The sequence below is a fragment of the Streptococcus cuniculipharyngis genome (assembly GCF_007859195.1).
In the GTDB taxonomy this organism is placed as follows: Bacteria; Bacillota; Bacilli; order Lactobacillales; family Streptococcaceae; genus Streptococcus; species Streptococcus cuniculipharyngis.
The window spans coordinates 1-57,671 of record NZ_VOHL01000004.1 but is presented as its reverse complement, the minus strand read 5'-3'; the positions used below and the strand labels follow the sequence as shown (position 1 = coordinate 57,671).

Annotated in this window: 45 protein-coding genes, 1 other RNA gene and 6 pseudogenes (1 of these 52 running past the window's edge); 44 read left to right on the top strand and 8 right to left on the bottom strand. The window is 42.4% G+C overall.

Translation table 11 applies throughout. The features are described 5' to 3' along the window. The 16 genes from FRX57_RS05690 to rlmB form a co-directional block, all read left to right on the top strand. On the top strand, window positions 1-366 hold the 3' portion of the coding sequence (locus FRX57_RS05690; protein WP_146567570.1) for a PTS ascorbate transporter subunit IIC. Its footprint begins 1,089 nt before the window's first position; only the last 366 of its 1,455 coding nucleotides appear in the window; its start codon lies off the left edge, out of view; the stop codon is at window positions 364-366. A gap of 48 nt (window positions 367-414) precedes the next feature. Continuing rightward, complete coding sequence (locus tag FRX57_RS05685; protein WP_146567568.1) at window positions 415-696, top strand: PTS sugar transporter subunit IIB; 282 nt, start codon at window positions 415-417, stop codon at window positions 694-696. A 65-nt stretch (window positions 697-761) separates the two neighbouring features. Then, entirely contained in the window at window positions 762-1,247 is a 486-nt protein-coding gene (locus tag FRX57_RS05680; RefSeq protein ID WP_146567566.1) for a PTS sugar transporter subunit IIA, read from the top strand. 24 nt (window positions 1,248-1,271) lie between these two features. Beyond that, window positions 1,272-1,937 carry a 3-keto-L-gulonate-6-phosphate decarboxylase UlaD gene (locus tag FRX57_RS05675; RefSeq protein ID WP_146567564.1) on the top strand — a complete coding sequence of 222 codons (666 nt, stop codon included), beginning with the start codon at window positions 1,272-1,274 and terminating at the stop codon, window positions 1,935-1,937. Window positions 1,938-1,940: 3 nt separating this feature from the next. Then, on the top strand, window positions 1,941-2,804 hold the full coding sequence (locus FRX57_RS05670; RefSeq protein WP_146567562.1) for an L-ribulose-5-phosphate 3-epimerase: 864 nt from the start codon (window positions 1,941-1,943) through the stop codon (window positions 2,802-2,804). A 1-nt stretch (window position 2,805) separates the two neighbouring features. Further along, window positions 2,806-3,522 (top strand): L-ribulose-5-phosphate 4-epimerase, encoded by a 717-nt coding sequence (locus tag FRX57_RS05665; RefSeq protein WP_146567560.1) that lies wholly within the window; start codon window positions 2,806-2,808, stop codon window positions 3,520-3,522. 182 nt (window positions 3,523-3,704) lie between these two features. Further along, window positions 3,705-5,405: a BglG family transcription antiterminator gene (locus FRX57_RS05660; protein ID WP_146567558.1), complete on the top strand. Its 1,701-nt coding sequence runs from the start codon at window positions 3,705-3,707 to the stop codon at window positions 5,403-5,405. 86 nt (window positions 5,406-5,491) lie between these two features. Further along, a complete protein-coding gene (gene ulaG / locus FRX57_RS05655) occupies window positions 5,492-6,583 on the top strand; it encodes an L-ascorbate 6-phosphate lactonase (protein WP_146567556.1) in 1,092 nt (363 codons plus the stop codon). 105 nt (window positions 6,584-6,688) lie between these two features. After that, complete coding sequence (gene tkt / locus FRX57_RS05650) at window positions 6,689-8,665, top strand: transketolase (RefSeq protein ID WP_146567554.1); 1,977 nt, start codon at window positions 6,689-6,691, stop codon at window positions 8,663-8,665. Window positions 8,666-8,744: 79 nt separating this feature from the next. Then, on the top strand, window positions 8,745-8,975 hold the full coding sequence (locus FRX57_RS05645) for a hypothetical protein (protein WP_146567552.1): 231 nt from the start codon (window positions 8,745-8,747) through the stop codon (window positions 8,973-8,975). Window positions 8,976-9,124: 149 nt separating this feature from the next. Then, window positions 9,125-11,488: a phosphoketolase family protein gene (locus FRX57_RS05640; RefSeq protein ID WP_146567550.1), complete on the top strand. Its 2,364-nt coding sequence runs from the start codon at window positions 9,125-9,127 to the stop codon at window positions 11,486-11,488. A gap of 83 nt (window positions 11,489-11,571) precedes the next feature. Beyond that, window positions 11,572-12,342, top strand: a complete 771-nt coding sequence (locus tag FRX57_RS05635) for an MBL fold metallo-hydrolase (RefSeq protein ID WP_146567548.1) — start codon at window positions 11,572-11,574, stop codon at window positions 12,340-12,342. Further along, window positions 12,339-12,818: a tRNA adenosine(34) deaminase TadA gene (gene tadA / locus FRX57_RS05630; protein ID WP_146567546.1), complete on the top strand. Its 480-nt coding sequence runs from the start codon at window positions 12,339-12,341 to the stop codon at window positions 12,816-12,818. The genes FRX57_RS05635 and tadA overlap by 4 nt, the downstream gene beginning before the upstream one ends. A gap of 28 nt (window positions 12,819-12,846) precedes the next feature. Further along, an RNA gene (gene ffs, locus FRX57_RS05625) (signal recognition particle sRNA small type) lies at window positions 12,847-12,942 on the top strand. Between the two features lie 139 nt (window positions 12,943-13,081). Next, complete coding sequence (locus FRX57_RS05620; protein WP_146567543.1) at window positions 13,082-13,699, top strand: hypothetical protein; 618 nt, start codon at window positions 13,082-13,084, stop codon at window positions 13,697-13,699. A gap of 39 nt (window positions 13,700-13,738) precedes the next feature. Next, a complete protein-coding gene (gene rlmB / locus FRX57_RS05615) occupies window positions 13,739-14,467 on the top strand; it encodes a 23S rRNA (guanosine(2251)-2'-O)-methyltransferase RlmB (protein WP_146567540.1) in 729 nt (242 codons plus the stop codon). Between the two features lie 54 nt (window positions 14,468-14,521). Here rlmB and FRX57_RS05610 read toward each other — a convergent pair whose 3' ends face one another. Next, entirely contained in the window at window positions 14,522-15,793 is a 1,272-nt protein-coding gene (locus FRX57_RS05610; protein WP_146567538.1) for a toxic anion resistance protein, read from the bottom strand. A gap of 16 nt (window positions 15,794-15,809) precedes the next feature. Then, complete coding sequence (locus FRX57_RS05605; RefSeq protein ID WP_146567536.1) at window positions 15,810-16,646, bottom strand: hypothetical protein; 837 nt, start codon at window positions 16,644-16,646, stop codon at window positions 15,810-15,812. A 300-nt stretch (window positions 16,647-16,946) separates the two neighbouring features. Here FRX57_RS05605 and rpsB point away from each other — a divergent pair, with 300 nt between their 5' ends. The 5 genes from rpsB to FRX57_RS05580 all read left to right on the top strand — a co-directional run bounded on the left by rpsB (window position 16,947) and on the right by FRX57_RS05580 (window position 22,917). Then, a complete protein-coding gene (gene rpsB, locus FRX57_RS05600; RefSeq protein WP_146567534.1) occupies window positions 16,947-17,714 on the top strand; it encodes a 30S ribosomal protein S2 in 768 nt (255 codons plus the stop codon). A 72-nt stretch (window positions 17,715-17,786) separates the two neighbouring features. Next, window positions 17,787-18,827 carry a translation elongation factor Ts gene (tsf, locus tag FRX57_RS05595; RefSeq protein ID WP_146567532.1) on the top strand — a complete coding sequence of 347 codons (1,041 nt, stop codon included), beginning with the start codon at window positions 17,787-17,789 and terminating at the stop codon, window positions 18,825-18,827. A 115-nt stretch (window positions 18,828-18,942) separates the two neighbouring features. Further along, window positions 18,943-19,401 carry a CtsR family transcriptional regulator gene (locus FRX57_RS05590; protein WP_146567530.1) on the top strand — a complete coding sequence of 153 codons (459 nt, stop codon included), beginning with the start codon at window positions 18,943-18,945 and terminating at the stop codon, window positions 19,399-19,401. A 2-nt stretch (window positions 19,402-19,403) separates the two neighbouring features. Next, window positions 19,404-21,845, top strand: coding sequence for an ATP-dependent Clp protease ATP-binding subunit (locus FRX57_RS05585; protein ID WP_146567528.1), 2,442 nt, complete (start codon window positions 19,404-19,406; stop codon window positions 21,843-21,845). 49 nt (window positions 21,846-21,894) lie between these two features. Beyond that, a complete protein-coding gene (locus FRX57_RS05580) occupies window positions 21,895-22,917 on the top strand; it encodes a DUF6287 domain-containing protein (RefSeq protein WP_146567526.1) in 1,023 nt (340 codons plus the stop codon). A gap of 171 nt (window positions 22,918-23,088) precedes the next feature. Here the strand turns inward: FRX57_RS05580 and dusB are convergent, their stop codons facing one another. Then, a complete protein-coding gene (gene dusB, locus FRX57_RS05575) occupies window positions 23,089-24,066 on the bottom strand; it encodes a tRNA dihydrouridine synthase DusB (protein WP_146567524.1) in 978 nt (325 codons plus the stop codon). Further along, on the bottom strand, window positions 24,053-24,925 hold the full coding sequence (hslO, locus tag FRX57_RS05570; protein ID WP_146567522.1) for an Hsp33 family molecular chaperone HslO: 873 nt from the start codon (window positions 24,923-24,925) through the stop codon (window positions 24,053-24,055). Before hslO ends, dusB begins: the two co-directional genes overlap by 14 nt. A gap of 264 nt (window positions 24,926-25,189) precedes the next feature. Here hslO and rplM point away from each other — a divergent pair, with 264 nt between their 5' ends. Next, window positions 25,190-25,636: a 50S ribosomal protein L13 gene (rplM, locus tag FRX57_RS05565; RefSeq protein ID WP_146567520.1), complete on the top strand. Its 447-nt coding sequence runs from the start codon at window positions 25,190-25,192 to the stop codon at window positions 25,634-25,636. A 21-nt stretch (window positions 25,637-25,657) separates the two neighbouring features. Then, a complete protein-coding gene (gene rpsI / locus FRX57_RS05560; RefSeq protein ID WP_012516324.1) occupies window positions 25,658-26,050 on the top strand; it encodes a 30S ribosomal protein S9 in 393 nt (130 codons plus the stop codon). A 124-nt stretch (window positions 26,051-26,174) separates the two neighbouring features. On the opposite strand, the pseudogene FRX57_RS05555 reads toward rpsI, so the two are convergent. Then, window positions 26,175-27,171 (bottom strand): annotated as a pseudogene (locus tag FRX57_RS05555) (tyrosine-type recombinase/integrase). 89 nt (window positions 27,172-27,260) lie between these two features. After that, window positions 27,261-27,739 (bottom strand): annotated as a pseudogene (locus tag FRX57_RS07850) (helix-turn-helix domain-containing protein). Window positions 27,740-27,911: 172 nt separating this feature from the next. Here FRX57_RS07850 and FRX57_RS05545 point away from each other — a divergent pair. The 7 genes and pseudogenes from FRX57_RS05545 to FRX57_RS07885 all read left to right on the top strand — a co-directional run. Further along, window positions 27,912-28,142, top strand: a pseudogene (locus FRX57_RS05545) (DNA-binding protein). 12 nt (window positions 28,143-28,154) lie between these two features. Then, window positions 28,155-28,538, top strand: a pseudogene (locus tag FRX57_RS05540) (phage replisome organizer N-terminal domain-containing protein); the annotation flags it as partial. Window positions 28,539-29,234: 696 nt separating this feature from the next. Next, window positions 29,235-30,779 carry a type I restriction-modification system subunit M gene (locus tag FRX57_RS05530; RefSeq protein WP_146567518.1) on the top strand — a complete coding sequence of 515 codons (1,545 nt, stop codon included), beginning with the start codon at window positions 29,235-29,237 and terminating at the stop codon, window positions 30,777-30,779. A gap of 1 nt (window position 30,780) precedes the next feature. After that, window positions 30,781-32,596 (top strand): annotated as a pseudogene (locus FRX57_RS05525) (restriction endonuclease subunit S). 13 nt (window positions 32,597-32,609) lie between these two features. Next, window positions 32,610-33,824, top strand: coding sequence for an anticodon nuclease (locus tag FRX57_RS05515; RefSeq protein WP_146567512.1), 1,215 nt, complete (start codon window positions 32,610-32,612; stop codon window positions 33,822-33,824). Further along, window positions 33,821-36,952: a type I restriction endonuclease subunit R gene (locus FRX57_RS05510; protein WP_146567510.1), complete on the top strand. Its 3,132-nt coding sequence runs from the start codon at window positions 33,821-33,823 to the stop codon at window positions 36,950-36,952. The genes FRX57_RS05515 and FRX57_RS05510 overlap by 4 nt, the downstream gene beginning before the upstream one ends. 189 nt (window positions 36,953-37,141) lie before the next feature. Further along, window positions 37,142-37,261 (top strand): annotated as a pseudogene (locus FRX57_RS07885) (helix-turn-helix domain-containing protein); the annotation flags it as partial. A 221-nt stretch (window positions 37,262-37,482) separates the two neighbouring features. On the opposite strand, the gene FRX57_RS05505 reads toward FRX57_RS07885, so the two are convergent. Then, entirely contained in the window at window positions 37,483-37,899 is a 417-nt protein-coding gene (locus tag FRX57_RS05505) for a mechanosensitive ion channel domain-containing protein (RefSeq protein WP_146567508.1), read from the bottom strand. A gap of 339 nt (window positions 37,900-38,238) precedes the next feature. On the opposite strand from FRX57_RS05505, the gene tig reads away from it, so the two are divergent. From tig to FRX57_RS05490, 3 genes are all read left to right on the top strand, one after another. Beyond that, window positions 38,239-39,522 carry a trigger factor gene (gene tig / locus FRX57_RS05500; RefSeq protein ID WP_146567506.1) on the top strand — a complete coding sequence of 428 codons (1,284 nt, stop codon included), beginning with the start codon at window positions 38,239-38,241 and terminating at the stop codon, window positions 39,520-39,522. A 135-nt stretch (window positions 39,523-39,657) separates the two neighbouring features. After that, window positions 39,658-40,233, top strand: a complete 576-nt coding sequence (gene rpoE, locus FRX57_RS05495; RefSeq protein WP_146567504.1) for a DNA-directed RNA polymerase subunit delta — start codon at window positions 39,658-39,660, stop codon at window positions 40,231-40,233. Between the two features lie 122 nt (window positions 40,234-40,355). Then, the gene (locus FRX57_RS05490; RefSeq protein WP_146567502.1) at window positions 40,356-41,960 is read left to right on the top strand and encodes a CTP synthase; all 1,605 of its coding nucleotides are present in this window, start codon (window positions 40,356-40,358) and stop codon (window positions 41,958-41,960) included. Window positions 41,961-42,000: 40 nt separating this feature from the next. On the opposite strand, the gene tyrS is transcribed toward FRX57_RS05490, so the two are convergent. After that, window positions 42,001-43,257 (bottom strand): tyrosine--tRNA ligase, encoded by a 1,257-nt coding sequence (gene tyrS, locus FRX57_RS05485; RefSeq protein ID WP_146567501.1) that lies wholly within the window; start codon window positions 43,255-43,257, stop codon window positions 42,001-42,003. 108 nt (window positions 43,258-43,365) lie between these two features. Here tyrS and pbp1b point away from each other — a divergent pair, with 108 nt between their 5' ends. The 11 genes from pbp1b (at window position 43,366) to comGG (ending at window position 57,505) form a co-directional block, all read left to right on the top strand. Further along, window positions 43,366-45,666: a penicillin-binding protein PBP1B gene (gene pbp1b, locus FRX57_RS05480; RefSeq protein ID WP_146567498.1), complete on the top strand. Its 2,301-nt coding sequence runs from the start codon at window positions 43,366-43,368 to the stop codon at window positions 45,664-45,666. Window positions 45,667-45,957: 291 nt separating this feature from the next. Beyond that, on the top strand, window positions 45,958-49,524 hold the full coding sequence (gene rpoB / locus FRX57_RS05475; RefSeq protein ID WP_146567496.1) for a DNA-directed RNA polymerase subunit beta: 3,567 nt from the start codon (window positions 45,958-45,960) through the stop codon (window positions 49,522-49,524). 86 nt (window positions 49,525-49,610) lie between these two features. After that, a complete protein-coding gene (rpoC, locus tag FRX57_RS05470; RefSeq protein ID WP_146567494.1) occupies window positions 49,611-53,252 on the top strand; it encodes a DNA-directed RNA polymerase subunit beta' in 3,642 nt (1,213 codons plus the stop codon). A gap of 250 nt (window positions 53,253-53,502) precedes the next feature. Next, window positions 53,503-53,802, top strand: coding sequence for a DUF1033 family protein (locus tag FRX57_RS05465; protein ID WP_146567492.1), 300 nt, complete (start codon window positions 53,503-53,505; stop codon window positions 53,800-53,802). A gap of 90 nt (window positions 53,803-53,892) precedes the next feature. After that, complete coding sequence (gene comGA / locus FRX57_RS05460) at window positions 53,893-54,846, top strand: competence type IV pilus ATPase ComGA (RefSeq protein WP_146567490.1); 954 nt, start codon at window positions 53,893-53,895, stop codon at window positions 54,844-54,846. Next, window positions 54,830-55,807 carry a competence type IV pilus assembly protein ComGB gene (gene comGB / locus FRX57_RS05455; protein ID WP_281287370.1) on the top strand — a complete coding sequence of 326 codons (978 nt, stop codon included), beginning with the start codon at window positions 54,830-54,832 and terminating at the stop codon, window positions 55,805-55,807. The genes comGA and comGB overlap by 17 nt, the downstream gene beginning before the upstream one ends. Further along, entirely contained in the window at window positions 55,807-56,133 is a 327-nt protein-coding gene (comGC, locus tag FRX57_RS05450; protein ID WP_146567486.1) for a competence type IV pilus major pilin ComGC, read from the top strand. The genes comGB and comGC overlap by 1 nt, the downstream gene beginning before the upstream one ends. Next, window positions 56,048-56,539, top strand: coding sequence for a competence type IV pilus minor pilin ComGD (gene comGD / locus FRX57_RS07810; protein WP_342782203.1), 492 nt, complete (start codon window positions 56,048-56,050; stop codon window positions 56,537-56,539). The genes comGC and comGD overlap by 86 nt, the downstream gene beginning before the upstream one ends. Window positions 56,540-56,558: 19 nt before the next feature. After that, window positions 56,559-56,786, top strand: coding sequence for a competence type IV pilus minor pilin ComGE (gene comGE / locus FRX57_RS05440; protein WP_246100956.1), 228 nt, complete (start codon window positions 56,559-56,561; stop codon window positions 56,784-56,786). Further along, window positions 56,731-57,201 (top strand): competence type IV pilus minor pilin ComGF, encoded by a 471-nt coding sequence (comGF, locus tag FRX57_RS05435; protein ID WP_246100954.1) that lies wholly within the window; start codon window positions 56,731-56,733, stop codon window positions 57,199-57,201. Before comGE ends, comGF begins: the two co-directional genes overlap by 56 nt. Further along, window positions 57,185-57,505 carry a competence type IV pilus minor pilin ComGG gene (gene comGG / locus FRX57_RS05430; protein WP_146567479.1) on the top strand — a complete coding sequence of 107 codons (321 nt, stop codon included), beginning with the start codon at window positions 57,185-57,187 and terminating at the stop codon, window positions 57,503-57,505. Before comGF ends, comGG begins: the two co-directional genes overlap by 17 nt. Window positions 57,506-57,671: the final 166 nt, after the last annotated feature.

Below are 57,671 nucleotides of genomic sequence, written 5' to 3'. Positions count from 1 at the left end.
TTCAAAAACCCTGTCTTGATTATCACCGGTTTCGTTCCTGTCTTCTTTGACAATGCGGCTATCGCCGTTTATGCAGACAAACGTGGTGGTTGGAAAGCAGCGGTTATCCTATCATTTATTTCAGGTGTGCTTCAAGTAGCTCTTGGTGCAGTAGCGGTAGCCCTTTTGGATCTTGCCAGCTACGGTGGTTACCACGGTAATATTGACTTTGAAATTCCATGGTTGCCATTTGCTTACATCTTCAAGTACCTTGGTTTAGCAGGTTATGTTCTAGTTTGTGCTTTCTTACTTGCCATTCCACAACTTCAATTTGCCAAGGCAAAAGATAAAGAAGCTTACTATCGTGGTGAAGCACAAGGCGAGTAAAGTAGTCATTTAAAAATAAGATAATTGATTTTACAGGAGGAAAAGATAATGGTTAAAGTTCTTACAGCATGCGGTAACGGTATGGGATCATCAATGGTGATTAAAATGAAGGTTGAAAATGCCCTCCGTGGTCTAGGCGTGACTAATTTTGAATCAGCATCATGCTCAGTGGGTGAAGCTAAAGGTTTGGCGGCAGGTTATGACATCGTCATTGCATCAAACCATTTGATTAGCGAGTTGGAAGGTCGAACTAATGGTAAATTGATTGGTTTGGACAATTTGATGGATGATAATGAAATCAAAACAAAATTGGAAGCGGCATTAAAATAACAAGCCTTGGGGTGCTTTCAGATGCTGGAAGCACCTCCTTGTTTTAAGAAAGGTAGGGAAGATTGATGAACTTGAAAAAATCATTTACAGAAAATAATTCGATTCGTTTGGGCCTGACGGCAGAGACTTGGCAAGAAGCGGTAAAACTAGCGGTTAATCCCTTGATTGAAAGTGGCGCTGTGACAGAAACTTACTATGACAATATTATTGCGTCAACGGAAGAATACGGCCCTTATTATATCTTAATGCCAGGCATGGCCATGCCCCATGCTCAGGCAGGTGAGGGTGTGAATCGTGATTCTTTCTCTTTGATTACCTTGACCAAGCCGGTTACTTTTTCAGACGGTAAAGAAGTGTCTGTGCTCTTAACCTTGGCAGCGACTTCAGCAGCTATCCATACCTCAGTAGCTATTCCGCAGATTATCGCGCTCTTTGAGTTAGATAATTCTATCGAGCGTTTGGTGGCTTGTCAAAGTCCAGAAGAAGTTTTGGCCATGGTAGAAGAATCAAAAAATAGCCCTTATTTAGAAGGACTTGACTTAGAAGGTTAATAAGGATTAGAAAAGAGAAGAAAGATGACAAAACATATTCCAAATTTACAAGTGGCTCTTGACCATTCTGATTTGAAAGGGGCCATCAAGGCGGCTGTTGCCGTTGGCGCTGAAGTTGACATTATTGAAGCAGGTACAGTCTGTCTGCTTCAAGTAGGAAGCGAATTGGTTGAGGTTCTGCGAAACCTCTTCCCAGACAAGATTATCGTGGCAGATACCAAGTGTGCGGATGCTGGCGGAACAATTGCCAAAAATAATGCGGTACGTGGAGCTGACTGGATGACCTGTATCTGTTCAGCAACCATTCCAACCATGTCAGCAGCCCTTAAAGCCATTCAAGAAGTTAATGGTGACAAGGGAGAAATCCAAATTGAATTGTATGGCGACTGGACCTATGACCAGGCTCAACTATGGCTGGATGCAGGAATTTCTCAAGCCATTTACCATCAATCTCGTGATGCCCTGCTAGCGGGTGAGACTTGGGGAGAAAAAGACCTTAATAAGGTTAAAAAACTGATTGATATGGGCTTCCGTGTGTCAGTAACAGGTGGTCTTGATGTTGATACCTTGAAACTTTTTGAAGGGGTGGATGTTTACACCTTCATCGCAGGTCGTGGCATTACTGAAGCAGAAAATCCAGCCCAAGCGGCTCGTGAATTTAAGGATGAAATCAGACGGATTTGGGGGTAGGCTATGAAACGTCCAATTGGTATTTATGAAAAGGCGACACCCAAACACTTTACCTGGTTGGAACGCTTGACCTTTGCCAAAGAACTGGGTTTTGATTTTGTTGAAATGTCCGTGGACGAGTCTGATGACCGCTTGGCACGATTGGAGTGGACCAAGGAAGAACGGCTAGAGTTAGTTAAGGCCATCTATGAAACAGGTATCCGGATTCCCACCATTTGTTTTTCTGGTCATCGTCGTTATCCCTTGGGATCCAATGATCCAGAACTTGAAGCGAAATCCTTAGAAACCATGAAACAGTGTATTGAGTTGGCTCAAGATTTAGGTGTACGGACCATTCAGTTGGCTGGTTATGATGTGTATTATGAAGAAAAATCACCAGAAACACGCGCTCGTTTTATTAAAAATCTCCGTCAAGCCTGCGACTGGGCAGAGGCTGCTCAGGTCATGTTAGCCATCGAAATCATGGACGATCCCTTCATCAATTCGATTGAGAAGTATTTGGCTATTGAAAAAGAGATTGACTCACCTTACCTCTTTGTCTATCCAGATACGGGGAATGTGTCAGCTTGGCACAATGACATCTATAGCGAATTTTATTTGGGTCACCGGTCCATTGCTGCCCTGCATTTGAAGGATACTTATGCCGTCACAGAAAAGGCTAAGGGTCAATTCCGTGATGTGCCCTTTGGCCAAGGTTGCGTGGACTGGGAGCAGATGTTTGATGTTTTGAAAAAGACTAACTATAATGGCCCATTCTTGATTGAAATGTGGTCTGAAAATTGTGAAACGGTGGAGGAAACACGAGCAGCCATCAAAGAGGCTCAGGACTTCCTTTACCCATTGATGGAGAAAGCAGGGGTGATTTAAGATGCCAAAATCATTAGCAGACATGCGTCAGCGGGTCTATGAGGCCAATGTTTCTTTACCAGAACATGGCTTGGTCAAATTTACCTGGGGCAATGTGTCAGAAGTTTGTCGAGAGTTGGGGCGAATTGTTATCAAACCATCTGGAGTTGACTACGACAAGTTAACACCTGAAAATATGGTGGTTACTGATTTGGATGGCAATGTGGTTGAAGGTGATTTGAACCCGTCTTCAGATCTTGCGACCCACGTTGCCCTCTATAAGGCTTGGCCAGAAGTTGGAGCGGTTGTTCATACTCACTCAACAGAAGCTGTTGGCTGGGCTCAGGCAGGTCGTGATATTCCTTTTTATGGCACAACCCATGCGGATTACTTCTATGGTCCGGTGCCATGTGCCCGTTCCTTGACGGCGGAGGAAGTCGATTCGGCTTATGAAAAAGAAACAGGGGCTGTTATTGTGGAAACCTTTGCCAAACGTGGGATTGATCCAGTGGCAGTTCCGGGTATCGTGGTGCGTAACCATGGGCCATTTACTTGGGGCAAGGATCCTGCTCAAGCCGTTTACCATTCCGTTGTTTTGGAAGAAGTGGCCAAGATGAACCGTTTTACCGAGCAAATCAATCCTAAGGTTGAACCAGCACCTAAATATATCATGGACAAACACTACCTACGTAAGCATGGTCCAAATGCCTACTATGGCCAAAAGGGTGATGCCCATTAAGGTTTATTTTTAGTAGTGGGGAAAAATATCTTTGTGGGAAGGCAAGAATCGTCACCAGTCGATTTTATCCTTTCCCCTTTTTGCATTTTCCCATTAATTGCTTTAATCAAGTATTGAAACTAGATAAAACCGCTTTCCTATGCTATAATGTACAGGCTAGAAAGGACATGGAGGATAGCCAAATGATCTTATTGGACAAGAGTAGTTGTGATTTACTACGCTATCTGATTCAGTTAGAAACGCCTGAAACGATTATGACGATTAGTCGTTCAACAGAGCAATCACGTCGTAAAATCTACTATCATCTTGATAAAATTAATGATGCCTTGCCAGACGATGTCAGCCCGATTGTCAGTAAACCTAGGGTAGGGATTCTATTAAACCATCAGCAAAAAGAGGCCTGTCAGACGCTCTTAGCCGAGGTGGCTTCAGACAGTTACATTATGAGTATTGACGAGCGCATTCAATTAATGATTGTCTATATTGCCATTTCATCAGAGCGGGTAACCATTGAGAAGTTAATGGACTTGACCGACGTTTCTCGTAATACCGTCTTAAATGATCTGAATGATATTCGTTACCGTTTGGCTCAAGAGCAGTATAAGGTCAATCTCTATGCCACCAAATCCCAAGGTTATTTCCTCCAATGTCATCCCTTAAATAAAATTCAATACGTCCATTCCTTTCTTTATGATCTTTTCAATGAAGCCAGCCCGGGTTTTTTGAACATCTTAAGAGAAAAACTAATGGTGACCTTGGCAGATGAAGGCCTCCTATCAGACCAAGCGCAAGACTTTTTACTGGCAGAAGTCAGTAAACGCGAAAATGATTTAGGTAAGAAGATTAATCGTTCTGAAATAAGTCTCATGTTGCGGATTCTTCCCTACCTTCTCTTGTCTTATCAAACCATGGAGTTATCTCTGGAAGAAGTGGAGGATATGCAACAGAAGTTTGCGCCTGTTCATCAACGGATTGAATATCAGGTTGCTCAAAAAATCAGCCAGTCTATACAGGGGCAGTTAGCTGTTGAATTGGACGAGATTGGAACTTGTTTGATTGCTATCTTGTTGCTGTCTTATCGCAAGGAACGTGACAGTCATCTGACTAGTCAAGACTTTCAAGACATGGCCATGATCATTGATTGGTTTATGGCTAGTTTTGAGCAGACAGCCCAGGTTCGCTTGGTCCAAAAGGAAGAGTTGGCGAGAAGGTTATTAACCCATACCAAGGCCTTATTGTTCCGTAAGAATTATGGCATTTTATCGAAAAATCCCTTAACCAAACACATCAAACAAAAGTACCATAGCTTATTTGTCGAGGTTAAAAAAGCAGCCCTCATTTTGGAGGAAGAATGGCAAATTAGTTTAAATGATGATGACTTGGCCTATTTAACCATTCATTTTGGTGGTTATCTTGAAAAGGAAATGGATACTCTAGAAAGTTCCCACTTGCAGCAGGTCTATATCATCTGTGATGAAGGAGTTTCTATCCAAAAACTTCTCCTGCGCCAGTGTCAAAAATACCTGCCACCGAATAGTATTCAAGCGACCTTTACCACAGAACAATTCAAGAGTGTTGAGGATTTGTTGGTGGCGGATTTACTGATTTCAACCAGTGATGCCCTAGAAACTCAATTTCCTTTGGTCCAGGTCCAACCGATCTTATCTTATGATGATGTGGTCAAGCTCAGTCATTTTCTCCGGCATTATGAGTTGATGACCTGCCGCCCTCATTTTGAAAAACGCTTGGAGCAGCTATTGGGCCCTCATGTGACTAGTCCAGGGATAATTACTCAGCTAAGTCAAGAGATTTGTAGCCTGTTTGATGAAGAATTGTTACACTTGAGTCATCAAGGTGTGACAAGTGAACACACCCCTGTGTAAGACTTGGTCTTTTTGTTTCCGTTTTCATAATTTATAATAAGGGTGTAAAGAAGATTATACCTAGAGATTTTGAGGAGGATTTACAAATGGCTAATGTGAAAGACATTACAAGAGAATCTTGGATTTTAAGCACTTTCCCAGAGTGGGGAACTTGGCTTAATGAAGAAATTGAAGAAGAAGTCGTGCCAGCGGGCAACTTTGCCATGTGGTGGTTGGGTAACTGTGGGGTTTGGGTAAAAACTCCAGGTGGTGCTAACTTGGTCATGGACCTTTGGTCAGCTCGTGGCAAATCAACCAAGAAGGTCAAAGACATGGTTCGTGGTCACCAAATGGCTAATATGGCTGGTGTTCGTAAACTACAACCAAACTTGCGGGTACAACCCATGGTGATTGACCCCTTTGCCATCAATGAATTAGACTACTATTTGGTCTCTCACTTCCATAGTGACCATATTGACATTAACACAGCAGCAGCTATTATCAATAATCCAAACTTAGACCATGTCAAATTCGTTGGCCCTTATGAATGTGGTGAAATTTGGAAAAAATGGGGCGTGCCAGAAGAGCGTATCATGGTGGTTAAGCCAGGCGATAGCTTTGAGTTCAAAGATGTTAAGGTCCATGCCGTTGAATCATTTGACCGTACTTGCTTGGTGACCCTGCCAGTTGAAGGAGCAGAAGAAGCAGGTGGTGAATTGAGTGGTCTTGCGGTAACCGATGAAGAAATGGCGCGTAAGGCAGTTAACTATGTCTTTGAGACACCAGGTGGAACCATTTATCATGGGGCAGATTCTCACTTCTCAAACTACTTTGCTAAGCATGGTAAAGACTTTGAGATTGATGTTGCCCTCAACAACTACGGTGAAAACCCAATTGGTATCCAAGACAAGATGACCTCTGTTGACCTTCTGCGCATGGCTGAAAATCTGCGGGCCAAGGTTATCATTCCTGTTCACTATGATATCTGGTCAAACTTTATGGCTTCAACAGATGAGATTCTTGAATTGTGGAAAATGCGTAAAGAACGTCTCCAATACAAGTTCCACCCATTCATTTGGGAAGTTGGTGGTAAATACACTTATCCACAAGATAAGGATATTATCGAATATCACCACCCACGCGGATTTGATGACTGCTTCGAGCAAGATTCTAATATCCAATTCAAAGCTTTGCTATAAGCCTAATTGCTGATATTATCCGCCTATCCTTGCGATAAGCGGATAATTTTGTTAAGATTAAAGTGTAAGAGCTTACCAAGTAAGCCATATAGAAAGGAAAGTCACATGTCAAATCTATCTGTAAATGCCATTCGCTTCCTCGGCGTTGATGCCATTGAACAATCAAAATCGGGTCACCCAGGGGTTGTCATGGGAGCAGCACCAATGGCCTATAGTCTCTATACCAAACACCTTCGTGTCACACCAAATCAACCGGACTGGGCCAATCGTGACCGTTTTGTCCTCTCGGCAGGTCATGGTTCAATGTTGCTCTATGCTCTCTTGCATCTATCGGGTTATCAAGATGTTAGCATGGAAGAAATCAAAAACTTCCGCCAATGGAATTCTAAAACCCCAGGTCACCCAGAGTTTGGCCATACGGCAGGGGTAGATGCCACAACTGGACCTCTGGGACAAGGAATTGCAACAGCTGTTGGTATGGCTCAAGCAGAGCGTTTTCTAGCTGCCAAGTACAACAAAGATGGTTTCCCAATTTTTGACCACTACACCTATGTACTTTGTGGTGACGGTGACTTGATGGAAGGAGTCTCAGCAGAGGCTGCGTCTTATGCTGGTAAGCAAAATCTGGATAAGTTGGTTGTCCTTTATGATTCAAATGACATCTGTTTGGATGGTGAAACTAAGGACGCCTTTTCTGAGAATATTCGTGGTCGTTATGAAGCCTATGGTTGGCACACCAGTCTTGTGGAAGATGGTAATGATCTAGCGGCTATTTCACAAGCCCTTGAGGAAGCTAAGGCAACCAAGAAACCAAGTTTGATTGAAGTTAAGACAGTCATCGGTTATGGTTCGCCAAATAAGCAAGGCACTAACGGTGTTCACGGGGCACCTCTAGGAGCAGATGAAACAGCAGCTACTCGTCAGGCGCTTGACTGGACTTATGCACCGTTTGAGATTCCAGCAGAGGTTTACGCAGACTTTAAAGAACAGGTGGCAGATCGTGGTCAAGCGGCTTATGATGCTTGGACGCAGTTGGTGGCAGATTACAAAACGGCCTATCCAGAAGTGGCTGATGAATTATCAGCAGTGCTTGCCAATCAACCTGTTGTTGAATTGACAGAAAAAGATTTTCCAGCCTATGAAGATGGGTTCTCTCAAGCCACTCGTAATTCATCGCAAGATGCTATCAATGCGGTAGCTAAGATCTTGCCAAACTTTTTGGGTGGTTCAGCTGACCTGGCTCATTCAAACATGACCTATATCAAAGAAGACGGTTTGCAAGACGCTGACAATCCGCTTAACCGTAATATTCAGTTTGGTGTGCGTGAATTTGCCATGGGAACGGTCTTGAATGGTATGGCTCTTCATGGCGGTTTGCGTGTCTTTGGTGGTACCTTCTTCGTCTTTTCTGACTATGTCAAGGCTGCTATCCGTCTATCAGCCCTTCAAGGTTTGCCAGTGACTTATGTCTTTACCCATGATTCGATTGCGGTTGGTGAAGATGGTCCGACCCATGAACCGATTGAACATTTGGCGGCTCTGCGTGCCTTGCCAAATATGACAGTCATCCGCCCGGCAGATGCTAGAGAAACTCAGGCTGCTTGGCATTATGCCTTGACCAGTCAAAGCACGCCAACGGCCCTAGTTTTGACCCGTCAAAATCTTGAAGTCGAAGCAGGTAGCCGTTTTGACCAAGTGGCTAAGGGGGCTTACGTCACTTATGAGAGCGGCAGTGACTTTGATACCATTCTCCTAGCGTCTGGTTCCGAGGTTAACCTAGCTGTGAAGGCGGCCAAAGAGCTAGAAAAAGCGGGAACCAAGGTGCGTGTGGTTTCTGTTCCATCAACAGACCTCTTTGACCAACAATCAGCAGACTATAAGGAAAGCATCTTGCCAAGTCATGTCCGTCGTCGCGTGGCCATTGAGATGGCAGCCAGTCAAAGTTGGTACAAGTATGTCGGCTTGGATGGTGCAGTGCTTGGTATTGATAAATTTGGTGCCTCAGCTCCAGCTAATAAGGTGATTGAAGCTTATGGCTTTACGGTAGAAAACGTTATTGATACCGTTAATGCTTTAAAATAAACTCAAAAACTTGAAGAAAGTTATTTTTCTTCAAGTTTTTTAAATCCTCTTACGAATAATAAAGTAGGAGGAAAAACAGATGAAAGAAAGAAGTCAATTGAAGCCGACCTTAATCACCGATCACACTTGGCCAACTAATCATATGGCCATCAAAAGCTTAGCTAAGGTCTGGTTATTTTTGGCCGGTCTTTTGCTACTGATTATTGTTGTTTCACCCAATTTGACCTTGTTGACTTTGCCAGGATTTTTGATGGGGTTATTAAGTCTCTGCTTGGCCATTCTAGGCTGGGTCTTTCTTCGATTTTCCTAAAAGAGGTCTCTGAAATCATCAACAAATGGTTTCAGGGCTTTTTATTTAAATAAATTTGGAACACCAATATGTGTATAATTTGCACTTTTTTGCTGGAGCTGACTAGGGTAAAATAGTGATATAACTAACAAACAAAGGAGTGTCAGGACATGACAAATTATGATAGTAAAGACTATTTGGCAAAGGTAGATGCCTGGTGGCGAGCAGCCAACTATATTTCAGTAGCACAGATGTACCTCAAGGATAATCCCTTGCTTCGTCGGCCAGTTAGCCAAGAGCATGTTAAGGTGCATCCTATTGGTCACTGGGGGACTATTTCAGGGCAAAACTTTATTTATGCCCATCTTAATCGTGTGATTAATAAATATGACTTAGACATGTTTTACATTGAAGGGCCAGGTCACGGTGGTCAAGTGATGGTGTCAAATTCTTATATTGATGGGTCTTATACTGAGTTGTATCCCAATATTACTCAGGATGAGGAAGGTTTGAAAACCCTCTGTAAAATTTTCTCTTTCCCTGGTGGTATCGCGTCTCATGCCGCTCCTGAAACACCTGGTTCTATCCATGAAGGTGGAGAATTGGGGTATGCCTTGTCTCATGCCACAGGAGCTATTTTAGACAATCCAGACTTGATTGCAGCAACAGTGATTGGTGATGGTGAGTCAGAAACAGGTCCTTTGGCAGCTGGTTGGTTTTCAAATACCTTTATTAACCCAGTCAATGATGGGGCAGTGCTGCCAATTTTATACCTCAATGGTGGAAAAATTCATAATCCAACTATCTTGGACCGGAAAACAGATGAGGAATTGACCCAGTATTTCAATGGTTTGGGTTGGAAACCTTACTTTGTTGCGGGTACAAATCCTGAGGAAGTTCATCCACAGATGGCAGCAACACTGGACAGTGTGATTGAGGAGATTAAGGCTATCCAAAGTCAGGCTCGTCAAAAACCGGCTGAGGAAGCCAGTCAAGCCAAGTGGCCGGTGTTGATTGTCCGTATTCCGAAAGGTTGGACAGGTCCAAAAGAGTGGAAGGGAGAACCAATTGAGGGTGGCTTTAGAGCCCATCAAGTGCCAATCCCTGTTGAAGCTGGAAATATGCAGTATATTGATCATTTGACTGACTGGCTACATTCTTATCGTCCAGAAGAGCTCTTTGATGAAAAAGGCTATGTCAAGGAAGACATTAGAGCCATTTCACCACAAGGCCCTCGTCGGATGTCAATGAATCCGGCAACTAATGCGGGAGTCGTTAAGAAGCTTGACTTGGCTGATTGGCGTAAACATGCGATTGATACGACCTTACCTGGTAGTGTCGTGGCGCAAGACATGATTGAATTTGGTAAGTATGCTGCGGATTTGGTAGTAGCTAATCCTGATAATTTCCGTATTTTTGGCCCAGATGAGACCAAATCTAACCGCCTGAACAATGTCTTTAGTGTGACCAATCGTCAGTGGTTGGGCCGTCGCAATGAAGCCTATGATGAGTGGCTATCTCCAGCTGGTCGTGTGATTGACTCGCAGTTGTCTGAACATCAGGCTGAAGGTTTTTTGGAGGGGTATGTGTTAACAGGCCGTCATGGTTTCTTCGCTTCTTATGAATCTTTCTTGCGTGTTGTTGATTCAATGATTACGCAACATTTTAAATGGTTGCGTAAATCAAAAAGTCATGCTCCATGGCGTAAAAATTACCCATCATTGAACTTGATTGCAACGTCAACCGTTTTCCAACAAGACCATAACGGTTATACCCATCAAGATCCGGGCTTGTTGACCCATTTGGGTGAAAAACGCCCAGAATTTATCCGTGAGTACCTGCCAGCAGATTCCAACAGTCTGTTTGCAGTGATGGAACATGCCCTAGCTGATGAAGATAAGGTCAACTTGATTGTTACTTCAAAACACCCTCGTCCACAGTTTTATTCAGTAGCTGAAGCAGAAGAACTGGTTAAAGAAGGTTATAAGGTGATTGATTGGGCGTCAACAGATCAGGGAGTTGAACCAGACCTTGTGATTGCAGCAGCTGGCACAGAGCCAAACTTAGAGGCTTTGGCTGCCGTTAGCATTTTGCACAAGGCTTTCCCTGACTTGAAGATTCGCTTTATCAATGTGGTTGATATCCTGAAATTACGGTCACCAAAAGTTGACCCACGAGGTCTTTCAGATGAGGACTTTGATCAGCTCTTTACTAAAGATAAACCTGTTATTTTCTGTTACCATGGTTATGAGGGACAGATTCGTGACTTGTTCTTTGATCGACATAATCACAATGTCTACATTCATGGTTATCGTGAAAATGGAGATATTACAACGCCATTTGACATGCGCGTCTTGTCAGAAATGGATCGTTTCCATGTGGCTAAAGATGGAGCTCTTGCGGTTTATGGTCAGAAGGCGAACGAATTTGCTCAGAAAATGGATGATACCATTCGTTTCCATCAGCGTTACATTCGTGAACATGGTGATGATATTCCAGAAGTTCGTGATTGGACATGGCAACCCCTGAATTAAGTTAGCTAACCCCTCGTGACCTTTGGTCATGGGGGTTGTTTATGGTATAATAAAAAGTAAGCTACTAGGAGGGAGAGGATATCATGAAGTTACATACCTTGGGTTGTTGGGGCGGCTATCCTTATCAAGGGGCTGGGACAACCAGTTTTCTTTTGACCAGTCAGGATGGCTTTAATTTGTTGATTGATGTTGGTAGTCGGGCAGTGACGGAGTTGGAAAAGGTGCTCAGTCCCCTGGACTTGGATGCTGTTATCATCAGTCATTATCATCCAGATCATATCGCTGATTTGGGTGTTTTGGGGCATTATCGCCTGCTCCACCCTCAGCAGTCACCTATTCTTCCTGTTTATGGGCATGCGGAAGACCAGGGAGAATTTGCCAAATTGACCATGGCCAATGCCCTAGAAGGGCGGGCCTATCAGACGGAACAGGTCAATCAGCTTGGGCCTTTTGAGATTAGTTTTATTAAGACCGTTCATCCAGTGGTTTGCTATGCCATGCGAATTGTGGAGGTGGCGACGGAACAGGTGCTGGTATTTACAGGGGATACGGGCTACTTTGAGGGCTTGGCTGATTTTGCAACAGGGGCAGACCTCTTTTTGGCGGATGTCTATTTCTTTGAGGGACAAGAAAATCACCCTGCTCACTTGACCAGCAAGGAAGCGGGTCAGATTGCTCGACAAGCAGGGGTCAACCGTTTGGTCTTGACACATTTGCCGCAATTTGCTCCTAGAGGGATGACAGGTGATCATCTGGAGATTTTGCGTCAGCAGGCACAAGTTTATGCAGGAGAACATCTGGTGGTAGATTTGGCAGCACCGCATCAATCCTGGGATTTGGGTGATTTATCATGACCTTTAGCCAGGAAGAAAAAGAATACTTTATGCGTCAAGCCCTGCAAGAGGCTGAGAAATCGCTAGCCAAGGAGGAAATTCCTATCGGCTGTGTTATTGTTAAGGATAAGGAAATCATCGGGCGTGGGCACAATGCGCGTGAAGAACTAGGTCAGGCCATCATGCACGCAGAAATCATGGCCATTCAGGAGGCTAATGAGCGTGTGGGAAACTGGCGACTTTTGGACTGTACCCTCTTTGTGACTGTTGAGCCTTGTGTGATGTGTAGTGGGGCCATTGGTTTGGCTCGGCTTCCCCAAGTGATTTATGGGGCGGCCAATCAAAAGTTTGGGGCGGCAGGTAGCCTCTACAATATTTTAAGCGATGAGCGGCTCAATCATCGGGTGACGGTTGAGCAGGGGATTTTAGTTCAAGACTGTGCTAGTATCATGCAAACTTTTTTCCGCCAAAGACGGCAGGAGAAAAAGCGCGTCTAAGTCTTGCCAAACCTGACTTAATTTGATAGAATAAAAGTGGAGCAACAGTCGTGCGTGAAGCGGGTCAGGGGAGGAATCCAGCAGCCCTAAGCGAAGTCGATTGTGTGCTCTTTTTTTGTTAATGACTTCCCCTTTGATAGCAATTGTCAAGGGATTTTTTATATGTTTTGTAGCATAAGGGACAGAAAAGGCGGTCTGGCGTGCTCTAGTTTCTGAGCCGAAAGTATGCTATAATAGGTGTAAGCGTTACACTGGAGGTTTTAATGAGAAAATTTTTACAGACCATGCTTTATGAATTGTCCTTTTATGTGGAGATTGTCATTTCCATGATTTTAGTCTTGGCTCTCTTGGCGTTGACTGCTCGCTTGATGGTAGGGGCCTTGGACATTTGGTCCTCAACGCAAACCATTGAGGATTATTTACAAACCTTTTTAACTCAGGCCATGACCATTGCGGTGGGGGTTGAGTTGATTAAAATGCTTTGTAAACATACATCTGGTACCATTGTCGAAGTCTTACTCTTTGCTGTGGCTAGACAAATCGTGGTGTCACATGGCTCTGCCATTGATACCCTCTTGGGTGTCATTGCTATTGCTATTCTGTTTGCTACCCGTAAATACCTCTTTACTAGCTTTGATGATTCTAATAATATCATCTTGCGGGGGAGTCAAAAAGTTCAGATTGCCAGTATTTTGGCCAGGGTCAAGCTACCCAATCAACCAGGAGAGCTGCTACGTGACTTTATGACAAGGCATTTGCAGGCGGATGAAAAAACAGTTGCCGTTGGAGCTACGGTCTACATCAAGGATGTGGCCTTGCGCATTGATAGCATGCGGGGTGACCAAATTACTCGGGTGGAGATTATCAAATCGCTCTATTAGTTGGGAGTCTCTAGCCTCCTTTTATGGTATAATGAACTTATGATGAATGAAGATATTGTTTACGGCGTTCATGCCGTTATGGAAAGTTTACAGGCTGATTTGGGCAACAAACTCTATGTGCAAGAGGATTTACGCGGTAAAAATCTTGACAAGATTAAGACCTTAGCCACAGCAAAAAAGGTGTCAATCTCTTGGACCAGCAAAAAGGACCTAAACGAGATGACCGCAGGGGCTGTTCATCAGGGCTTTGTCCTGCGAGTGGCAGCCTTTCCCTATCATGACTTGATGACTATTTTGCAAAAGGCAGAGCAGGAGGACAATCCTCTGCTATTGATTTTGGATGGTTTGACCGATCCTCATAATTTTGGTTCGATTTTACGGACGGCTGACGCAACCAATGTGACAGGGGTGATTATTCCCAAGCATCGGGCGGTTGGTGTTACACCAGTGGTGGCTAAAACCTCAACAGGAGCGGTGGCCCATGTGCCTATTGCCCGAGTGACCAACCTTAGTCAGACCCTTGACCAGCTCAAGGCTCAAGGGTTTTGGGTTTTTGGAACAGATATGGCAGGCACGCCCAGCCACAAATGGAATACCAGTGGCAAGCTTGCTCTTATTATTGGTAATGAAGGTAAGGGCATGTCACCCAAGCTGAAAAAGCAGGTGGATGAGCTAATCACCATTCCGATGAATGGTCACGTTCAGAGCCTCAATGCCAGTGTGGCTGCTGGCTTACTCATGTATGAGGTTTTCCGTAATCGTCTCTAAATCCTGTAATAGCAAAAAACTCCTAGTCAGACTAAGCTAGGAGTTTTTTGGCAGCTAATTTTCCTGATGTTCTGTGGTTTCTACACGTTCTTGTACCGTCTTACCTTCGTTAAGCAAGGCTTGGACAATTTTTTCATCACGAAGTTTGACCGAATCGTTGATGGTTTCAGCAGACCTGATAATGGCTGATTCCAGACGAGCTCTTTCTTGACGCCCCTGATCAATGGCTGCGATAATGCCATTGTTTTGAGCGACCAGACTTTCCGCCAAAGCGGTCACGGTTTCTACGGACATGGTTGGACTTTGAGCAGTCCGCTCCAACATGGGAATAGCTTCCTTACTGGTTTCAGCTAGCATCTGGAGGGCGGCATTATTGGAATTGGTAATGGCATCCGCAGTGACGCCAGATTTAACCGACTGTTGGAGAATACCTAGTTGGGCAATGGAGAGTTTCATGGTTGGAATGGTATTGCGACGGAGCATCCCCAATTTTTGTCGCATGTCAGACGATACCTTGACCATATTTCGCATTTGTGGGGTGGTTGCCCAGGCTACATACAGGCGGCTGACGTATTCGCTATGTTGTTGCTCCAAGGTGTTAATGACCTCAGTCATTCGCGCTAAATCGTTAGATTTTTGCTGGTAGTCCACGCTGGCCGTGTCTAGTTGGGCTAGTTGGCTTTGCATGAGACTGGCACGTTGGGCCGCTTCTGTCTGAGTAGCCTCGATAAAAGCGATAACACCGACTAGGTTTTCAATGGATTTGGTGTTGTCTTCAATCAGCATTTCAGCTGAAACAATATTGCGAGCCAGGGTTTCTTCCTGTTTAACCACTTGGGCTGCCATCCCATCCATTTTTTTTTCAACCGATTGAGCATCAAAATAAAAATCTTGCAGGCTATTTTTACTTTGCTTAAACAATTTTTGGAGGAAATTTGGTTTCTTTTCCAATTCTACTGGAGCAGCGTCCTTGTACTTAGCGACAAAACCGTTCAGTTCACGGTTGGTATTACGCAGGAGATCATCCACTTGGGGGATTTCCAATTTTTTTTGCTCTGCCAAGATGTGGTTGACCGTATTATTGACCTGTTCCACTGTCCCTTGGCCAAAATCTAAAAGGGCATTTTGGTCGCTGATGAAGGTGTCAACTAGGGCAGGGGCCTTGGCAGTGATGGCCGCTTGTTGCTCAGGCGTCAGTTTTTCAAAGAAGGCAATTTGCCCAGTTGAGCTAGTGTCGGTACTAGCGATGATGTCGGTGGTCTTGTCGGTCTTAGCGACAGCATTGTTGGCAATTTGGTCAATGTCAAAGTTAAATGTTTCAGTCATGAATTAAGTCCTTTTCTTAGTAGTTGTCATTTGGGCTGGTTTGGTTTTTCTGGGCCATCATTCGTAAACTAATCTCAAAATCTTGTAAGTCATTTTCATTGAGCTGACGAATGGTTTCATCCAAGTCCTTATCAAAAGTCTCCATGGCTTGCTTGGCACTGGCTAGGCGTTCATCTGCCTTGTAGTAGTTTTTTGGGGACTCTTTAATGTAGAGATAGCCTGAGAGAATATCGTGGAAACGGGCCATTTCAGCCTCATGTAGGGCAGTCAATTCCGCCTTGTTGTGGCTATTAGAGGTCTTGATTTTTTCTGTAATGGTCTGGTGGTCAATTTGAATATTGCGGTAAATCGTCATCAACTCTGGGGCCAGTTTCATGAGTTTTTCCTCCTCCATGCTGGCTGGTTGGCTATCTGTCGGCATGTTGAGGGCTTCCAGTTGGACCTTGATGTCAGTAGTGGTTACCTCAACTTTTTTACTAATCCGTTTGTAGATATTGAGGTCCATGTCATCTTTTAATTGTTTGGCTTCTTGCCCAATTTCAGCCAGTTGAGGCAGCAACTGGCGAGCCAAGATAGCATACTGAGTATAGGATTTTTCGTCCAAATAGTTCTCTAAAAGCTTGAGTTGGCGGTCGCAACGGTTGATGGTTTCTTTCAAATCCAACAAGCGGGTTTTGGTATTGACCTGCTCCAGTCGGTTTTTACTTGGTAACATCAGCATTGTGGCACTGGTAGCTACTCCCATTAGGGAAAAAGCAGTGAGTAAACATAAATCTCCCCCTGCAAAATCAATCCCTACCCCTAAGATGGACAAGGCAAAAATCAGGCCAGCTCTCTTAGTGCGTTTTTTCATAGGCATCATACTTTCTTTCAATGGTTACTTCCATTTTAGCTAAAAAGTGGAAAATTTACAAAGAAAGAGTGGCTAGGAAACGGGAAAATCAGTCTTAGGGAGGGCTTGTCTTGCCTAATCATGAAAAATGGTTAAAAAGAAGGGTTTTTCTTGCAGAAAATCCCAAGCCATGCTATAATGAAAAGGTCGGTTTTACCGATAATACTCATCTCAAATGGATTGTGTCTCTGTTGCCCTTGTGGTGGAGCTGCGAGTTTAAGTTTGGGAGAGGCAAAAACATTTTACAAAGGAGAAATACTCATGGCAGTAATTTCAATGAAACAACTTCTTGAGGCTGGTGTTCACTTTGGTCACCAAACTCGTCGCTGGAACCCTAAAATGGCTAAATATATCTTTACAGAACGTAACGGTATCCATGTCATTGACCTTCAACAAACGGTAAAATTGGCTGACCAAGCTTACGATTTCATGCGTGACGCAGCAGCAAACGATGCCGTTGTCTTGTTCGTTGGTACGAAGAAACAAGCTGCAGAAGCAGTGGCTGAAGAAGCAGCGCGTGCTGGTCAATACTTTATCAACCACCGTTGGTTGGGTGGAACCCTTACGAACTGGGGAACAATCCAAAAACGTATTGCACGCCTTAAAGAAATCAAAGCAATGGAAGAAAACGGAACATTTGACGTTCTTCCTAAGAAAGAGGTTGCTCTTCTTAACAAACAACGTGCCCGTCTTGAGAAATTCTTGGGTGGTATCGAAGACATGCCACGTATTCCAGATGTGATGTATGTTGTTGACCCACACAAAGAACAAATCGCTGTTAAAGAAGCGAAAAAACTTGGTATCCCAGTAGTTGCTATGGTTGATACCAATGCTGATCCAGATGATATCGATGTGATTATCCCAGCAAATGATGACGCTATCCGTGCGGTTAAATTGATCACAGCTAAATTGGCTGACGCTATCATCGAAGGTCGCCAAGGTGAAGATGCTGCGGTTGAATTTGAAGCAGCAACTGAAGCTGATTCAATTGAAGAAATTGTTGAAGTTGTAGAAGGCGACAACAACTAATTCTAAAAGTGTAAGCAAAACCTAAGGGGCAGGGCTTAGCCCTCCCCTTTTTATGATAAAAGGAGAAGAAGAATGGCAGAAATTACTGCAAAACTCGTTAAAGAATTGCGTGAAAAATCAGGTGCTGGCGTTATGGACGCTAAAAAAGCTCTTGTTGAAACTGATGGCGACATTGATAAAGCGATTGAATTGCTTCGTGAAAAAGGAATGGCAAAAGCAGCTAAGAAGGCTGACCGTGTTGCTGCAGAAGGTTTGACAGGTGTTTACGTTAATGGTAACGTGGCAGCGGTTGTTGAAGTTAATGCTGAAACTGACTTCGTTGCGAAAAATGCTCAATTCGTTGATTTGGTGAATGAAACAGCTAAGGTTATCGCTGAAGGCAAACCAGCTAACAACGAAGAAGCTCTTGCCCTAACCATGCCTTCAGGTGAAACTCTTGAAGCCGCTTATGTCAACGCAACAGCAACGATCGGAGAAAAAATCTCATTCCGTCGTTTTGCCCTTGTTGAGAAAACAGATGAGCAAGCCTTTGGCGCTTATCAACATAATGGCGGTCGTATCGGTGTTATCACGGTTATCGAAGGTGGCGATGAAACCCTTGCTAAGCAAGTGTCAATGCACGTTGCTGCCATGAAACCAACAGTGCTTTCATACACTGAACTTGACCCACAATTTGTCAAAGATGAATTGGCTCAATTGAACCATGCTATCGAGCAAGATAACGAAAGCCGTGCTATGGTTGATAAACCAGCTCTTCCACTGCTTCAATACGGTTCAAAAGCTCAGTTGACGGACGAAGTTATCGCCCAAGCTGAAGAAAACATCAAGGCTGAATTGGCAGCAGAAGGCAAACCAGAACAAATCTGGGATAAAATCTTGCCAGGTAAGATGGATCGCTTCATGCTTGACAACACCAAGGTTGACCAAGCTTATACCCTTCTTGCTCAAGTTTACATCATGGATGACAGCAAGACCGTCGAAGCTTACCTTGAATCAGTAAATGCCAAAGCGGTATCATTTGCTCGTTTTGAAGTTGGTGAGGGTATCGAAAAAGCGTCTAACGACTTCGAAGCAGAAGTTGCTGCAACAATGGCAGCTGCTTTGAACAGCTAATTTAACCACCTGATAAAAGTTCTAGCCTTGGGCTAGGGCTTTTTCCTTTACTGGTTTTTTAAGGGAAATTATGATAAAATAGTCAAATAAGGTCAATGGTTCAGAAAGGAGACTTATGGTAAATAAAAGCACATCTGATAGCATTGAAGAATACATTAAAAAGATTTTGACCCAGACTGGTTTTGTGGAAATTCGACGATCTAGTTTGGCGGATGAATTTCAAGTGGTACCCAGTCAAATTAACTATGTCATCAAGACACGATTTACGGAGAATCGTGGCTATGTGGTAGAAAGTAAGCGGGGTGGCGGTGGTTATATTCGGATTGCTAAAGTTTCTTTTTCGGATAACCACCATTTACTAAGAAGTTTGACAGATTCCATTGGTGTGACTGTGGGTCAACAGGTGTTTGCTGATATGATTCAGTTCCTCTTTGATGAAAAAATTATCAGTAAACGCGAGGGTGAGATGATTTTAGCGGCTAGTTGTGATGAGGTCCTAGGTCAGGAGGCACCAGCCATTCGTGCGCGCATGCTACGAAAATTATTACAACGATTAGATAGAAAAGGACATTAGTCATGAACAACTATTCAAGCAAAATGCAGGAAATTTTTGGCCTAGGTCAATTTATTGCGAGCAGTTTTGAGAGTCGCTTTTTAGAAACTTGGCATGTTTTACTGGCTATGGTGGCTACGGAAAATTCTATTGCTAGCCTTAGTTTTTTAGAATTTGAAGCAGACTTTCCCATTACTGCCTATCAGGCGGCAGCTATTCAAATGGTAGGGAAAGAGCCAAGAGAAGTTTCCCCTAATTTTCCTTTCGTGGCCCAATCAAGAGGTTTAATGAGACTATTGGATTATGCTGTAGCTATTTGTCAAGCAACTTCTAAGCAAGAAATTGGCTCAGAGCATGTGCTAGAAGCCCTGTTGTTGGGTAAGGATTCTGTAGCTATTTGCCTATTGGAATTGGTTGGTTTTGGTTATTCAGACGAAGATGGTAGTTTGGTCAAGATGATTGATTTACGCAAGAGTTTGGAACGCCATGCCGGTTTTACTAAGGAACAGATTAAAGCGATCCATGAGATTAAAAAGCCAAAACGACTAAAAAGTGGTGGCTTTTCAGAAATGATGAAGGCTCCGACAACGGCAGGTGAATTGGAAGAATTTACCCGTGATCTGACTGAGATGGCCCAAAAAGGCCTACTTGACCCAGTCATCGGACGAGAGCAGGAAATTACCCGTATGGTCAGGGTTTTGAGCCGAAAGACCAAAAACAACCCAGTTTTGGTTGGTGATGCTGGTGTTGGTAAAACGGCCCTAGCTTACGGCCTGGCCCAGCGGATTGTCAATGGCGAAATTCCTTATGAACTCCATGATTTTCGTGTTTTAGAACTGGACATGATGACCGTCTTGGCTGGCACTCGTTTTCGTGGTGATTTTGAGGAACGAATGAACAAGATTATCGCTGATATTGAGGCTGATGGCAAGATTATCCTCTTTATCGATGAATTGCACACGATTATGGGTTCAGGTAGTGGTGTTGAAGGCACGCTTGATGCGGCAAATATCTTAAAACCAGCCCTATCCCGTGGTTATCTTCGGATGGTGGGAGCAACAACCCAGGAAGAATACCAAAAACACATTGAAAAAGATGCCGCACTTTCTCGTCGTTTTGCAAAAATTACCCTTGACGAGCCAAGTGTTGATGAAGCCTATCAAATTCTTTTGGGTGTCAAGGATAGCTATGAGCGTTACCACCGTGTTCAGATTGCAGATGAGGTGGTGATGACAGCCGTCAAGGCGGCCCACCGTTACTTGACCAATAAACGCCTCCCAGATTCGGCCTTGGACTTGCTTGACGAAACCAGTGCTACCGTACAGACCATGGTTAAAAAGGAGCCAGATGCCGCCTTAACTGCCCTAGATCAAGCCCTCTTGGCAGGAGACATGGTCCAAGCTAAAACATTATATGCTAAAAAGGAACAAAACCAGGCTGTCAAGCCAGTTCTAGTTAGTCAGGCTGACGTTTTAGCAACGCTTAGTCGTTTATCAGGGATTCCAGTAGAAAAATTAAGTCAGGCTGACCAAAAACGTTATTTAAACTTGGAAAAAGAGTTGCACCGACGGGTCGTGGGTCAAGCTGCTGCTGTATCAGCTATATCACGAGCCATTCGTCGCAATCAGGCCGGTATTCGAACAGGTAAGCGTCCAATTGGTTCCTTTATGTTCCTTGGTCCAACTGGGGTCGGTAAGACTGAGCTGGCCAAGGCTTTGGCGGAAATCTTGTTTGACGATGAATCGGCTTTACTCCGCTTTGACATGAGTGAGTACATGGAGCAATTTGCTGCCAGTCGTCTCAATGGTGCTCCCCCTGGTTATGTTGGCTACAATGAAGGGGGCGAATTGACAGAAAAGGTAAAAAATAAGCCTTACTCAGTTCTGCTTTTTGATGAAATTGAAAAAGCCCATCCTGATGTCTTTAACCTACTCTTGCAGGTCTTAGATGATGGTGTTTTGACCGATAGTCGTGGACGACGTGTTGATTTTAGCAATACCTTGATTATCATGACCAGTAATTTAGGGGCAACTGCCTTACGAGATGATAAAACAGTTGGTTTTGGAGCTAAGGATTTAAGTCAAGATCAAGCGGCAGTGGAAAAACGGATTATGGAAGAATTGAAAAAGGCCTACCGGCCTGAATTCCTCAATCGGATTGATGAAAAAATTGTCTTTCACCGCTTGGATCAAGAACAGTTGCTTGCCATTACCAAGTTGCTCTTGCAGCCCTTGGTTAAACAATTGGCAGAGCAGGGCATCAGCCTAAAAATCCAGCCAGCAGCCCTCAAGCAACTAGCTACTGATGGCTATGATGCAGAGATGGGGGCAAGGCCTCTACGCCGGACCATTCAAACGCAAGTTGAAGACAAACTGGCTGAATTATTATTATCAGGCCAGCTGACGGCTGACCAGACCCTTAAAATCGGGACCAAGCAAGGTAAACTAAAATTTGATATTAGCTAAAAAGACTGGCTGGCCCAGTCTTCTTGCTACTGATGCAGAAGGAGATGTTATGAAGAAAAGATTAGTTACGGTTAGCTTGTTTGCTAGCTTGGTGTTGCTGTCAGCCTGTCAATCGTCATCGAAAAAAGAGAGCGCGACTAAGTCAGCACCATCAGGACAAACGAGCACCAGTCAAACCAGCTCACAAGCAGTTGAAACCAGCACCGCAGAATCCAGCAGTTCAAGTACTCTAGCTAGCAGTCCTTCGTCAGCTGCAGAAAAGCCTCTTGATTACGATACCCTCTATGCGGATACTTTAGCCAAGGTGGCGGCTGATGACAATGCAGTCACCCTCTATGCTTTTTATGATATTGATGGCAATGGCACCAAGGAACTGTTGACAGGTGACCGTTCAAGTGATGGTAAAGTCTATGCTTTGGCTCTCTATTACCTGAAAAATGGGGTGTCAACCTACCTTGCCCATTCTCAAGTCGCTCCTGCAGGTGGTTATCGAGCAGATTTTTCCATCAATTCCAATGGTACAGTGACTCAGTATGAGTGGACGAGCCATGAGGGCAAAGGGACAGCCAAAACCTACCGGATCCAAGCAGATAATAGTGGTTTAGTGACCCTGTCCGACAAAGCAGTGGTTATGGAGAGTCAGGAGCAGGTGGCAGAAGCAGACCCCAACCCTTTAGAGCTGTCTAGTTTGGAGTGGAAGGAGCTTGTTCGACCAAGCCAAACCAAGGTGACCGAAAAGTCAAGTTTAGACCTAGAAGCGATTGCCCAAGGGGACCTGTCCTCTATCGCAGGGACTTACCCAGCTGCTAAGGGTGGCATGGACTTTACCATCAATGCTGATGGCACAGGCTCTATCAGTAAGAGTGACGGTACTTGGGATTTTCAGTTTAGTAATTTCCGTATGGAGAATGGTATGGCTCAGTTTAATGCGTCATTTGCAGGTGCAACCTATGCTGTTGTTCCTGCAGGTCAAGCCTCGCCTAACGACCTCTATCAAATGTTTGGCGATGATAGCAGTCGTAATCGTGTTTTAATCACAGGCGAAGGGATTAACGTTTTCTTCCTAGACTAAACTCATCAAGCTAAAAAGACTGGCTAGTCCAGTCTTTTAATATATCCTTGAAGTGTAACAAAAAAAGGTAGCTTATCGCTACCCTTTAGGAGATTTATGAAAAAGAAATAATATTTAGGATGGTTATAGTATAGGTTATGAAGCTTAAGGTTAACTTAAAGCATCAAACTTTTATCTGGCAGAAGCAAAAATGGTTTCAACTTCGGTCAAGCTCTCAGCACGAGAGACAGCTCCACGAATTTTAGCGGCACCAGATGTACCACGCAGGTAGTGAGGAGCCAGGCCACGAAATTCACGGACGGCGATATGTTCACCCTTGAGTTTGACCAAACGAGTGAGGTGGTCATAGGCGATGTCTAGTTTTTTCTCAAAAGGCAGGTCAGGGAGGACTTGGCCCGTTTCAAAATAGTGATTGATTTGGGTAAAGATGTAGGGGTTGTTCATGGCTGCACGTCCAATCATGACGGCATCGGCTCCAATGTCATCAATCATAAATTTGGCCTCTTCCACACTGCGAATGTCGCCATTAGCAATGAAAGGAATTTTAGTTAGGGCCTTGGCAACCTTAGCCAGGGTTTCATGGTCACAGGTGCCAGTGTACATTTGCTCACGGGTACGACCGTGCATAGCGAGGGCAGAGACACCAGCGGATTCTGCGGCAAGAGCATTTTCAACGGCTAAGGAAGCATCTGCCCAACCAGTCCGCATTTTTACGGTTAGGGGGATATCAAGCACGGATTGGACGGTGTGAATCACTTGATAAATCTTTTCAGGGTCCTTGAGCCATTTGGCCCCAGCTTCATTTTTAACGATCTTGTTGACGGGACAGCCCATGTTGATGTCTACGATGTCTGTTTTGGTATTTTTTTGGATAAATTCTGCGGCCCGAGCTAAACTATCGCCATCGCTACCAAATAATTGAATGGAAACGGGATTTTCTCCCTCTTCAATGTGCAACATGTGCAGGGTTTTTTCATTATTATATTGAATTCCCTTGTCAGAAACCATTTCCATGACAACCAGTCCGGCACCAAATTCCTTGGCGATGGTCCGAAAGGCAGAGTTAGTCACGCCAGCCATGGGGGCCAGGACTGTCCGATGGGGGATTTCTACATTTCCAATCATAAATGAGGAATTAAGCTTTGTCATTAATCAATTTCTCCAAATCATTTTCTGTAAAGTAATAGGTAGTGCCACAAAACTGGCAGTTGATTTCTGCCCCTTGGTCTTCTTCCTTCATTTCCGACAAATCCGTTTTAGGTAGGGTGATTAAGGCCTGTTCAAAACGTTCTTTTGAGCAGTCGCAGTGGAAGGAAAGCGGACTTTCGTCTAGGAGTTTATAGTCATCCTCGCCATAGATGGCATCTAACAGGGCAGAAATATGGTCTTCAGAAGCCAGTAGGCTAGAGATGGCGGGCATCTTTTGAATCCGTTCTTCGTAGCGGGTAATTTCATGCTCAGGAGCACCTGGTAGGACTTGTAACATGAAGCCACCAGCCACTTGAACCTTGTCCTCCTTGTCCAAGAGGACATTTAGCCCAACAGCAGAAGGGGTTTGCTCGCTTTCGGTCAGGTAGTAGGCCAGGTCTTCACCGATTTCACCACTGATGAGGGGGGTTGTTGAGGTATAGGGATTCCCTGTGCCATAATCCACGATGGTGACGAAGTGGCCATTGCCCATAAACGGTCCGACCAGGACTTCACCAGTGGCTGTTTTTTTGATGTCAACGCCCTTATTTTGAATATAGCCCTTGACCTCCCCCTTGCTATTAGCAACAGAGATAATATGACCAAAGGAACTATCGCCAATCACTTTGACAGTGACCTTGCTGTCTCCCTTTTGGTTAGCAGCTAAAATCTGATTGGCGATGAGGGTGCGCCCCAAGGCAACGGTTGAACTGGCTTGTGTTTGATGTTTTTCTTGGGCTGTTCGGACGGTTTCAGTACAATCAAGGACGAAAGCACGGAAATAGCCAGAACTAGCTATTGATTTTACTATTTTATCCATTCTTTTATTATAGCATAAGGCAACCGGGATGGGCTTTTCACGGCTTTGATTTCTCAAAAAATCTTTTCACGGAATGGGCGACAAAAAATGCTAGGGAAAATGAAAAAACTAGGCATAAACGCTTGACGAAAACCTGATAAGTTTGATAATATAGAAGACGGTATTGTTTACCCCATTTGAAAGGCCCCGGAACCTTCCAAATAACTTAGATGGGCTGGAACACCCATTATATGTAAACAAAAACGAATTCGTATAGGAGAAATCATGAATAAAACAACTTTTATGGCTAAACCAGGCCAAGTTGAGCGTAAATGGTATGTTGTTGACGCAACAGATGTACCTCTTGGACGTCTTTCTGCAGTAGTTGCTAGCGTACTTCGCGGAAAAAACAAACCAACTTTCACACCACACACTGATACAGGTGATTTTGTTATCGTTATTAATGCTGAAAAAGTTAAATTGACTGGTAAAAAAGCAACGGATAAAATCTACTACACTCACTCATTGTACCCAGGTGGTTTGAAACAAATCTCTGCTGGAGAATTGCGTTCTAAAAACGCTGTTCGTTTGATTGAAAAATCAGTTAAAGGCATGCTTCCACATAACACTCTTGGACGTGCTCAAGGGATGAAATTGAAGGTATTTGTTGGTGGTGAGCACACACACGCTGCACAAAAACCAGAAGTACTTGATATCTCAGGACTTATCTAAGAGGAAAGGAGCAAATAAATTATGGCACAAGCACAATATGCAGGTACTGGCCGTCGTAAAAACGCTGTTGCACGCGTTCGTTTGGTTCCAGGTACTGGTAAAATTACTGTAAACAAAAAAGATGTTGAAGAGTACATTCCACATGCTGACCTTCGCCTTGTTATCAACCAACCATTTGCAGTGACATCAACTGAAGGATCATACGATGTTTTCGTTAACGTTGTTGGTGGTGGTTATGCAGGTCAATCAGGTGCAATCCGTCATGGTATTGCACGTGCCCTTCTTCAAGTTGACCCAGACTTCCGTGATTCATTGAAACGTGCAGGTCTATTGACTCGTGACGCACGTATGGTTGAACGTAAGAAACCAGGTCTTAAGAAAGCTCGTAAAGCTTCACAATTCAGTAAACGTTAATATCCAGTTATATCAACTTTTACAGGCACTTTGCAAGTTATTTGCAAGGTGTTTTTTTGTGGAAAAGTGGGTTTGGTAATCTCTTAAGACCTGGATAAATGTTAGTGGAAAAAGAAAGCTAAGGTTATTTAGCTTTACCGAGATAGTCAGCAAATGTTGTCATGGATTGTTTTTCACCAGCTTTTGTAGCCTGGCTATAGGTGTCTAGAGTCATTTGACTACTTTAATGTTCTAACCGTTGTTCTTGTACAGTAAGTGACATAAAATTATCTTCTATGGAGAGAGGTGCGATATGTAGCTAGCCTTTCTCTTGGATAGATTCTTACTTCCATTTATGGAGTATGGTGTATGTAGGTCTCATCATTAAGGCAGATTTAGCGCACAGAAAAAGAATTTTTCGTACCTTTTCAACAGCATGTCCCTTTATCCTACCTAAGCTTTTATTGATAGTTAGTAATTGGGTATTTGGATTAAAATCTGCCCATCTAAGAGTATACAATTCACCTTTTCGTAAGCTACTATAAGCTAATAGTCTGAATAAGACATAGTTCTTGTAGGGTTTATTTTCGAAAATAATTTGTAAAAACTGTCGCAACTCACTAACTGACCGGTAATTTTTCCTAGCAGTTTTTTTGATTTTAGGGATAATAACCTTACTCATACATAGGATTGCGTTTGATGTAGTTTATATTGATGGCAAATTCAAAGATTTTCGAGGTGTATGACTTGATTTGCTTCATGTTCTTGAATGATTTCGTCTTATCTGTGATAAAGGTTTAGCAGTTTAGAGGACTAATTTTTGAAATCTTTTTCTCTCCAAAGGTATGAAGACGATACAAATCAGCTGTTTTTGCAGCTGTTGTTGCCTCTACGGTATCTTGGTAAGCTTCGTACCATTTTGGGTACAATTCTCTGTAAGCAAATGATGTTTGCTTTGAGGTTTGAATGAAAGTTCCAGAATTGAGTTGATAAGTAATAGCTATTTTATGTGTTTTGGCAGCTTTACGAGTTTTGAATCTTCGTTTAGTGTAATATTTTTTCTTACCGTAATCGTTTAGACCAAGGTAAATTTTGACAAAATAAGTGGTTCCTTTAAGGGATTGGTATTTATGAATTGACATACCATTTCTCCGTATTGTTAAAGTTTTCGGAGCTTATGTAATTGAGAAATGTTAGCTTGTTTTGTGTCGCGATCTGCCCATCTAATTTGTTATTCTTCCGTCTGAATCCATGATTTCCAAATAGCTGGTTTTTGGTTTTGGTTATTCATATACTTGATGAAGTCTTTCATTGGGGTTGCTTCATAATTTAACAAGGAATTAGAGAGTGCGTCTAAGGTCATCTGAGAAAGTCTTATTTAAGGGCATAGATGGATTTCACCAAGCTCAATACTTTTTTTGAGTCTATCCATATCGCTCTTAAAAGGCGTTACAGAGGTGATTTCTCATGTTTAAAAACTATCTGCGACTATCTTCAGATTTGATGGAGCATGTTTCTCATCATCAATTCCAGGAATATAGGCGAATGAGGCTCCAAAATAATCAGCAAGTTTTTGAGCATTCTTTTTTTAGGTTTTCGTATTCCTTGGTTGCAGCTAGATAATGTTGAATAGGATATATCTAGCGCATCACTGATACTTTTTATTTTTTTGCCAATTTCTTTGATAAATTTAGCTATATTATTAGTCATAGATTCTTCTTAAATGACATCCTATCCGATACAAAAAGTATTTATAATTTAAAATGTATAATAAAATATACAAATTTTCGGGGTTTATTTAATTGAGAAATAGAAATGAGGTAATCTTATGACTGATGAAATGACTTTAGTTGTACAACTGTCAAAATCATTGGAAAGATAGTTGAGAACTTATTATGGTGAGATGGTTAGTGGTGCTATCGAACGGATTTTAGAAGAGAAAGAACTCTATAAGGCAATGGTCAGGATGTTTACCTTATTACTCTGGTGAGATGTTTCAACGACCACGATTCAAAAATGGATTCGTGAGGGTATGCCAACTATGATAATAGATGGTGTAACTCTCTACGATAAACAAGTGGTCATACGTTGGTTGAAACAATATGAGAGATAAAGAGGAGCATTTATAAGTGATGTTCGGTGGATTAAAATAACAACGGATATTTTTGATGATGAAAAGATTCAGGTGATTGAATCAATGCCAGAAGGAGACATTCTGATTGTTATTTGGTTCAAGTTGTTAGTCTTAGTGGGCAAACAGAATTATAGTGGCGTACTAGCCCTAGGTGATAAAGTCTTTTACACTGTGTAAATGTTGATGACGGTTTTCAGGCGAAAAGCTACAACGGTCAAGTTAGTTTTAAAGAGCTTTGAACAGTTTAGCATGATAGCCTTTGTAGATGGTGCTGTCATCATTCCCAATTGGGAAAAATATCAGAACATCAATGGTTTGGAGAAAATTCGACAGCAAACTTATGAAGAGGTGTTACTTAAATGTCATAAACAGAAGAAGGAGAGTTGTTATCAAAAATTGAGGCAGAAGAGAATCAAAAATATTGTGAAGCAAGTCTTTCTGACTGAAGAAGAAAATGTCAGATTGCTAGCTCTGAGGGCAGAGGAGCCTAACTTTTCAGCCTATGCTAGAAAGAAATTATTTAACATAGAGCTAGTATTGTGGGAGGTTAGTTTTCTTGAGTATGGACAAATGACGGAGCAATTGATTCAGATTGGTTGTTCAATCAATGTGATTGTTAAGTTGCCAACTCGGGTCGGAGATATTTTGCAATAGGATTTTATAGAACTTGATCGGTTGGTGCTCCAATTGGTGAAGGAAGTGGAAAAGGAACTCTCGGTTAAATCCCAGAAGAAGTCTAGCAAAAAATAAATAATCGAACAAAACGGTTGGTAGCTGCTCGCAGTTTTCTTGTGTTTTTTGATAAATCAGTTGTCTGACAATGTTAATCTCCTTATCTGTCCTGAGACAATTAGAGAGAACTTAGAAACTCGAGTTTAGGTCTTTACGAGTTCAGATAGTTTATACACACTATCAACAAAAATCCATCACAAAGATTTAACCCACGGTTATTTTGAGTGGGTAATGGATTTTGACACTTGGGGCAAAACCTCAACCCTCTTGCCCTTGAGAAAGCGTGTAAGAAGGGGAAAATGGTATAATAGAAGCATTAAAGATTGTGAGGATTTGAATATGTCAGAACAAGCACAAAGGCAAGAGTTACATCGCAAAATTTGGGCAATCGCAGATGATGTCCGTGGTGCGGTAGATGGTTGGGACTTCAAGCAATATATTTTGGGAATCCTTTTTTACCGTTTTATCAGTGAAAATTTCAAGACCTATATCGAGGGTGGTGAGGATTTTAATTATGAGGAGATTCCGGCTGAAGCTATCACACCTGAGGTTAAGGATGATGCTATTAAGACCAAGGGGTATTTTATTATGCCTGCGCAGCTTTTTTCCAATGTCGTGAAAACAGCTCGTAGTAATAACAATTTAAATACGGAACTCAAGGAAATTTTTGATGCTATTGAGGCTAGTGCTACGGGTTATGCCAGTGAAAATGACATTAAGGGCCTTTTTGATGATGTGGATACCAGAAGTAATAAGCTGGGAAGTACTGTCCCAGAGCGTAATGAGCGTTTAGCACTCATCCTAGAAGGGATTGCTAGTCTGGATTTTGGAAGCTTTGAGGATAATCACATTGACCTTTTTGGTGATGCGTATGAGTACTTGATTTCTAACTACGCTTCCAATGCTGGGAAATCTGGTGGAGAATTTTTCACACCCCAGAGCGTATCACGTTTGCTAGCCCGTATCGTCATGTTGGGTAAGGATGAAAAAAACAAAATCAACAAGATTTATGACCCTGCTTGTGGTTCAGGCTCTCTTTTGCTTCAAGCCAAAAAACAATTTACAGAATATATCATTGAGGATGGTTTTTATGGTCAGGAGATCAACATGACTACCTACAACCTGGCACGAATGAACATGTTCCTCCATAATATCAACTATGACAAGTTTAGTATTGAGCGTGGGAATACGCTACTGGACCCTAAGCATGGCAATGATAAGCCTTTTGATGCGATTGTGTCCAACCCACCTTATTCTATCAAGTGGATTGGTAGTGACGATCCGGCGCTGATTAATGATGATCGTTTTGCACCAGCGGGGATCCTAGCACCCAAGTCTAAGGCGGACTTCGCCTTCATCATGCATAGTCTTTCTTATTTGTCTAATAAAGGCAGAGCGGCTATTGTGACCTTCCCTGGGATTTTTTATCGCGGCGGAGCTGAGCAAAAAATTCGTCAGTATCTGGTAGACGGGAACTTTATCGAGGCTGTTATCCAGTTGCCTGATAATCTCTTTTTTGGGACATCTATCGCGACCTGTATCCTTATTCTTGCTAAGAATAAGCCAACAACGGATGTTCTTTTTGTTGACGCTAGCCAGCAGTTTAAAAAAGAAACCAAAAACAATGTCTTGACAGAAGAGCATATTGAGAAAATCCTAGCAAGTGTTGAGCACAAGAACAATGAAGATTATTTTGCACAGCTTATTTCTCAAGAAAAGATTGCAGAGAAAGATTATAATCTCTCGGTGTCGCAATATGTGGATAGAGAAGATACGCATGAAAAAATTGATATTGATGTCCTCAATAAAGAAATTGCTGAGACCGTGAAAAACATTGACCGCTTGCGAGCAGAGATTGATAAGATTGTCGAGGAGTTGAGCTGATATGACCTACATTGATAAGATGATTAAAGAGCTTTGTCCTGATGGAGTAGAGTGGAAAGCGTTGGGGGAGGTGTGTGTCGTAAAAACAGGACAGTCGGTTAACAAAACATTTATACAGAATAATTCTGGAGCTTACCCAGTTATTAATAGTGGGAAAGAACCTTTGGGATATGTAGATATTTTCAATACGGAAGATGATCCAATAGGAATTACTTCTAGAGGAGCGGGAGTTGGCTATGTTTCGTGGAACGAAGGGAAATATTTTAGAGGAAATCTCAATTACTCTGCAACTATTAAAGATTCGGAGAAGCTGTTACCACGCTATTTGTATTATTTTTTGAAAAATAATTCGAAGAAAATTGAGGAATTGTGTACTTTTGATGGTATACCAGCTCTGAACAAGTTTAAGTTAGAAACCCTTAATATTGCTATTCCTCATGAAGATATTCAAAAAGAAATCGTCAAAATACTTGACAAATTCACAGATTATATTACAGAATTGACCGCAGAATTGACCGCCCGACAGAAACAATATTCTTTTTATCGGGATAGACTACTGTCGTTTGAAGATGAAGTGTATCAGGTAGAGTGGAAAACGTTAAGGAAGATTTGCCGTAAGATTTCATCTGGCGGTACTCCTAAAAGTGATAATGAGGATTACTACGGTGGTAATATTCCCTGGCTTCGCACACAGGATATTGATTTCAAGGATATTGTGTCAACTTCTGCAACAATCACTCAAGCAGGTCTTGAAAATTCTTCGGCTAAGTGGGTACCAATAAATAGCGTTGTAATTGCGATGTATGGTGCAACTGCTGGAAAATCTGCGGTTACTAAAATTCCTTTAACCACTAACCAGGCTTGTTGTAATTTGGAGATCGATGAAGAACTAGCTAATTATCGCTATGTTTATCATTGGGTTTATAAAAATTATGAGTTATTGAAAGCTAGGGGACAGGGTTCACAATCCAATATCAGTGGTAAAATCATCAAAGATTTCCCAATTCCCCTCCCCTCTCTGACCATCCAATCTCGTATCGCTGAGGTCTTGGACAATTTTGACACAGTTTGCAATGACCTACAGATTGGTCTGCCCAAAGAGATTGAACTTCGTCAAAAACAGTACGAATTTTTTAGAGATAAACTCTTGACCTTCACCGCCGAAGGCGTGTATACTGACAGTACAGTACAGACAAGACCTGATTAGGCTCTTGACTTGGGTTTTTGGACCGATTAAGGTTGAGTTAGGAGCTGTCTGCGATGTGGTGCGTGGGAATGGCTTGCAAAAGAAAGATTTTGTGGACAGTGGCATTCCTTGCATACATTACGGACAGATTTATACCTATTATGGTTTAGCGACAGATGAGACCAAATCATTTGTTAGCTCACAATTAGCTCAAAAACTTAAAAAAGCGAGTTATGGGGATGTTGTTGTTGCAACAACCAGTGAAAATAGTGAAGATGTCGGGAAGTCACTGGTTTGGTTGGGGCAGACGGAGGCTTATATTGGTGGTCACTCTTGCTTATTGAAATCAGAGCAGTTAGGGAAGTATCTTGTTTATTACATGCAAACAACTGATTTTCAGAGACAGAAAGAGAAAATGCTTGTAGGGACAAAAGTTATTGAACTTTACCCTAAAAATCTAGCTCGCATTCAGCTTATCCTCTCATCCCTCGACCAACAAAAACACATCGTCTCCATTCTCGACCGCTTCGATACCCTAACAACAGACATCAGCAAAGGTCTACCAGCTGAGATTGAGCAACGACAAAAACAGTATGAGTATTGGCGGGATCGGTTACTTAACTTTTCGTAGAGGAAGAATAGATATGGGAAATGATATCAAATTTGAAAATTTAGAACAGATTTCGGATACTATTATTTCTAGTGATAAGAAAGTCCATTTGCTCTATGCCTATAATGCAACCGGGAAAACTAGGCTTTCTATGGAATTGAAAAATAAGGTAAATGAGACTGATAGTAATGGGAATAGCATTAAGCGCATTTTATATTTCAATTCATATACAGAGGATCTTTTTACGTGGGATAATGATTTGGAAAACGATGAAGATCGATATTTGATTTATGATAAACGGACTTATTTTGGAAATTTCCTTGAAGAGCAACAACTTTTCGAACGTGCTGTAGAAAACTTTCAAAAGTATGTTGGTAGAATTATTGATGTTGAGTTTCAAGATATTATTGAAACAGTTAAAGATGAGTTCGGAAATGTTCAAAAAGATAACAGGGGTGAAGTACTAACAATTAGTAATAAAAAGAGTATACGATTTAAAGTAGATGGGCAGATAATAAAGGTGTCTAGAGGAGAAGAGAGGATTTTTGTTTGGTCAGTTTTCTTAACGCTCCTTGAAATTATTGTTGAAGATTTGACTGAGTCTGCTGATACCTCGGAATTTTCAAAAATAAACTATATCTATATTGACGATCCCATATCTTCTTTGGATGATACTAATATTATTAATGCTGCAATTTACTTGAGTGATGTTATAGGTAGTGCTGAAAACACTGATTTGAAATTTGTCGTTTCTACTCATCAAGCATTATTTTATAATGTACTTTATAATGAAATCCGATTTGATAGAAGGATCAAGAAAAAGGTTTTTTATGTCATGAAAACTACTGATGAAATTGAGGATGAGAAACAATTTAAATATTTGTTGACAGATGTTGAAGGGGATTCTCCATTTGGATATCATCTCAGAGTAAGAGAGGAACTGAGAAAAGCAATTCAAGATAACCATGTGGAGAAATTTCATTTTGCCCTTTTTAGGAACCTAGCGGAAAAAACGGCGACCTTTTTAGGCTATGGGCGATGGGAAAATGTTTTATTAGGTTTAGATGTTGCTGGATATGTTATAACATCTGAAAATATTAAATCCTATACACAACTGATTGATTTATACACTCATAATAGACATGCTGATTTAGAATATAGAGAATTACCTCCTCACGAGAAAAATACTCTTATAAATTTATTTAATAGCTTTGATTCAATCTATCGATTTAAAGAGGACGAACTATGACCAAAATCATCCAAACAGATACTATTTTAGAGACTAAGAATTTTATTGTCCTGGAAAAATACACTAAGTTGGGAAAGCCCAGTACCTATCAGACGGAAGCAGACCTAGAGCGAGAACTGATTAGTGATTTGCGACAACAGGGTTATGAGTATCTCAACTATCTGACGACACCAGAAACCCTCCTAGATAACCTTAAAACTCAGATAGAGGCGCTTAACCAAATGACTTTTACTGAGGGAGAATGGTTACGTTTTTTAGAGGAATATCTCAATAAGCCGAGTGATAGCCTAATTGATCGCACCCGAAAGCTCCGCGATAACCACATCTATGACTTTATCTTTGACGATGGGCATATCCAAAATATCTATCTTTGGGATAAGAAAAATATCAATCGTAATAAGCTTCAGGTCATTAACCAAATGACTCAAGTTGGGACTTCAAGCAATCGTTATGATGTGACCATTTTGGTCAATGGGCTTCCCTTAGTACAAATTGAGCTTAAAAAGCGTGGGGTGGCTATTCGTGAGGCTTTTAATCAGGTTCACCGTTACAGCAAGGAGAGTTTTAATGAAGAAAATTCACTCTTCAAGTATCTCCAGATTTTTGTCATTTCAAATGGGACGGATACGCGCTATTTTGCCAATACCACTAAGCGGGAGAAAAATTCTTTTGACTTTACTATGAACTGGGCACTGAAAAATAATGAGCCAATCAAGGATTTGAAGGATTTTACGGCGACCTTTTTCAGTCAGCAGACCCTCTTAAACATTCTCATCAACTACTCGGTTTTTGATACTAGTGATACCCTCTTGATCATGCGCCCTTATCAGATTGCTGCGACGGAGCGTATTATCTGGAAGATTCGTTCGGCTATTGCCACCAAAACTAAAAGTGGTCCTGAAACAGGTGGCTACATCTGGCATACGACGGGGTCTGGTAAGACCTTGACCAGCTTTAAGGCGGCGAGACTGGCAACCGAGATGGATGAGGTAGATAAGGTTTTCTTTGTGGTAGACAGGAAAGACCTAGACTATCAAACCATGAAAGAATACCAGCGATTTTCGCCTGATTCGGTCAATGGATCACATAGCACTGCTGGACTTAAACGTAATATTGAAAAAGATGACAATAAGATTGTGGTTACGACGATTCAAAAACTCAATAACTTTATGTCTAGCGAAGCGCAACATGAGATTTACAACAAGCAAGTGGTCTTTATCTTTGACGAGTGCCACCGTTCTCAATTTGGTGAGGCTCAAAAGCGCTTAAAACAAAAGTTTAAGAAGTATTGTCAGTTTGGTTTTACAGGGACGCCGATTCTTCCAGATGTCTATGATAAGGATGGAAATCTTATTCGTAAGGGGAATGCTTTGGGTTCAGAAACCACAGTTTCTGTATTCGGTAGGGAGCTCCACGCATACGTCATTACCGATGCTATCCGCGACCAAAAGGTATTGAAATTTAAGGTGGATTACAATGATGTTCGTCCACAGTTTAAGGACTTGGAAACTGAACAAGATTTAGGGAAATTATCTGCTGCTGAAAATAAAAAAGCCCTACTTCATCCAACACGGATTGCAGAGATTTCGTCTTATATTTTAGAGCATTTTAATCAAAAGACCCATAGGCAAAACGGTAAAGGGTTTAATGCCATGTTTGCTGTGTCAAGTGTCGAAGCGGCCAAGGCTTACTACCAAGAGTTGCAAGACCAGCAAGCTGGAAAAGGCAAACCATTGAAGATAGCGACCATCTTCTCTTATGCAGTAAATGAGGAACAGGTTGCGATTGGGGAAATTGATGACGAGACTTTCAGCCTTGCTGACTTAGCGGATATTAGTAGTAAGGAATTTTTGAGCAGAGTGATTTCCGATTATAATCACCTTTTTCAGACCAATTTTAGTATCAATGGCAATGAGTTTCAAAACTATTACCGTGATTTAGCTAAGCGAGTTAAGTCTGGTGAGGTGGATTTGCTTATTGTCGTCGGTATGTTTTTGACTGGTTTTGATGCTCCGACCTTGAATACACTTTTTGTGGATAAAAACTTGCGTTATCATGGGCTTATTCAGGCTTTTTCTCGGACGAATCGGATTTACAATGCGACTAAGACTTTTGGAAATATTGTGACTTTTCGTGATTTGGAGAAGGCAACGACAGATGCTATTAAGTTGTTTGGGAAGACAGAGACAGCTGACGTTCTGTTGGAGCGTTCTTACGAAGACTACATGACTGGCTATATTGAGGCTGGTCAGGAGCAAAAAGGGTATTTGGAAGTTGTTAAAGAATTGCAGGAAAAATTTCCGGATCCGACAACTATTATTAAAGAAAGTGATAAGAAAGAATTTGTAACCTTGTTTGGTCAGTTCTTACGCTTGGATAATATCTTGCAGAACTATGATGATTTTATGAGTTTGCAAGCTCTGCAAGAGTTAGATGTTACAGATGCAGAGGCTGTGGCAGATTTCAAAGAACGGTTTCATTTGGATGATGAAGCCGTTGCGGAACTTTCTAAAATGGACATCCCAAGTATTCGTGAGATTCAAGATTATCGCTCTACTTACAATGATATCAAGTCCTGGTATGACAATGAGAGGCGGAATCAGCAGAATAGCGATTCCGAAATCGATTGGGATGCGGTTGTTTTCGAAGTAGAGTTGTTGAAGTCACAGGAAATCAATCTGGACTATATTCTGGAATTGATTTTTGAAACCAACCAAAAGGTATCTGATAAGGAACAACTCATTGAAGAAATTACACGAACTATCCGTGCTAGTCTGGGTCAGAGAGCTAAGGAAAGCTTGATTGTGGATTTTATTAATACTAGTGACTTGGACAGTTTATCTGAGAAGTCAGATATTTTAGAGCAATTTTATACATTTGCTCGTCAAAAGCAAAAAGAAGCAGTAGCTAATTTGATTGAGACAGAAGGGTTGAATGTTGAGAGTGCTAACCGTTATATTCAGATGTCACTCAAACGAGAGTATGCTAGTGAAAATGGGAATGCTCTCAATGAAGCACTTCCTAAGATGAGTCCGCTCAATCCCCAATATCGTACCAAAAAGCAGATGGTGTTTGAAAAAGTTGTGGATTTGGTGGAGATATTTAAGGGGATTGGTGGAGAAATTTAACCATTATTATTTTTTCTAGATATAGGAGAGATAAACTTTAAATTAGAGGTTGACGTTTTAAGAAATATCAAGGCGTCATATCAGTAGTATAAAAAGCTGACTTATAATTTATTTGGAAACGACAGTTACTCCGAAAACCTGATGCTTGGTATGGAGGAGGCTTAAACTAGGAAAATAAAAAAAGATTTAATTCAAACCCTATCTCACTATTAATTTCTACCAGAAACCCAATATTTGGATAGGAAATCCGCCCGAAAGAGACCGTCTGAATTACTTAAACGCCTGATTGCTTTTGTCAATACTGACGGCATGGTGGGAACACAGAAAAAAGTGGTTATCAACCTTAGTTGAAGACCACTTTTTCATTATCCATTTTGTTACAATTTAATCGTTTGAGGAAAGATTTGATTAATAGTCATATAGCCATTCATTGCTAGAAATATAGGTAAGGCAAGACCGGCGCCTCAACAATCATGTGCAGGCTATTTGATTAGCAATACCAACAGGTTATTTGGGCACATAGTTGCCAATCACCATAAGATTAATTTTGATAATGTCTTCTTTGGATGGTGGTCCTGTTCAAAGGGAAAGTCAATGCGATCACGACGCTTGTCGCGAGAGAGGTTGCTAACGAGGGTTATTTGTCGGTTGGGAATAAAATGGAGACTTCCATCAGGATACGAGAGTTGGGAAGTACGAAGCCCGACCTTCGTTACCCTACCTGTCACCGTGGTAACTTTAATGGTTTCTCTGACATCGTATTGGTGTTCAATTAGGATAAAGATACCGTTAATGACATCGGTCAGAAACCCTTGTGCCCTTAGTCCAATAGCTAGTCCTGTCAGTCCAGCACCGGCTAAAAGACCGGAAACAGGGACACCGATAACCAGAAAAATCCAGTAGGTCAGTAGGAAACAGAGGGAGTAGTCTAACAAATTATAAATCAAGGACGTGAGGGTCTGCCATCAACTTTCTTCTTGGGGTGTTAGTGGTAATGAATGAAAAAGAGTCTGACGCATGATATAGTGCAGGAATTTTTTCAGTAAAATAAAACCAAGGCATAACAGTAGGAGGGAGATCCCTTTTTCCAAAAATAGAGTGAGCCATTGCCCAGATACAAGTCTTTTTAATATTGTCATGACCATGGTCTATCAAATCTTGTTGAAAAATGCTAGATTTTGCGCAAGCTAGTCAAAAAAGCCTGCGCCTTGTATAAAACACTTTCAAAATTAAATGAAATATGATAGAATGAAGAGTAATCTAAAATTATGAAGGAGAAAGACGAGATGTCTGTATCATTTGAAAATAAAGCAACTAACCGTGGAGTGATTACTTTTACGATTAGCCAAGAAACCATTAAACCAGCCTTGGATGCGTCTTTTAACAAGGTTAAAAAAGAAATCAACGTTCCAGGTTTCCGTAAGGGGCATATGCCGCGTACGGTTTTTAATCAAAAATTTGGTGAAGAAGTGCTTTATGAAGATGCTTTGAACCGTGTTTTGCCAGCAGCTTATGAAGCAGCAGTTGCTGAATTGGGTCTTGATGTTGTCGCTCAGCCTAAAATTGATGTGACATCAATGGAAAAAGGACAAGATTGGACCATCACTGCTGAAGTGGTTACTAAACCAGAAGTTAAGTTGGGTGATTACAAAAACCTTGCGGTATCAGTAGAAACATCTAAAGAAGTGACGGCTGAAGAGGTTGATGCAAAAGTTGAACGTGAGCGTAATAACTTGGCTGAGTTAGTGGTTAAAGAAGAAGCAGCAGTTGAAGGTGATACTGTCGTGATTGACTTCGTTGGTTCTGTTGATGGTGTTGAATTTGACGGTGGTAAGGGTGACAATTTCTCTCTTGAACTTGGCTCAGGTCAATTCATCCCAGGTTTCGAAGATCAATTGGTTGGATCAAAAGCTGGTGAAACAGTTAATGTTAATGTCACTTTCCCAGAAGACTATCAAGCAACGGATCTCGCCGGTAAGGATGCTCTTTTTGTAACAACGGTTCATGAAGTAAAAACAAAAGAAGTACCAGCCCTTGATGATGAATTGGCGAAAGATCTTGACGACGAAGTAGAAACACTGGATGAGTTGAAAGCCAAATACCGTAAAGAGCTTGAAACAGCTAAAGAGATTGCTTTTGATGATGCTGTTGAGGCAGCAGCTCTTGAATTGGCAGTAGAAAATGCAGAAATTGTTGAATTACCAGAAGAAATGATTGAGGCAGAAACTCACCGTGCCATGAATGAGTTCATGGGCAATATGCAGCGTCAAGGAATCTCGCCAGACATGTATTTCCAATTGACAGGCACTAGTCAAGATGACCTTCATAATCAATATGCAGCAGAGGCGGACAAGCGTGTGCGGACAAATCTTGTTATTGAAGCTATCGCTAAGGCAGAAGGATTTGATGTGTCTGAAGAAGATGTTGAAAAAGAAATCAATGACTTGGCAACTGAGTACAATATGGAAGTAGCCCAAGTTCGTCAACTTTTGTCAACAGACATGTTGAAACATGACATTTCAATGAAGAAAGCTGTTGAGGTTATTACAAGCTCAGCCTCAGTTAAATAAGACCGCAATAAAAATCCCTATGGTTAGGGATTTTTATTTTATTCTGTTTTCAGCCGGTTTCTTACTGTAAATCCTTTGACGAAATGGCATTTTTAGCGTAAAATAGATGAGAATGATAATGTAAGGAGAAGTGCTTTGGAATTAGAAGTATTTGCAGGTCAAGAAAAAAGTGAATTATCCTTGATTGAAGTGGCGCGTGCGATTCTAGAAAGTCGCGGACGCCATAAAGAGATGTATTTCAGTGATTTGGTTAATGAAGTGCAATCTTATCTTGGGAAATCTGATGCGGATATTCGTGAGGCTTTGCCAGATTTTTATACTGAATTAAACACAGATGGTAGTTTTATCCCTCTTGGGGAGAACAAGTGGGGCTTGCGGTCATGGTACGCTATTGATGAAATTGATGAGGAAATCATCACTCTTGAAGATGAAGATGAGGGGGCACCTAAGCGTAAGAAAAAACGTGTGAATGCCTTTCTCATGGAAAGTGAAGATGCCATTGACTATTCTGATGATGATCCAGAAGATGAGGATTATGATTTACCGTCTGGCATGGAATTTGATGAAGATAATCCTGATGATGAAAAATCTGAGGTTGAGTCCTATGATTCTGAGTTGAATGAAATTATTCCAGATGCTGATTTGGAAGAAGATGTTGACTTGAACGAAGAAGATGATGACTATTCAGATGATCCGGAAGAGGAAGACTAACAGTTCTTTCTTGACCGATATGACGGGATAGGCTATAATAATTAGTGGGCGTCTCTTTTGGAGACAAGTACTAAGCTCCTCTTGATGAGGAGCATTTTTATTTTTTAGCAAAAGGAGTTTGTATGACCAAGTATATCTTTGTCACTGGTGGTGTAGTAAGTTCAATTGGTAAGGGGATTGTGGCGGCCAGCCTAGGGCGCCTCTTGAAAAATCGTGGGCTGAAAGTGACCATTCAAAAATTTGACCCTTACATCAATATTGATCCAGGAACCATGAGTCCCTACCAACATGGTGAGGTTTATGTGACTGACGATGGTGCCGAGACAGACTTGGACCTTGGCCATTATGAACGCTTTATTGACATTAACCTCAACCAATATTCTAACGTGACAACGGGCAAGATTTACAGTGAAGTCTTGCGGAAGGAACGTCGAGGGGAGTATTTGGGGGCAACGGTTCAGGTCATTCCCCATATCACGGATGCCTTGAAAGAAAAAATCAAACGAGCAGCAGTGACGACGGATTCAGATGTGGTCATTACTGAGGTCGGTGGGACAGTTGGCGATATTGAAAGTCTACCTTTCTTGGAAGCTCTGCGTCAAATGAAGGCTGATGTCGGTTCGGATAATGTCATGTATATCCATACAACCCTCTTACCATACTTGAAAGCAGCTGGTGAAATGAAAACCAAGCCGACCCAGCACTCGGTTAAGGAGTTGCGTGGTTTAGGGATTCAGCCAAACATGTTGGTGATTCGTACGGAAGAGGCCGTTGACCAAGGGGTTAAAAATAAATTGGCCCAGTTTTGTGATGTGCAACCGGAAGCTGTAATTGAATCTCGTGATGTGGAGCATATCTATCAAGTACCTTTGAACTTGCAGGCCCAAGGCATGGATCAAATTGTCTGTGACCATTTGAAACTAGATGTGCCAGCGGCTGATATGACCGAATGGTCAGCCATGGTGGACAAGGTGCTTAACCTTAAAAAGACCGTTAAAATTGCCTTGGTTGGTAAATATGTGGAATTGCCAGATGCCTACTTGTCAGTGGTTGAGGCTTTGAAACATTCAGGTTATGTCAATGATGTGGCCCTTGATTTGAATTGGGTCAATGCTAATGATTTGACGGCAGAAAATGTAGCCGATCATCTAGCAGGAGCAGACGGCATTATCGTTCCTGGTGGTTTTGGCCAACGTGGGACAGAAGGTAAGATTCAGGCGATTCGCTATGCCCGTGAACATGATGTGCCCATGTTAGGTGTCTGTCTAGGCATGCAGTTAACCTGTGTGGAATTTGCCCGCCATGTTCTTGGTTTGGAAGGGGCTAATTCAGCTGAGTTGGACCCAGAAACACCTTTTCCAATCATTGACATCATGCGTGACCAAATCGATATCGAAGATATGGGGGGCACCTTACGTTTGGGTCTGTATCCATGTAAACTCAAGCCTGGTAGCCGAGCGGCAGCAGCTTATGGCAACCAAGAAGTGGTTCAACGCCGCCACCGCCATCGTTATGAAGTCAATACCAAATTCCGTGCCCAATTTGAAGAGGCTGGTTTGGTCTTTTCAGGGGTATCACCAGATAATCGCCTGATGGAAATTGTAGAGTTGCCAGAGAAAAAATTCTTTGTCGCAGCCCAATACCATCCAGAATTATCTAGTCGCCCTAACCGTTCAGAAGAACTCTATACCGCCTTTGTGACAGCTGCGGTTGACAATAGTCGTTAAGTAAAAAAACCTTAGACTACTTGGTCTAAGGTTTTGTTTTTTAATAGCTTAAGACAAAATAATTTTTCTTGCCGCGGCGGATAACGGTCAGCTCCTGGTCAATTTTATCGGCGTCAGAAAGGGTATAGGTTAGGTCTTGTTGGCGTTCGCCATTAAGATAGATGGCACCGTTTTGGACGTCTTCACGGGCCTGCCGTTTGGACGGTGAAATACCAGCTTTTACCAGTAATTCAACTAGGTTGAGATCGTCATCAGGGCTTACTTGATAATTTTTGACATGGTTGAGGCCCTGTTTGAGTTCGCTAGCTGATAGGTTCTTGATGTTGCCTGCAAAGAGTTGTTCAGTGATTTTGAGGGCTTGCTCATAGGCTTCTTGGCCATGAACCAAGGTCACCACTTCTTTGGCCAAGACTTTTTGAGCTAGGCGTTCATGAGGAGCAGCCTGGAAAGCTGTCTCGATTTCAGCTATTTCAGCTAAAGGCAAGAAGGTGAAGATTTTCAAAAAGCGGATGGCATCATCGTCCATGACATTGAGCCAGAATTGGTACATTTGATAAGGAGAGGTTTTGTCAGCATTGAGCCAAATGGCATTGCCTTCTGATTTACCAAATTTCTTGCCAGTGGCATCAGTGATGAGGGGAACGGTGATAACGTGGCCAGTTTTGCCTGCCTTACGACGGAGCAATTCAGTTCCAGCAGTCATGTTGCCCCATTGGTCACTGCCACCGATTTGGAGGGTGACCCCATGGCGACGATTGAGCTCGTAAAAATCATAGCCTTGCATGATTTGGTAGGCAAATTCGGTATAGGAAATGCCTGTTTCAATCCGTTTTTTGACGGATTCCTTGCTCATCATGTAGTTGACCGTAAAGTATTTACCGACATCACGCAGGAAATCAATAAAGCTGATGTTTTCAAACCAATCATAGTTGTTTGTCATGACGGCAGGATTATCCTTGCTCTCGAAATCGAGAAACTGAGCCATCTGGAGACGGATTTTAGCCACCCAGTCTTGGACAGTTTCCTTGGTTTGGAGGCTGCGTTCGTCGTCCTTGAAGGATGGGTCACCAATCAGACCGGTTGCTCCGCCGACCAAGGGATAGGGTTTATGACCTGCTAACTGTAAATGGCGGCAGACCAAAAGAGGAACCAGATGGCCCAAATGCAGGCTATCGGCAGTCGGGTCACAACCCAAGTAAAAGCCGACCTGTTCTTCTGTTAGAGCCTTAATCAGGGCTTCTTCATCGGTTGTCTGAAAAATCAGACCTCGCTCTTTTAACTCTTCAAAAATAGTCATTGACATGCTCCAATCATAAAATCTGTTACCTTATTATATCAAAAATGGGTCAATTTGCCACCATGCAACTTTTACTGAAATTTGATATAATGATAGACGAGGTATATTATGTTATTGAGACGGAAAAATAAAAAACAGTTAACAGATCACCAACCCTTAACCATTTTTGATTTTGGGACGGTTTTATTACGTACACTCAAATTGTTGTCGGAATTTGCTTATATTTTAGTCATTTTATTCGGCATGTTGGGCCTGGGAGCCGCCTTCGGTTATTTGATTAGTCAAGTGGACTCTGTCAAAGTGCCGAGCAAGGAAAGTTTGGTTAGTCAGGTGAGTTCCTTGAGTGCAGTTTCTGACATGACTTATTCTAATGGGGAATTGATTTCGACCATCGATAGTGACTTGCTCAGAACACCAGTTCCAAGCGATGCAATTTCTGAGAACATCAAAAAAGCTATTGTGGCGACAGAGGACGAGAATTTTTCTGAGCATAAGGGAGTGGTGCCTAAGGCGGTTTTTCGAGCAACCTTGGCTTCCTTGGTGGGCTTAGGAGAAACCAGTGGTGGCTCAACCTTGACCCAGCAACTGCTCAAGCAGCAGGTGCTAGGAGATGATCCAACCTTTAAGCGGAAATCCAAGGAGATTGTTTATGCCTTGGCCTTAGAGCGCTATATTGATAAAGATAGCATTTTGACAAACTATTTAAATATTTCTCCTTTTGGTCGTAATAATAAGGGACAAAATATTGCAGGGGTTGAAGAAGCAGCTCAGGGAATTTTTGGTGTATCAGCGAGAGACTTGACCATTCCTCAGGCAGCCTATTTAGCAGGCCTGCCCCAGAGCCCGATTGTCTACTCGCCTTATACCTCAGAGGGGCAACTAAAGTCGCCAGAAGACATGGCCTATGGCCTAACACGAGCAAAAAATGTCCTCTACAACATGTACCGAACAGGTGTTCTGTCAAAGGAAGATTATGAGAGTTACCTGACCTATGATGTCAGTCAGGATTTTAAACAACCAGAGGCAGCCTCGTCAACTCAGCATGATTACCTGTATTACACGGTGATGGCAGAAGCTCAAGACTTGATGTATGACTATTTGATTAAACGCGACGGTGTTTCCGAGAAAGATTTAAAAAATGACGAGACGAAATTAGCTTATCAGACTAAGGCGCAGCAGGAATTGCGTTTGGGTGGTTATCGCATTACAACGACCATCAACCAAAATGTTCATCTAGCGATGCAAAATGCAGCGGCCCAGTATGGTGGCTTGTTGGATGATGGGACCGGTCAGGTGCAGATGGGAAATGTCCTCATGGACAACACAACAGGTGGAGTCCTAGGTTTTATCGGGGGGCGTGATTATGCAATTAATCAAAATAACCATGCCTTTGACACCAAAAGGTCACCGGGATCTAGTACCAAGCCAATCTTGCCTTATGGCATTGCGATTGATCAGGGGTTGATGGGAAGTGCTAGCATGTTATCTAATTACCCAACCACCTTCTCGAGTGGTCAAAAAATCATGCATGGCGACGAAGAAGGGACAACGATGATTAATCTCCAAGATGCTCTCAACACTTCTTGGAATATCCCTGCCTTTTGGACTTATCAACTCCTTAGGGACCGTGGCGTAGACGTTGAAAATTATATGACAAAATTAGGTTATGACATCGCTGATTACAATATCGAAAGTTTGCCTTTAGGCGGTGGGATTGAGGTCTCTGTGGCCCAACAAACCAATACCTATCAGATGTTAGCCAACGGTGGAGCTTACCTTAAAAAACATGTCATTGATAAAATTACCTCAGAAGAAGGGGAAGTTATCTATCAGTATGATGCAAAACCGGCCCAAGTCTTTTCACAGGCAACGGCGAGTATTGTGCAGGAACTCTTGCGAGGTCCCTTATCATCAGGTATTACGACAACCTTTAAGAGTCGTCTGCAGGCCATTAATCCAGGGTTAGCAAACAACGTGGATTGGATTGGGAAGACAGGGACAACCAACAACTATTCGGATGTTTGGTTGATGTTGTCAACTCCTAAGGTTTCCTTGGGGAACTGGGCAGGGCATGATGACAATAGCTCTCTTCAATCTTTGACTGGTTATAATAACCATGCCAACTACGTCGCTAACTTGGTCAATGCCATTAGTCAGGCAGAGCCATCTCTGTTTGATGATACGAAATTCACTTTGGACAATAGTGTTATTAAGGCCAATGTCCTAAGGTCAACCGGTTTGAAACCAGGAACAGTACAGGTCAATGGGCGCGCGATTACTGTGAATGGAGCAACTACGACCAGTTACTGGGCTCAGGGGGGGCCAAGTGCTATGACGTATCGTTTTGCGATTGGTGGTACTGACAGTGACTATCAAAAGGCCTGGGCAAGTTTGATGAATGGAAATTAGACTTGTCAAACTAAAGCAGATGTGATATAATAGGAGAAATTATTTGTCGTCTGTTTTGGTTGAAATCTTGTCCAACCAGGACTTACAGCAGTTAAATCACACGTTATCGGTCAGATTTAGCTGCTCTTTTTGTGCCTATTTTTAGTATTTTTTAGGAATGTTACCCATTCTTAAAGAATCTAAAAATTTCGACAAATAGCAAGCGACAGCTTGTTTTAAATTTTAATGTTAACAAAAACTTGGTTAGGCAGTTCGTCTGACCCACCTATTTCAATTAAAAGGAGCTCAATTTTGGCAGGACATGACGTTCAATACGGGAAACATCGTACCCGTCGTAGCTTTTCAAGAATCAAGGAAGTCCTTGATTTACCAAACCTCATTGAAATTCAAACTGACTCATTTAAAGATTTTTTGGATAGCGGTTTGAAAGAAGTTTTTGAGGACGTACTCCCAATTACCAACTTTACTGATACTATGGAGTTGGAATTTGTTGGCTATGAGTTCAAGGAACCTAAATATACCCTGGAAGAAGCTCGTTCTCACGATGCCCACTATTCAGCACCAATTTTTGTCACCTTCCGTTTGGTTAATAAGGAAACTGGTGAAATCAAGACCCAAGAAGTTTTCTTTGGTGATTTCCCACTGATGACCGAAATGGGAACCTTTGTTATCAACGGTGCTGAGCGCATTATCGTGTCTCAGTTGGTTCGTTCACCAGGTGTTTACTTTAATGACAAGGTTGATAAGAACGGTAAGGTTGGCTATGGCTCAACGGTTATTCCGAATCGTGGTGCATGGCTAGAATTGGAAACAGATGCTAAAGACATTGCTTACACCCGTATTGACCGGACCCGTAAGATTCCATTTACAACACTGGTGCGTGCCCTTGGTTTTTCAGGTGATGACGAAATCTTAGATATTTTTGGTGATAGTGATCTGGTTCGTAACACCATTGAAAAAGATATCCATAAAAATCCAAGTGATTCTCGGACGGATGAAGCCCTCAAAGAAATCTATGAGCGCTTACGTCCAGGTGAGCCTAAGACAGCTGAAAGTTCACGTAGTCTTTTGATTGCCCGCTTCTTTGATGCCCGTCGCTATGATTTGGCAGGAGTTGGTCGCTACAAGATTAACAAGAAATTAAATGTCAAAACCCGTTTGTTAAACCAGACGATTGCTGAAAATTTGGTTGATGCTGAAACTGGTGAAATCTTGGTTGAAGCAGGGACAGTCATGACACGTGCGGTTATCGATCGCATTGCAGAACACTTGGATGGTGATTTGAATAAATTTGTTTACACACCAAATGATTTCGCTGTTTTGACGGAGCCAGTTGTTTTGCAAAAATTCAAGATTGTAGCACCAACCGATCCAGACCGTGTGGTGACGATTGTTGGCAATGCCAATCCAGGTGATAAGGTCCGTGCCCTTACCCCAGCTGATATTTTGGCAGAGATGAGTTACTTCCTCAACTTGGCTGAAGGTTTAGGTAAGGTGGACGATATTGACCACTTGGGTAACCGTCGCATTCGTGCCGTAGGTGAGTTGTTGGCCAACCAATTCCGTGTTGGTTTGGCGCGTATGGAGCGAAATGTCCGTGAACGAATGTCAGTTCAGGATAACGAAGCCCTGACACCACAACAAATCATCAACATTCGCCCAGTAACGGCAGCCGTTAAAGAATTCTTCGGTTCATCTCAATTGTCACAGTTCATGGACCAACACAACCCGCTATCAGAGCTATCTCACAAACGCCGTCTATCAGCCTTGGGACCTGGTGGTTTGACCCGTGACCGTGCGGGCTATGAAGTGCGTGACGTGCATTATACCCACTATGGTCGCATGTGTCCAATCGAGACGCCAGAGGGGCCAAACATCGGTTTGATTAACAACTTATCTTCTTATGGTCATTTGAACAAGTATGGGTTCATTCAAACCCCTTATCGCAAGGTTGATCGTGAAACAGGTGTGGTGACCAATGAAATTGTCTGGTTGACAGCTGATGAAGAAGATGAATTTACCGTGGCTCAGGCTAATTCTAAGCTAAATGAAGACGGTACTTTTGCAGAAGAGATTGTCATGGGTCGCCATCAAGGTAATAACCAAGAATTCCCAGCTTCAATCGTTGATTATGTTGACGTTTCGCCAAAACAAGTAGTTGCGGTAGCGACAGCATGTATTCCGTTCTTGGAAAATGACGACTCCAACCGTGCCCTGATGGGAGCCAACATGCAACGTCAGGCGGTACCATTGATTGATCCACATGCCCCTTATGTGGGAACAGGTATGGAATACCAGGCTGCCCATGACTCAGGAGCGGCAGTTATTGCCCAGCATGATGGTCGTGTCACTTATTCAGATGCCGATAAGGTGGAAGTCCGCCGTGAAGACGGTAGCCTAGACATTTACCACATCACTAAATTCCGCCGTTCAAACTCAGGAACTGCTTACAACCAACGGACCTTGGTTAAGGTTGGTGATGTCGTTGAAAAAGGTGACTTTATCGCTGACGGACCATCTATGGAAAATGGTGAAATGGCCCTTGGTCAAAACCCAATCGTTGCCTACATGACCTGGGAAGGTTATAACTTTGAGGACGCGGTTATCATGAGTGAGCGTTTGGTCAAAGAAGATGTTTACACCTCTGTTCACTTGGAAGAATACGAAAGCGAAACCCGTGACACCAAGTTAGGCCCTGAAGAAATTACCCGTGAAATTCCAAACGTGGGTGAAGATGCCCTCCGTGATTTGGACGAAATGGGGATTATCCGTATCGGTGCGGAAGTCAAGGAAGGTGACATTCTAGTTGGTAAGGTGACACCAAAAGGTGAGAAAGACCTCTCGGCTGAAGAACGTCTCCTACATGCCATCTTTGGTGACAAATCTCGTGAAGTTCGTGATACTTCTCTGCGTGTGCCACATGGTGGTGATGGTATTGTCCGTGATGTGAAAATCTTTACCCGTGCCAATGGCGATGAATTGCAATCAGGTGTTAACATGCTGGTGCGTGTTTACATCGCTCAAAAACGTAAAATCAAGGTTGGGGACAAGATGGCCGGACGCCATGGAAATAAGGGTGTCGTGTCACGTATCGTCCCAGTTGAGGACATGCCATACCTTCCTGATGGAACACCTGTTGATATCATGTTGAACCCACTTGGGGTGCCATCACGGATGAACATTGGTCAGGTTATGGAACTTCACCTTGGTATGGCTGCCCGTAATTTGGGTATCCACATTGCGACACCAGTCTTTGATGGAGCAACTTCAGAAGACCTTTGGTCAACGGTTAAGGAAGCAGGCATGGACAGTGATGCCAAGACCATTCTGTATGATGGTCGGACAGGAGAACCATTTGAAAATCGTGTGTCTGTCGGTGTCATGTACATGATCAAACTTCACCACATGGTTGATGACAAGCTCCATGCTCGTTCAACAGGACCATACTCATTGGTAACGCAACAACCACTCGGTGGTAAGGCACAATTTGGTGGCCAACGTTTCGGTGAGATGGAGGTTTGGGCTTTGGAGGCTTACGGTGCTTCAAACGTCCTACAAGAAATCTTGACCTACAAATCAGATGATGTGACAGGTCGTCTTAAAGCTTATGAGGCCATTACCAAAGGGAAACCAATTCCAAAACCAGGTGTGCCAGAATCCTTCCGTGTCCTTGTCAAAGAACTGCAATCGCTTGGTCTTGACATGCGTGTTCTTGACGAAGATAATCTAGAAGTTGAACTGCGTGACCTTGACGAAGGCGAAGATGACGATGTCATGCACGTTGAAGAGCTGGAAAAAGCTCGTGAGCGTCAAGCCCGTGAACTAGCAGAAGCAGTAAAACAAGAAGAAAATGACTAATAGACAAGCCCGTCTTGTTTAGCTAGAATCAAGTAGGGAAGGATTTCCCTGCTTGGTGTTTAATTGAAGTAAGAAAGGTAAAACTAGTGGTTGATGTAAATCGTTTTAAAAGTATGCAAATCACCTTAGCTTCACCGAATAAGGTCCGTTCGTGGTCTTATGGCGAAGTTAAAAAACCTGAAACCATTAACTATCGGACCCTAAAACCAGAACGTGAAGGACTTTTTGATGAGGTTATCTTTGGTCCAACCAAGGATTGGGAATGTTCTTGTGGTAAGTACAAGCGCATTCGCTACAAGGGAATTGTCTGTGACCGTTGTGGGGTAGAAGTCACTCGCGCCAAAGTTCGTCGTGAACGCATGGGGCATATTGAGTTGAAGGCGCCGGTTTCCCATATCTGGTATTTCAAAGGAATTCCGTCTCGTATGGGCTTGACCCTTGACATGAGTCCTCGTGCCTTGGAAGAGGTCATCTACTTTGCAGCCTATGTGGTCATTGACCCTATGGAAACCCCGCTTGAACCTAAATCACTCCTTACCGAGCGTGAATACCGTGAAAAGTTGATGGAATACGGTCATGGCTCTTTTGTGGCTAAAATGGGGGCTGAAGCCATTCAAGACCTCTTGAAACGAGTTGATTTGGAAGCTGAAATTGCTGTCTTAAAGGAAGAATTACGAACAGCATCTGGTCAAAAACGGATTAAGGCCATTCGTCGTTTGGATGTTTTGGACGCCTTCTACAAGTCCGGCAACAAGCCAGAATGGATGATTCTCAATATCCTGCCCGTTCTTCCACCAGACCTACGTCCTATGGTGCAGTTGGACGGTGGTCGTTTTGCAGCTAGTGACTTGAATGACCTTTACCGTCGTGTCATTAACCGTAATAATCGTTTGGCTCGTCTTTTGGAATTAAATGCTCCAGGGATTATCGTCCAAAATGAAAAACGGATGTTGCAAGAGGCAGTTGATGCCCTTATTGATAATGGTCGTCGTGGTCGTCCAATCACTGGCCCAGGTAGCCGTCCACTCAAGTCATTGAGCCACATGCTCAAAGGTAAGCAGGGTCGTTTCCGTCAAAACTTGCTTGGTAAACGGGTTGACTTCTCAGGTCGTTCGGTTATCGCTGTCGGTCCAACCCTCAAAATGTACCAATGTGGTGTGCCACGTGAGATGGCGATTGAGCTTTTCAAACCATTTGTCATGCGAGAAATTGTCGCTCGTGAATATGCAGGTAACGTTAAGGCAGCTAAACGCATGGTCGAGCGTGGCGATGAGCGAATCTGGGATATTCTTGAAGAAGTGATTAAGGAACATCCAGTACTGCTTAACCGGGCGCCTACCTTGCACAGATTGGGTATCCAGGCCTTTGAGCCGGTCTTGATTGATGGTCGTGCCCTTCGCTTGCACCCCTTGGTGTGTGAGGCCTACAATGCCGACTTTGACGGTGACCAAATGGCCATCCACGTCCCTCTATCGGAAGAAGCTCAGGCTGAAGCCCGTCTTTTGATGCTGGCAGCAGAGCATATCCTTAACCCCAAAGATGGAAAACCTGTCGTTACCCCATCTCAGGACATGGTTTTGGGGAACTATTACCTAACCATGGAAGACGCTGGTCGTGAGGGTGAAGGCATGGTCTTTAAAGACCGTGATGAAGCGGTTATGGCTTATCGTAATGGTTATGTTCATCTACACAGTCGTGTGGGAATTGCGGTTGATAGTATGCCAAATAAACCGTGGACCGATGACCAACGCCATAAAATCATGATTACCACGGTTGGTAAAATTCTCTTCAACGATATTATTCCTGATGAATTGCCATATCTGCAAGAGCCAACCAATGCCAACTTGACCGATAAAACGCCAGATAAATATTTCTTGGCCCCAGGAGCAGACATTAAATCAGTTATTGCCGAGCTTGACCTTAACCTGCCATTCAAGAAGAAAAATCTCGGAAATATCATCGCGGAAACCTTTAAACGCTTGCGGACAACAGAAACCTCAGCCTTCCTTGACCGCTTGAAAGACTTGGGCTACTATCATTCAACCCTTGCTGGTTTGACCGTGGGAATTGCAGATATTCCGGTTATTGATAATAAGCAAGAAATCATTGAAGTTGCCCACCATAAGGTTGAAGTGATTAATGATTCTTTCCGTAAGGGGATGATGACGGATGATGAACGTTACTTAGCAGTCACCTCTACTTGGCGTGAAGCCAAAGAAGAACTTGAGAAACGTCTGGTTGAAACACAAGATCCGAAAAACCCAATCGTTATGATGATGGATTCTGGTGCCCGTGGTAACATTTCCAACTTCTCGCAGCTGGCGGGGATGCGTGGTCTGATGGCAGCGCCAAATGGTCGTATCATGGAATTGCCAATCCTGTCTAACTTCCGTGAGGGACTTTCTGTCTTGGAAATGTTCTTCTCGACCCACGGAGCTCGTAAGGGGATGACCGATACCGCCCTTAAGACTGCGGATTCAGGTTACTTGACCCGTCGTTTGGTTGACGTGGCCCAAGATGTGATTATCCGTGAGGATGATTGTGGTACAGATCGCGGGTTGACCATTACAGCAATTACTGATGGTAAGGAAGTTACTGAGACCTTAGAAGAGCGTCTACAAGGTCGTTACACTAAGAAAACAGTTAAGCATCCAGAAACGGGTCAAGAGCTGATTGGTGCAGATGAATTGATTACGGAAGACATGGCGGCTAAAATTGTTAATGCCGGTGTGGAGCAAGTCACCATTCGTTCAGTCTTTACATGTAACACCCGCCATGGTGTCTGCCGTCATTGTTATGGTATCAACCTGGCAACTGGTGATGCCGTTGAGGTTGGTGAAGCTGTTGGAACAATCGCGGCCCAATCCATCGGTGAGCCAGGTACCCAGTTGACCATGCGTACCTTCCATACCGGAGGGGTGGCCTCAAATACTGATATTACCCAAGGTTTACCGCGTATTCAAGAAATCTTTGAAGCCCGTAATCCAAAAGGTGAGGCTGTCATTACCGAAGTTAAGGGTGAAGTTGTTGACATTGAAGAAGATGCCTCAACACGAACCAAGAAAGTCTATGTTAAGGGTGACACAGGCATGGGTGAATATGTGGTACCATTTACTGCCCGTATGAAGGTTGAAGTTGGTGACCATGTCCACCGAGGAGCTGCCCTAACAGAAGGTTCAATTCAGCCTAAACGCCTACTTGAGGTTAGAGATACCTTATCTGTAGAAACCTATCTTTTGGCAGAAGTGCAGAAAGTTTACCGTAGCCAAGGGGTAGAAATCGGAGACAAGCATATCGAGGTGATGGTTCGTCAAATGCTCCGCAAGGTTCGAATCATGGATCCAGGTGATACCGATCTACTTCCAGGTACTTTGATGGATATTTCAGACTTTACAGATGCTAATAAAGATATTGTTATTTCTGGTGGTATTCCAGCAACCAGCCGTCCAGTTTTGATGGGAATTACCAAGGCTTCGCTTGAAACCAACTCATTCTTATCAGCAGCTTCCTTCCAAGAAACGACTCGCGTCTTGACTGATGCCGCTATCCGTGGTAAAAAAGATCATCTCCTTGGGCTTAAAGAAAATGTTATCATCGGTAAGATTATCCCAGCTGGTACTGGTATGGCACGTTACCGGAATATTGAGCCTAAAGCAGTCAATGAAAGAGTCCTCGTTCTAGAAGACCTTGAAGCTTCGGAATCGGCAGAAGAAGTTGTCACAAATTAATTTATTTGTTGTATCAAACAAACGTTTTTTCAGTTGACCGGAATAAGAATCGTCAAAACCTTTTGTGTTTTGGCGATTTTTGTTTTTAAGAGAGATGTTGTTCGGTAAAGATTAATAAAAATGACTGAAAGACAATACAAAAGAAAATAACATTAATAAATTAAGCTAAAAACATCTAGAAGTAAGCAAAATATTTTGCATATTCTAGTTGTTGTTATATAATAAAGGCAAAACTTAAAGGAGGGGAGATATGTATCAAGTTGTAAAGCTTTATGGCAATGTAGAACCTTGGTGGTTTTTAGATGGCTGGAAAGATGATATTATTATGACAAAAGAATTTGATGACTACTACTCAGCGCTTAAGTTTTATACGGAAGAATGGATGAAATTATTCCAAAGTAAACAACGATTTAAAAGCAAGGGTAGGGGGATGTCAACATTCTGGGACAAACAGGACTATCTTTGGTGTGAGGAATGTGCGGACTATTTACAACAATACCATTCCTTAGCAATTTTGTTAGATTGGCAAGCCTTACCCAAGTCTGGCTAAACGCTTGAGCGGGTTTTATCATTGAAAGAAAAAGGATGAGTTTACAATTCATCCTTTTTCTTTTGCGAATAAATAGATAAGGAGGTAGTGATGATACAGGAATTAGGACAAGATATTATTCAAACAGGTGTGACAATTGGCGCTCAGGACATTTACCTGGTTCCTCGTGGGGAATATTACGGTCTTTATTTTCGAGTAGGGGATGAACGAAAACTAATCGAAACGTATACTAAGGAAGAGACCCAAGCCTTAATCAGTCATTTTAAATTTGTTGCTGGCATGAATGTTGGTGAAAAACGTCGGACGCAGTTAGGTTCTTGTGACTATGACTATGGAGAGGGGAAAAAAGCCTCCTTACGTTTATCAACCGTGGGTGATTATAGAGGCTACGAAAGTTTGGTGATCCGTCTCTTGTTTGATGGTTATCGACAATTAACCTATCATTTTGAGGGATTGGCAGATCTACTCCCCAAAATTAAAGAGAGGGGTCTCTATTTGTTTTCCGGTCCAGTAGGATCAGGCAAGACGACCTTGATGTATCAATTAGTTGCCGAAAAATTTTCCGAGCAACAAATTATTACCATTGAAGACCCTGTGGAAATCAAGCAGGAGCAGATGCTACAACTACAATTGAATGAAAGTATCGGTTTAACCTATGATAATTTAATAAAATTATCCTTGCGTCATCGACCAGATGTTCTAATCATTGGTGAAATTCGTGATAGTCAGACGGCAAGGGCAGTGGTCAGGGCTAGTTTAACAGGAGCTATTGTCTTTTCAACGGTTCATGCCAAGAGTATTCCTGGTGTTTATGGTCGTCTGATTGAACTTGGTGTATCTCGTCAGGAACTGGCCAACAGTCTGAGAGGTATTGTCTATCAACGGTTAATTGGTGGAGGAGGTGTTTTAGATATTGCGACAGAGGAATTTGAAAATCATCAAAGCCGGGACTGGAACCGGAAAATCCAGAAGCTTTATGAAGCGGGCTATATTAGTCGGGAGCAAGCAAGCATCGAAAAGATTGGCGGTGAAACACCAACGTAAGGTTATTCAATTATTCAATAATTTGTTAGGGAGTGGTTTTAATTTAACCGAAATTGTCGATTTTCTAGACCGTAGTCAACTGATTGGGTCTTCTTATACGGAGACCATGCGACAGGAATTGATGGCGGGTGGTAATTTAGCTACTATTATGGGACGATTAGGTTTTTCTGATAGTGTTGTGACCCAGCTGGCCTTGGCAAATGAACATGGGGATTTGGGGATTAGCATGGGGAAAATTGAAGTCTATCTCACCAAGCTACTCTTGGTTAGAAAAAAATTATTGGAGGTGGCGACTTATCCGCTAATCTTATTGACATTTCTAACCCTAATTATGATTGGTTTAAAAAGCTATCTTCTTCCTCAACTGGAGAACGGTCAAGAAAACATTGCGGCTCAGTTAATTGCGAGTTTTCCTTTGATTTTTTTAGTTAGCCTGGTAGGTGCTGGTCTTTTAGCTATTCTTATTTATGCCTATAGCAAACGGTTGACTAGGATTAGACTGGCAGAACTGGTTAGTCGTCTCCCTTTTGTTGGCTATTTTCTTCGTTTATATCTGACAGCCTATTATGCTAGAGAGTGGGGGAATTTAATTGGTCAAGGAATTGAGTTGGTCCAACTGGTTAATATCATGCAGGCCCAACAATCCAAACTGTTTCAGGAAATTGGACGAGAATTGGAAGCGTCCCTACTCTTAGGGGAAGAATTTCACCATAAAGTTTTATCCTACCCCTTCTTTTTAAATGAATTGGCGCTGATGATTGAATATGGCCAAGTCAAGTCTAAGTTAGGGCGGGAATTAACCCTTTATGCGGAGGAGGTTTGGGAGAGATTTTTTAACAAGCTGGCGCAGGCTACACAATTTATTCAGCCGCTTGTCTTTATTATGGTTGCTTTAGTGGTTGTGATGATTTATGCAGCGATGCTATTGCCAATGTATCAAAATATGGAGGTTAATTTCTAATGAAAAAAGTATTAAAACGTCTCAAAAAAATGACTGTTAAAGGATTCACACTTTTAGAAATGCTTGTGGTCTTAATTATTATTAGTGTGCTGCTCCTACTTTTTGTGCCAAATCTGAGTCAACAAAAAGATAAGATTCGAGACACAGGGGCAGCAGCAATTGTTAAGGTAGTGGATAGTCAGGCGGAACTTTATGAATTAAATGGTACAGATAAGGCGAGTCTGACTAATTTGGTTGCAAATGGTAATATTACGCAAAAACAGGCGGATTCCTACAATGAATATTATAGTAAAAATAGTCAAGAAGGTCGTAAAGTACCAAATTAGAGCATTCTCTTTGCTAGAGAGTCTATGGGTTTTACTGATTGTCAGTTTTTTGATTATTAGTTTCTCTGGGTCTGTAAGGACTACCTTTGATAGGGTTGAAGAGGGGATTTTCTTTCTCTCTTTTGAACAATTGTACCGACAAACACAACGGTTATCAATTAGTCGTCAGGAGGAGATGGTTTTATCCATTACTGAACATAAGATTAGTAATCAGGAGGAGACACTCCCCATTCCAGCAGGGATTCGTCCTGAAAAGGATTATCTGATAAGAATAAGTCGTTCAGGTGGCAATTCTTCGCTTAGTCGGGTCGTTTTTAAAACAGCTCAGAAGAGTGTCCGTTATCAATTATACATAGGGAGTGGTAAGTATAAAAAATCAGAAATTGGAGGCCTATATTCTCCTTGAAAGCTTAGTAGCCTTTGGCATGTTGATTACCATTATTGCGATTATTCTCCATCAAATTTCCAGTCAGAGACAATTGACCAATGAGGTCTTACACCGACAGGAGGTCTTGAATGTAGCCCAAATGGCAGTTCAAATACAGGAAGATGAACTGAGCTTGAATGGTGTCAGGGTCAGAGTAGAAAGGAGAAAGGATGCAATTGTTGTTTTCAGCGATGGCCAGGAAATTGTTCGAGTATCGGAAAATTAAGGTAAAAGCTTTCACCCTGTTAGAATGTTTAGTCGCTTTACTGGTTATTGGAACTAGCCTATCCCTTTACCAATTATTGACTAAAGTAATGGTCGGTCACCTTAGTCAACTAACAAGGAATGACCAAAGTGACTGGCTACTCTTTAGCCAACAACTCCGTCATGAATTATCAGGAACGACGTTACACAAAGTTGAAAATAATAAGCTCTATGTAACCTCTGGTCAACAGAGTTTAGCCTTTGGTAAATCGCGGGCAGATGATTTTCGGAAAACTAATGCTAACGGTCAGGGGTATCAGCCCATGCTATATCATCTTAAGATAACAGAGATAGATGAAAAAAGTGGGAGAGTGACCATCAAATTAACCTTTGACCGAGGCTTGAAGAGGACTTTTATCTATGATTTTAAACATTAAAGTAAAAGCGGGCATTATGCTTTATGCCTTGCTTTTGTCATCGTTATTTCTACTCTTGCTACAATTTTATACTAATCAGGTCATTAGTTATCAGAAGCAGAACCAAGCCTTGTTGACGAGTAGCCGAGCTTACTTGATGGCAGAATACGTTAGGGGAAAAGAGGAGAAACAAGGAGAAGTGAATTTTACTCAAGGACAGGTCAGGTATCAAAGAGAAAATAACCAGCTAATAGTAACTGTATTGCTCGATAACCGAGAGTATCATTATAATTTTCGAGAGGAATTCTCTAGTAGTATGGATTAGCAAGTTAATTTCCTTGACACGGTCATAAGCGAGGGGAAGAATAAAAAAACTCAAAAAAAGTGTAAAAAGTTATTGACAAGTGGAAGTAGGTTTGATAGAATATAATAGTTGTCGCTTGAGAGAGCGGATAGGACCATTGAGAACTGAATAAGACGAACCAAGTGCG

Coding starts and splice junctions, on each gene's coding strand:
- FRX57_RS05530 (WP_146567518.1), top strand. CDS start 29,235: ATGTCAGAACAAGCACAAAGGCAAGAGTTACATCGCAAAATTTGGGCA.
- FRX57_RS05670 (WP_146567562.1), top strand. CDS start 1,941: ATGAAACGTCCAATTGGTATTTATGAAAAGGCGACACCCAAACACTTT.
- FRX57_RS05645 (WP_146567552.1), top strand. CDS start 8,745: ATGAAAGAAAGAAGTCAATTGAAGCCGACCTTAATCACCGATCACACT.
- FRX57_RS05610 (WP_146567538.1), bottom strand. CDS start 15,793: ATGACTGAAACATTTAACTTTGACATTGACCAAATTGCCAACAATGCT.
- dusB (WP_146567524.1), bottom strand. CDS start 24,066: ATGACAAAGCTTAATTCCTCATTTATGATTGGAAATGTAGAAATCCCC.
- FRX57_RS05465 (WP_146567492.1), top strand. CDS start 53,503: ATGTATCAAGTTGTAAAGCTTTATGGCAATGTAGAACCTTGGTGGTTT.
- ulaG (WP_146567556.1), top strand. CDS start 5,492: ATGGCTAATGTGAAAGACATTACAAGAGAATCTTGGATTTTAAGCACT.
- tkt (WP_146567554.1), top strand. CDS start 6,689: ATGTCAAATCTATCTGTAAATGCCATTCGCTTCCTCGGCGTTGATGCC.
- hslO (WP_146567522.1), bottom strand. CDS start 24,925: ATGGATAAAATAGTAAAATCAATAGCTAGTTCTGGCTATTTCCGTGCT.
- rlmB (WP_146567540.1), top strand. CDS start 13,739: ATGATGAATGAAGATATTGTTTACGGCGTTCATGCCGTTATGGAAAGT.
- FRX57_RS05490 (WP_146567502.1), top strand. CDS start 40,356: ATGACCAAGTATATCTTTGTCACTGGTGGTGTAGTAAGTTCAATTGGT.
- FRX57_RS05685 (WP_146567568.1), top strand. CDS start 415: ATGGTTAAAGTTCTTACAGCATGCGGTAACGGTATGGGATCATCAATG.
- tadA (WP_146567546.1), top strand. CDS start 12,339: ATGACCTTTAGCCAGGAAGAAAAAGAATACTTTATGCGTCAAGCCCTG.
- FRX57_RS05640 (WP_146567550.1), top strand. CDS start 9,125: ATGACAAATTATGATAGTAAAGACTATTTGGCAAAGGTAGATGCCTGG.
- rplM (WP_146567520.1), top strand. CDS start 25,190: ATGAATAAAACAACTTTTATGGCTAAACCAGGCCAAGTTGAGCGTAAA.
- comGE (WP_246100956.1), top strand. CDS start 56,559: ATGTTGATTACCATTATTGCGATTATTCTCCATCAAATTTCCAGTCAG.
- comGC (WP_146567486.1), top strand. CDS start 55,807: ATGAAAAAAGTATTAAAACGTCTCAAAAAAATGACTGTTAAAGGATTC.
- tig (WP_146567506.1), top strand. CDS start 38,239: ATGTCTGTATCATTTGAAAATAAAGCAACTAACCGTGGAGTGATTACT.
- pbp1b (WP_146567498.1), top strand. CDS start 43,366: ATGTTATTGAGACGGAAAAATAAAAAACAGTTAACAGATCACCAACCC.
- FRX57_RS05620 (WP_146567543.1), top strand. CDS start 13,082: ATGAGAAAATTTTTACAGACCATGCTTTATGAATTGTCCTTTTATGTG.
- tyrS (WP_146567501.1), bottom strand. CDS start 43,257: ATGACTATTTTTGAAGAGTTAAAAGAGCGAGGTCTGATTTTTCAGACA.
- comGA (WP_146567490.1), top strand. CDS start 53,893: ATGATACAGGAATTAGGACAAGATATTATTCAAACAGGTGTGACAATT.
- FRX57_RS05590 (WP_146567530.1), top strand. CDS start 18,943: ATGGTAAATAAAAGCACATCTGATAGCATTGAAGAATACATTAAAAAG.
- tsf (WP_146567532.1), top strand. CDS start 17,787: ATGGCAGAAATTACTGCAAAACTCGTTAAAGAATTGCGTGAAAAATCA.
- comGF (WP_246100954.1), top strand. CDS start 56,731: ATGCAATTGTTGTTTTCAGCGATGGCCAGGAAATTGTTCGAGTATCGG.
- comGG (WP_146567479.1), top strand. CDS start 57,185: ATGATTTTAAACATTAAAGTAAAAGCGGGCATTATGCTTTATGCCTTG.
- rpsB (WP_146567534.1), top strand. CDS start 16,947: ATGGCAGTAATTTCAATGAAACAACTTCTTGAGGCTGGTGTTCACTTT.
- FRX57_RS05660 (WP_146567558.1), top strand. CDS start 3,705: ATGATCTTATTGGACAAGAGTAGTTGTGATTTACTACGCTATCTGATT.
- FRX57_RS05665 (WP_146567560.1), top strand. CDS start 2,806: ATGCCAAAATCATTAGCAGACATGCGTCAGCGGGTCTATGAGGCCAAT.
- rpsI (WP_012516324.1), top strand. CDS start 25,658: ATGGCACAAGCACAATATGCAGGTACTGGCCGTCGTAAAAACGCTGTT.
- FRX57_RS05680 (WP_146567566.1), top strand. CDS start 762: ATGAACTTGAAAAAATCATTTACAGAAAATAATTCGATTCGTTTGGGC.
- FRX57_RS05515 (WP_146567512.1), top strand. CDS start 32,610: ATGGGAAATGATATCAAATTTGAAAATTTAGAACAGATTTCGGATACT.
- FRX57_RS05675 (WP_146567564.1), top strand. CDS start 1,272: ATGACAAAACATATTCCAAATTTACAAGTGGCTCTTGACCATTCTGAT.
- comGD (WP_342782203.1), top strand. CDS start 56,048: ATGGTAATATTACGCAAAAACAGGCGGATTCCTACAATGAATATTATA.
- FRX57_RS05605 (WP_146567536.1), bottom strand. CDS start 16,646: ATGAAAAAACGCACTAAGAGAGCTGGCCTGATTTTTGCCTTGTCCATC.
- FRX57_RS05580 (WP_146567526.1), top strand. CDS start 21,895: ATGAAGAAAAGATTAGTTACGGTTAGCTTGTTTGCTAGCTTGGTGTTG.
- FRX57_RS05635 (WP_146567548.1), top strand. CDS start 11,572: ATGAAGTTACATACCTTGGGTTGTTGGGGCGGCTATCCTTATCAAGGG.
- FRX57_RS05510 (WP_146567510.1), top strand. CDS start 33,821: ATGACCAAAATCATCCAAACAGATACTATTTTAGAGACTAAGAATTTT.
- FRX57_RS05585 (WP_146567528.1), top strand. CDS start 19,404: ATGAACAACTATTCAAGCAAAATGCAGGAAATTTTTGGCCTAGGTCAA.